General features: G+C 68.6%; 54 protein-coding genes, 1 other RNA gene and 1 pseudogene (2 of these 56 cut by a window edge). 33 read left to right on the forward strand and 23 right to left on the reverse strand.

Annotated elements, in window-relative coordinates:
- From PVZ72_RS12785 to PVZ72_RS12815, 7 genes are all read right to left on the reverse strand, one after another.
- On the reverse strand, nucleotides 1-517 hold the 5' portion of the coding sequence (locus PVZ72_RS12785; protein WP_273862085.1) for a 3-hydroxyacyl-CoA dehydrogenase NAD-binding domain-containing protein. The gene continues 1565 nt to the left of window position 1, outside the view; only the first 517 of its 2082 coding nucleotides appear in the window; it begins with the start codon at nucleotides 515-517; its stop codon lies off the left edge, out of view.
- Between the two features lie 18 nt (nucleotides 518-535).
- On the reverse strand, nucleotides 536-1786 hold the full coding sequence (locus PVZ72_RS12790; protein WP_273862086.1) for an OprD family porin: 1251 nt from the start codon (nucleotides 1784-1786) through the stop codon (nucleotides 536-538).
- Nucleotides 1787-1851: 65 nt separating this feature from the next.
- Nucleotides 1852-2850 (reverse strand): ABC transporter substrate-binding protein, encoded by a 999-nt coding sequence (locus tag PVZ72_RS12795; protein WP_273862087.1) that lies wholly within the window; start codon nucleotides 2848-2850, stop codon nucleotides 1852-1854.
- A gap of 42 nt (nucleotides 2851-2892) precedes the next feature.
- Complete coding sequence (locus tag PVZ72_RS12800) at nucleotides 2893-3660, reverse strand: ABC transporter permease (RefSeq protein ID WP_017641233.1); 768 nt, start codon at nucleotides 3658-3660, stop codon at nucleotides 2893-2895.
- A gap of 26 nt (nucleotides 3661-3686) precedes the next feature.
- Nucleotides 3687-4514 (reverse strand): ABC transporter ATP-binding protein, encoded by an 828-nt coding sequence (locus PVZ72_RS12805; protein WP_208691435.1) that lies wholly within the window; start codon nucleotides 4512-4514, stop codon nucleotides 3687-3689.
- Between the two features lie 217 nt (nucleotides 4515-4731).
- A complete protein-coding gene (locus tag PVZ72_RS12810) occupies nucleotides 4732-6819 on the reverse strand; it encodes an acetate--CoA ligase family protein (protein ID WP_187979469.1) in 2088 nt (695 codons plus the stop codon).
- Complete coding sequence (locus PVZ72_RS12815; protein WP_273862088.1) at nucleotides 6816-7628, reverse strand: enoyl-CoA hydratase/isomerase family protein; 813 nt, start codon at nucleotides 7626-7628, stop codon at nucleotides 6816-6818. The genes PVZ72_RS12810 and PVZ72_RS12815 overlap by 4 nt, the downstream gene beginning before the upstream one ends.
- A gap of 82 nt (nucleotides 7629-7710) precedes the next feature.
- Here PVZ72_RS12815 and PVZ72_RS12820 point away from each other — a divergent pair, with 82 nt between their 5' ends.
- Nucleotides 7711-8553 carry an IclR family transcriptional regulator gene (locus PVZ72_RS12820; protein WP_273862089.1) on the forward strand — a complete coding sequence of 281 codons (843 nt, stop codon included), beginning with the start codon at nucleotides 7711-7713 and terminating at the stop codon, nucleotides 8551-8553.
- Nucleotides 8554-8697: 144 nt separating this feature from the next.
- Here the strand turns inward: PVZ72_RS12820 and PVZ72_RS12825 are convergent, their stop codons facing one another.
- Complete coding sequence (locus PVZ72_RS12825) at nucleotides 8698-9660, reverse strand: aromatic alcohol reductase (protein WP_273862090.1); 963 nt, start codon at nucleotides 9658-9660, stop codon at nucleotides 8698-8700.
- A gap of 92 nt (nucleotides 9661-9752) precedes the next feature.
- Between PVZ72_RS12825 and PVZ72_RS12830 the strand changes: the two genes are divergently transcribed.
- Both PVZ72_RS12830 and PVZ72_RS12835 read left to right on the forward strand, forming a co-directional pair.
- Nucleotides 9753-10220, forward strand: coding sequence for a winged helix-turn-helix transcriptional regulator (locus PVZ72_RS12830; protein WP_187979473.1), 468 nt, complete (start codon nucleotides 9753-9755; stop codon nucleotides 10218-10220).
- Nucleotides 10221-10349: 129 nt separating this feature from the next.
- A complete protein-coding gene (locus PVZ72_RS12835; RefSeq protein ID WP_273862091.1) occupies nucleotides 10350-10973 on the forward strand; it encodes a VOC family protein in 624 nt (207 codons plus the stop codon).
- 34 nt (nucleotides 10974-11007) lie between these two features.
- Here PVZ72_RS12835 and PVZ72_RS12840 read toward each other — a convergent pair whose 3' ends face one another.
- From PVZ72_RS12840 to PVZ72_RS12870, 8 genes and pseudogenes are all read right to left on the reverse strand, one after another.
- On the reverse strand, nucleotides 11008-12234 hold the full coding sequence (locus tag PVZ72_RS12840; protein ID WP_273862092.1) for an HD-GYP domain-containing protein: 1227 nt from the start codon (nucleotides 12232-12234) through the stop codon (nucleotides 11008-11010).
- A gap of 183 nt (nucleotides 12235-12417) precedes the next feature.
- Nucleotides 12418-13302 (reverse strand): methyl-accepting chemotaxis protein, encoded by an 885-nt coding sequence (locus tag PVZ72_RS24245; protein ID WP_431312633.1) that lies wholly within the window; start codon nucleotides 13300-13302, stop codon nucleotides 12418-12420.
- Nucleotides 13276-14046, reverse strand: a pseudogene (locus tag PVZ72_RS24250) (MCP four helix bundle domain-containing protein); the annotation flags it as partial. The pseudogene PVZ72_RS24250 and the gene PVZ72_RS24245, both read right to left, overlap by 27 nt.
- A gap of 140 nt (nucleotides 14047-14186) precedes the next feature.
- Nucleotides 14187-14828 carry a response regulator transcription factor gene (locus PVZ72_RS12850; RefSeq protein WP_273862093.1) on the reverse strand — a complete coding sequence of 214 codons (642 nt, stop codon included), beginning with the start codon at nucleotides 14826-14828 and terminating at the stop codon, nucleotides 14187-14189.
- Complete coding sequence (locus PVZ72_RS12855) at nucleotides 14825-15883, reverse strand: sensor histidine kinase (RefSeq protein ID WP_273862094.1); 1059 nt, start codon at nucleotides 15881-15883, stop codon at nucleotides 14825-14827. Before PVZ72_RS12855 ends, PVZ72_RS12850 begins: the two co-directional genes overlap by 4 nt.
- Before the next feature lie 40 nt (nucleotides 15884-15923).
- Nucleotides 15924-15994, reverse strand: a non-coding RNA gene (locus PVZ72_RS12860) — sX9 sRNA.
- Nucleotides 15995-16076: 82 nt separating this feature from the next.
- Nucleotides 16077-17384, reverse strand: a complete 1308-nt coding sequence (locus PVZ72_RS12865) for an ABC transporter ATP-binding protein (protein ID WP_273862095.1) — start codon at nucleotides 17382-17384, stop codon at nucleotides 16077-16079.
- A gap of 13 nt (nucleotides 17385-17397) precedes the next feature.
- Nucleotides 17398-19152 (reverse strand): ABC transporter permease, encoded by a 1755-nt coding sequence (locus PVZ72_RS12870; RefSeq protein WP_273862096.1) that lies wholly within the window; start codon nucleotides 19150-19152, stop codon nucleotides 17398-17400.
- 275 nt (nucleotides 19153-19427) lie between these two features.
- Here PVZ72_RS12870 and PVZ72_RS12875 point away from each other — a divergent pair, with 275 nt between their 5' ends.
- From PVZ72_RS12875 to PVZ72_RS12930, 12 genes are all read left to right on the forward strand, one after another.
- Nucleotides 19428-20429 (forward strand): substrate-binding domain-containing protein, encoded by a 1002-nt coding sequence (locus tag PVZ72_RS12875; RefSeq protein WP_187979479.1) that lies wholly within the window; start codon nucleotides 19428-19430, stop codon nucleotides 20427-20429.
- A complete protein-coding gene (locus PVZ72_RS12880) occupies nucleotides 20426-21439 on the forward strand; it encodes an ABC transporter substrate-binding protein (RefSeq protein ID WP_252977136.1) in 1014 nt (337 codons plus the stop codon). The genes PVZ72_RS12875 and PVZ72_RS12880 overlap by 4 nt, the downstream gene beginning before the upstream one ends.
- 1 nt (nucleotide 21440) lies before the next feature.
- Nucleotides 21441-22298: an ABC transporter permease gene (locus tag PVZ72_RS12885; RefSeq protein WP_273862097.1), complete on the forward strand. Its 858-nt coding sequence runs from the start codon at nucleotides 21441-21443 to the stop codon at nucleotides 22296-22298.
- The gene (locus PVZ72_RS12890) at nucleotides 22295-23089 is read left to right on the forward strand and encodes an ABC transporter permease (protein WP_273862098.1); all 795 of its coding nucleotides are present in this window, start codon (nucleotides 22295-22297) and stop codon (nucleotides 23087-23089) included. Before PVZ72_RS12885 ends, PVZ72_RS12890 begins: the two co-directional genes overlap by 4 nt.
- Complete coding sequence (locus PVZ72_RS12895; protein ID WP_273862099.1) at nucleotides 23086-24117, forward strand: ABC transporter ATP-binding protein; 1032 nt, start codon at nucleotides 23086-23088, stop codon at nucleotides 24115-24117. Before PVZ72_RS12890 ends, PVZ72_RS12895 begins: the two co-directional genes overlap by 4 nt.
- Nucleotides 24118-24126: 9 nt before the next feature.
- Complete coding sequence (locus PVZ72_RS12900; protein WP_273862100.1) at nucleotides 24127-24954, forward strand: phosphodiesterase; 828 nt, start codon at nucleotides 24127-24129, stop codon at nucleotides 24952-24954.
- Between the two features lie 179 nt (nucleotides 24955-25133).
- Nucleotides 25134-25820, forward strand: coding sequence for a GntR family transcriptional regulator (locus PVZ72_RS12905; RefSeq protein WP_158896871.1), 687 nt, complete (start codon nucleotides 25134-25136; stop codon nucleotides 25818-25820).
- Between the two features lie 40 nt (nucleotides 25821-25860).
- Entirely contained in the window at nucleotides 25861-26667 is an 807-nt protein-coding gene (locus PVZ72_RS12910; RefSeq protein WP_273862101.1) for an ABC transporter substrate-binding protein, read from the forward strand.
- A 12-nt stretch (nucleotides 26668-26679) separates the two neighbouring features.
- Nucleotides 26680-27447 carry an amino acid ABC transporter permease gene (locus PVZ72_RS12915; protein WP_187979482.1) on the forward strand — a complete coding sequence of 256 codons (768 nt, stop codon included), beginning with the start codon at nucleotides 26680-26682 and terminating at the stop codon, nucleotides 27445-27447.
- A gap of 2 nt (nucleotides 27448-27449) precedes the next feature.
- Complete coding sequence (locus tag PVZ72_RS12920; protein ID WP_187979483.1) at nucleotides 27450-28226, forward strand: amino acid ABC transporter ATP-binding protein; 777 nt, start codon at nucleotides 27450-27452, stop codon at nucleotides 28224-28226.
- A gap of 13 nt (nucleotides 28227-28239) precedes the next feature.
- Nucleotides 28240-29328, forward strand: a complete 1089-nt coding sequence (locus PVZ72_RS12925; protein WP_273862102.1) for a polyamine ABC transporter substrate-binding protein — start codon at nucleotides 28240-28242, stop codon at nucleotides 29326-29328.
- A gap of 16 nt (nucleotides 29329-29344) precedes the next feature.
- Entirely contained in the window at nucleotides 29345-30961 is a 1617-nt protein-coding gene (locus PVZ72_RS12930) for a gamma-glutamyltransferase family protein (RefSeq protein WP_273862103.1), read from the forward strand.
- 41 nt (nucleotides 30962-31002) lie between these two features.
- Here PVZ72_RS12930 and PVZ72_RS12935 read toward each other — a convergent pair whose 3' ends face one another.
- On the reverse strand, nucleotides 31003-33204 hold the full coding sequence (locus PVZ72_RS12935) for an OsmC domain/YcaO domain-containing protein (protein WP_273862104.1): 2202 nt from the start codon (nucleotides 33202-33204) through the stop codon (nucleotides 31003-31005).
- 109 nt (nucleotides 33205-33313) lie between these two features.
- Nucleotides 33314-34198, reverse strand: a complete 885-nt coding sequence (locus tag PVZ72_RS12940) for a LysR family transcriptional regulator (protein ID WP_273862105.1) — start codon at nucleotides 34196-34198, stop codon at nucleotides 33314-33316.
- 106 nt (nucleotides 34199-34304) lie between these two features.
- Here PVZ72_RS12940 and PVZ72_RS12945 point away from each other — a divergent pair, with 106 nt between their 5' ends.
- The 5 genes from PVZ72_RS12945 to PVZ72_RS12965 all read left to right on the forward strand — a co-directional run bounded on the left by PVZ72_RS12945 (nucleotide 34305) and on the right by PVZ72_RS12965 (nucleotide 37266).
- Nucleotides 34305-35168: an SDR family oxidoreductase gene (locus tag PVZ72_RS12945; RefSeq protein ID WP_273862106.1), complete on the forward strand. Its 864-nt coding sequence runs from the start codon at nucleotides 34305-34307 to the stop codon at nucleotides 35166-35168.
- Between the two features lie 102 nt (nucleotides 35169-35270).
- The gene (gene bigR / locus PVZ72_RS12950; protein WP_443218249.1) at nucleotides 35271-35618 is read left to right on the forward strand and encodes a sulfite-sensing transcriptional repressor BigR; all 348 of its coding nucleotides are present in this window, start codon (nucleotides 35271-35273) and stop codon (nucleotides 35616-35618) included.
- Nucleotides 35615-36025: a YeeE/YedE family protein gene (locus tag PVZ72_RS12955; RefSeq protein ID WP_273862107.1), complete on the forward strand. Its 411-nt coding sequence runs from the start codon at nucleotides 35615-35617 to the stop codon at nucleotides 36023-36025. The genes bigR and PVZ72_RS12955 overlap by 4 nt, the downstream gene beginning before the upstream one ends.
- Complete coding sequence (locus tag PVZ72_RS12960; protein ID WP_273862108.1) at nucleotides 36022-36468, forward strand: YeeE/YedE family protein; 447 nt, start codon at nucleotides 36022-36024, stop codon at nucleotides 36466-36468. Before PVZ72_RS12955 ends, PVZ72_RS12960 begins: the two co-directional genes overlap by 4 nt.
- Nucleotides 36469-36555: 87 nt before the next feature.
- The gene (locus PVZ72_RS12965) at nucleotides 36556-37266 is read left to right on the forward strand and encodes an SOS response-associated peptidase family protein (protein ID WP_187979491.1); all 711 of its coding nucleotides are present in this window, start codon (nucleotides 36556-36558) and stop codon (nucleotides 37264-37266) included.
- A gap of 48 nt (nucleotides 37267-37314) precedes the next feature.
- Here PVZ72_RS12965 and PVZ72_RS12970 read toward each other — a convergent pair whose 3' ends face one another.
- The gene (locus PVZ72_RS12970; RefSeq protein WP_273862109.1) at nucleotides 37315-38301 is read right to left on the reverse strand and encodes a GlxA family transcriptional regulator; all 987 of its coding nucleotides are present in this window, start codon (nucleotides 38299-38301) and stop codon (nucleotides 37315-37317) included.
- Nucleotides 38302-38407: 106 nt separating this feature from the next.
- On the opposite strand from PVZ72_RS12970, the gene PVZ72_RS12975 reads away from it, so the two are divergent.
- On the forward strand, nucleotides 38408-38956 hold the full coding sequence (locus PVZ72_RS12975; protein ID WP_273862110.1) for a cysteine hydrolase family protein: 549 nt from the start codon (nucleotides 38408-38410) through the stop codon (nucleotides 38954-38956).
- On the opposite strand, the gene PVZ72_RS12980 is transcribed toward PVZ72_RS12975, so the two are convergent.
- Both PVZ72_RS12980 and PVZ72_RS12985 read right to left on the reverse strand, forming a co-directional pair.
- The gene (locus PVZ72_RS12980) at nucleotides 38941-39588 is read right to left on the reverse strand and encodes a transferase (RefSeq protein WP_273862111.1); all 648 of its coding nucleotides are present in this window, start codon (nucleotides 39586-39588) and stop codon (nucleotides 38941-38943) included. The two genes, PVZ72_RS12975 and PVZ72_RS12980, sit on opposite strands and share 16 nt — an antisense overlap.
- An 81-nt stretch (nucleotides 39589-39669) precedes the next feature.
- A complete protein-coding gene (locus tag PVZ72_RS12985) occupies nucleotides 39670-40317 on the reverse strand; it encodes a TetR/AcrR family transcriptional regulator (RefSeq protein ID WP_273862112.1) in 648 nt (215 codons plus the stop codon).
- A 146-nt stretch (nucleotides 40318-40463) separates the two neighbouring features.
- Between PVZ72_RS12985 and PVZ72_RS12990 the strand changes: the two genes are divergently transcribed.
- From PVZ72_RS12990 to PVZ72_RS13030, 9 genes are all read left to right on the forward strand, one after another.
- Nucleotides 40464-40883, forward strand: coding sequence for a DUF2147 domain-containing protein (locus PVZ72_RS12990; RefSeq protein ID WP_187979494.1), 420 nt, complete (start codon nucleotides 40464-40466; stop codon nucleotides 40881-40883).
- A gap of 21 nt (nucleotides 40884-40904) precedes the next feature.
- The gene (locus PVZ72_RS12995) at nucleotides 40905-41789 is read left to right on the forward strand and encodes a TorF family putative porin (protein WP_133860827.1); all 885 of its coding nucleotides are present in this window, start codon (nucleotides 40905-40907) and stop codon (nucleotides 41787-41789) included.
- Nucleotides 41790-41799: 10 nt separating this feature from the next.
- Nucleotides 41800-43434, forward strand: a complete 1635-nt coding sequence (locus tag PVZ72_RS13000) for a xylulokinase (RefSeq protein WP_273862113.1) — start codon at nucleotides 41800-41802, stop codon at nucleotides 43432-43434.
- Entirely contained in the window at nucleotides 43431-44087 is a 657-nt protein-coding gene (locus PVZ72_RS13005; RefSeq protein WP_273862114.1) for a class II aldolase/adducin family protein, read from the forward strand. The genes PVZ72_RS13000 and PVZ72_RS13005 overlap by 4 nt, the downstream gene beginning before the upstream one ends.
- 8 nt (nucleotides 44088-44095) lie before the next feature.
- Complete coding sequence (locus PVZ72_RS13010; protein WP_273862115.1) at nucleotides 44096-45577, forward strand: aspartate aminotransferase family protein; 1482 nt, start codon at nucleotides 44096-44098, stop codon at nucleotides 45575-45577.
- 8 nt (nucleotides 45578-45585) lie between these two features.
- Nucleotides 45586-46206 carry a class II aldolase/adducin family protein gene (locus PVZ72_RS13015; RefSeq protein ID WP_273862116.1) on the forward strand — a complete coding sequence of 207 codons (621 nt, stop codon included), beginning with the start codon at nucleotides 45586-45588 and terminating at the stop codon, nucleotides 46204-46206.
- Nucleotides 46207-46228: 22 nt separating this feature from the next.
- Nucleotides 46229-47416 (forward strand): hypothetical protein, encoded by a 1188-nt coding sequence (locus PVZ72_RS13020; protein WP_273862117.1) that lies wholly within the window; start codon nucleotides 46229-46231, stop codon nucleotides 47414-47416.
- Nucleotides 47417-47470: 54 nt separating this feature from the next.
- Nucleotides 47471-48922 (forward strand): aldehyde dehydrogenase family protein, encoded by a 1452-nt coding sequence (locus tag PVZ72_RS13025; protein WP_273862118.1) that lies wholly within the window; start codon nucleotides 47471-47473, stop codon nucleotides 48920-48922.
- Between the two features lie 395 nt (nucleotides 48923-49317).
- Nucleotides 49318-49872, forward strand: a complete 555-nt coding sequence (locus PVZ72_RS13030) for a ProQ/FinO family protein (protein WP_273862119.1) — start codon at nucleotides 49318-49320, stop codon at nucleotides 49870-49872.
- Between the two features lie 55 nt (nucleotides 49873-49927).
- Here PVZ72_RS13030 and PVZ72_RS13035 read toward each other — a convergent pair whose 3' ends face one another.
- Nucleotides 49928-51097, reverse strand: a complete 1170-nt coding sequence (locus tag PVZ72_RS13035) for a sensor histidine kinase (RefSeq protein WP_273862120.1) — start codon at nucleotides 51095-51097, stop codon at nucleotides 49928-49930.
- Entirely contained in the window at nucleotides 51094-51768 is a 675-nt protein-coding gene (locus PVZ72_RS13040) for a response regulator (protein ID WP_133860836.1), read from the reverse strand. Before PVZ72_RS13040 ends, PVZ72_RS13035 begins: the two co-directional genes overlap by 4 nt.
- Before the next feature lie 96 nt (nucleotides 51769-51864).
- Between PVZ72_RS13040 and PVZ72_RS13045 the strand changes: the two genes are divergently transcribed.
- The 3 genes in view from PVZ72_RS13045 to PVZ72_RS13055 are tightly spaced (at most 14 nt apart) and all read left to right on the forward strand, a layout consistent with a single transcriptional unit that may run on beyond the window.
- Nucleotides 51865-53304 (forward strand): efflux transporter outer membrane subunit, encoded by a 1440-nt coding sequence (locus PVZ72_RS13045; RefSeq protein WP_273862121.1) that lies wholly within the window; start codon nucleotides 51865-51867, stop codon nucleotides 53302-53304.
- An 11-nt stretch (nucleotides 53305-53315) separates the two neighbouring features.
- Nucleotides 53316-54101, forward strand: a complete 786-nt coding sequence (locus PVZ72_RS13050) for a MipA/OmpV family protein (RefSeq protein ID WP_273862122.1) — start codon at nucleotides 53316-53318, stop codon at nucleotides 54099-54101.
- 14 nt (nucleotides 54102-54115) lie between these two features.
- Nucleotides 54116-55111: the 5' portion of an efflux RND transporter periplasmic adaptor subunit gene (locus tag PVZ72_RS13055; protein ID WP_273862123.1), read on the forward strand. 102 nt of this gene lie beyond the right edge of the window; the window shows 996 of its 1098 coding nt (coding positions 1-996); the start codon lies at nucleotides 54116-54118; its stop codon lies beyond the right edge, outside the window.

Here is a 55111-nt window from a genome sequence, read left to right on the forward strand (position 1 = left end):
CCAGACCATCGATCAGCCCCGCGCCAAGCGCCGCGCTGGCGTCCAGGCGCCTGCCGCCCACGATCATGTCCAGCGCCAGGGGTGCGCCAACCAGGCGCGGCAGGCGCTGGGTGCCGCCCGCACCCGGGATCAGGCCCAGGCTGACTTCCGGCAACGCGAAGGTGGCAGCGGTCGCCGCGACCCGGTAATGACAGGCCAGTGCCAGCTCCAGCCCGCCGCCCAATACCGTGCCATGCAGCGCGGCGATCACCGGCTTGGGCGAGGCTTCAAGGGCCGCCAGCACATCCGGCAGATGGGGCTCCTGCAGCGGCAGGTCGAATTCGCGGAGGTCGGCGCCGGCGACGAAGGTCCGCCCGGCGCAGGTGATCACCAGCGTCTGGATCCCGTCATCGGCCAGGGCCTCCTGCAGCAGTGCCAGGAGCCCCGCACGCACCGCGCGGGACAGGGCATTGACCGGTGGATGGTCCAGGGTGATGACGCCCAGGGCGTCGATCCGTTGCAGAGTCACGGTGGTCATGTAGGGTCTCCCGAAGGGTCAGAGCAGCGACAGCGGATAGCTGGCGATGACGCGGACGTCATTGGCGTCCCGCGAGAAATCGGAACGGTAGGTGGCGCTGCGCAGGCGCAGGTTCAGGCCCTTGAGCGAGCCGCCCTGCAGCACGTATTGCAGCTCCACATCCAGTTCCCGTTCGGCGCCGGACGCGCCGCCGCGCAGTTCGGCCTGGCTGCCGCGTACGAAACGCGTCATGAAGTTCAGGCCGGGGATACCCAGCTGGCCGAGGTCGTAGTCGTAGCGCGCCTGCCAGGAGCGCTCATTGGTCTCGGCGAAATCGCCCACCTGGACGAAGTTGACCAGATAGGGGTCGGTGCCATTGACGTAGGGAAAGGCCGTCGAGCCCGACATCTTCTGATAGCCCAGGCCCAGGGAATGGCCGGCGCGCTTGTAGGTACCCAGGGCGCTGAAGGCGCGGTTGTCGATGCGTCCGCCGCGGGCGCTGCCCTCGTCGTCGCTGTCGAACAGCCGCACCTCGGTGAGGAAGACGCCCCAGTCGCCCTTGCGGCGGTCGGTCAGGCCGAGAAAGCGCTGGCGATAGACATCTTCCAGCACGGCGTACTGGGCGCTCACATCGGTGGTGGTGCCGAAGCGGTAGAGGGCGCCGACGACATTGAAATCACCCCCCTCCAGGGAACCGCTGAAACGGCGATTCTTGTTGTTCAGCGAAAGGCCATCGGCCCCGGAGCTGTCGCGATAGACCGTGCGCTGGATGTTGGCGCCGGTCAGGGTCAGACCCTTGATCTCCCTGAATTCGAACTGGCTTCCCTCGAAGGTCTGGGGCAGCAGGCGGCCATTGTTGGTGACCAGGGTCGGCCAGCGCGGTAGCAGGGTGCCGATCCGCAACTCACTCTTGGAGAGACGCGCCTTGAAGGTCGCCCCGGCCTTGGCGTACTCGCCGGGCGCGCGGCCCTCGTCGTCTACCGGCAGCAGACCGGTGCCAGTGCGGCCACGGCCCGAATCGAGCTTCAACCCCAACAGGCCCAGGGCGTCCAGGCCGAAGCCAAGGGTGCCCTGGGTAAAGCCGGATTCGTACTTGAGGATGAAGCCCTGGCCCCACTCCTCGCGCTTGGACTGGCCGCTGCCGTCGCGAAAGTCGCGATTCATGTAGAAGTTGCGCAGCTCCAGGGTGGCCTTGCTGTCTTCGAGGAAGCCCTCGGCATAGGTCAGGGGCGACAGCAGGGCAATACCCAGCCCTGCCGCCAGGATCGGCTTGTCATGATGCCTGTGCATAGGAGGTCTCTACCGAACCCTGGCCGCCCGCGGCGTACCAGGGGGGATGGAAGGAAGCGTGCGGTTCAGCGCACCTGCGTCAGGTAGTCGGCGGCGGTACCGGGGATCTGGGTGTTCTGGATCTGACCCAGGAAGGTAATGGCGCGCTGGACGTCCTCATCGGTGAGATAGGGCGTCGCGGGGAAGGACTTGCGGTTGTTCTTCCAGGCGGCGGCATAGACCTGGTCGTTGACGCCCTCGAAGCGGGTACGTACGGCCTTGGCGGCCTCGTCCGGATGCTGGCTGATCAGCTGGGTGGCGTCGTTGAGCGCGGCAAGAAAGGCCTTGACCGTGTCCGGATGCTCCTGCGACCACTCGCGGCGAGCGCTCAGGGCGATGGAAGGATAGCCGTCCAGGGCCTTTACCTGGCCCTCGGACATGTCCAGCAGGGTGAAGCCCTTCTGCTCGATCACCGCGCTGTCCGACGCTGGCGACGACAGCGCGAAGCCGTCGATGCGGCCCTGGGCGAAGGCGGCCAGCATGGCGCCGCCATTGTTCAGGTACAGCAGGGTGAAATCCTTCTCCGACTGCAGCTTGGCTTCCTGGCCGAGGAAGCGCACCAGGAAGTCGGCGCTGCCGCCAGTACCGCTGACCGCCAGGCGCAGCCCCTTGAAGGCGGCCAGGCGCTGCTCGACGGTGGAGTTGGCGTTCAGCCCAAGGCGGTCGGCCACCTCCTGGCGGATCACCACGTTGCTCGCATACTGGCCGACCATGCGCCCCAGCAGGGTCACGTCGGCGCCCTTCACCTTGGCGTTGATGGCGTTCTGGATGGCGCAGGAACAGAACTCCACCGAGCGGCTGACCAGTCCGGAGGCGGCGGCGCCGCCACCCTTGAACTTGACCAGGCTGACGTCCAGCCCATGCTTCTTGAACAGCCCGGCATCCAGCGCCACGAACAGCGGCATGTGCACGAAGCCTTCGGTACCTATGGCCACCTTGACCGCTTCATCGGCCTGCACGGCGGGGGTAGCGGCCAGCAGCGCGGCACTCAGACCGAGGACGGAAAACAGACGCTTGAACGACATGGCAAAGACCTCTCTTCTTCTTGTATTGGGTAGTGGGAGCATTCAGATCGAGAGTTCGCGGGCGTCCTGTTCCTTCTTCCAGGGCATCAGCGCGGTTTCCAGCTTGCGCACCGCCGCCTGCAGCAGCAGCGCCAGGAAGATGATCGCCAGCAGCGCGGCGAAGACCCCGGCGGTGTCCAGCTGGCCGGCGGCGTCCTGCAGCAGGTAGCCCAGGCCGCGGTTGGCCGCCATGATCTCGCCGACGATGGCGCCGATCAGCGCATAGGGCACCGACAGCTTGAGCCCGGTGAACACCCACTGGATGGCCGAGGGCAGCACCACCTTGCCGATCAGGTGATGTTCCTTGGCGCCCATCAGCCGCAGGATCTCCAACTGCTCGCGCTCCACCGCGCGCACGCCGCTGTAGGTGTTGAGGAACACCAGGAAGAACACGATGGTGGCGGTCAGGATGATCTTCATCTCGATGCCGATGCCGAACCACATGATGAACAGCGGCGCCAGGGCCACCTTGGGCAGGCTGTAGATGGAGATCAGGATGGGATCGAGCAGCTTGGCCAGGGTCTCGTTGCGACCCAGCAGCAGGCCGACGCTGATCCCGGCGCAGGCGCCGCAGAAGAAGCCTGCCAGGGTCTCGACGACGGTGATCCAGCCGTGGGCGAACAGCCGCCCGCTGGCGACCAGCTCGACGAAGCGGCCGCCGATCTCGCTGGGCGAGCTGACGAAGAAGGGATCCACCAGCGGTCCCGAGGCGAACTGCCAGGACAGCAGGATGACGGCAAAGATGGCGACGCGGCCGAGAAAGATGTTCATAGCAGGATTCTCCAGGGGTGGGCCGCTCAGGCGTCTTGGCTCGGGGTGATGAATTCCCAGAGGTCACCGCAGAGCTGGTGGTAACGCGGGTCCTTGCGCAGCTGCAGGATGTTGCGCTCGTCGCCCAGGGGGATGGTCACGTCACGGACGATGGTGCCGGGACGGCCGGAGAAGATCAGGCAGCGATCGCCCAGGGCCACCGCCTCGTCCAGGTCGTGGGTGACGAACAGTACGGTCTTCTTGAGCTGGCGACTGAGCTTGAACAACTCGGTCTGCATGCGCATGCGCAGCTGGGCATCGAGCGCCGCGAAGGGCTCGTCCATCAGCAGGGTCTCGGGATCGTAGGCCAGCAGCCGGGCCAGCGCGGCGCGCTTGCGCATGCCCCCGGAAAGCTGGGTCGGGTAGGCCTTTTCGTGACCTTCCAGGCCGACCAGGGCCAGCAGCTCGCGGATGCGTGCCTGGCGTTCGGCCTTGCCCACGCCGCGGATCTCCAGGGGCACGGCGATGTTGCCGACCACGTCGCGCCAGGGCAGCAGGTGATCGCTCTGGGTCATGTAGCCGGTACGACCGTTGATGCCCTTGACCGGCTGGCCGCTGTAGAGCACCTGGCCTTCGGTGGGGGCGAACAACCCGGCCACCATGTTGAGCAGGGTCGACTTGCCGCAACCGGAAGGACCGACGATGGTCACCACCTGGCCCTGTTGAATGTCGACGTTGATGCTGTGGGAAGCCTGTTTCGCCACGCCCTTGACGGTAAAGGCCTTGGCGACGTTGCGAAAGGAAATCACGGTGGGCGCCGTGGCGATGCTGCCGATCGGCTCGCGAGGGCTGGCGTTCTTCAGTACGGCGGACATGGCGTTACTCCCGGTTCGAGGACGTGGCGTCGGGTTCAGGACTCATGAACGACGCGACGGCGTCTGACGGTAGGGATGCACACCATGGGCGGTTGATCTGGAAGCTGTTCATAGTGACCTACTTATTGTTATGAGCCAGAAATGAAGCGTTCTTGGATTATGCAAGGGTGAACCTGAGCGGCAATGGCGCTGTTCCACCCTGTGGAACAGCGACGCATCAGCTCAGCACGGTGAGACCATCGAGGGCGACTACGCCCTGCCCTTGCGGCCTGACCAGCAGCGGATTGATCTCGGCCTCCTGCAGGCGCTCGCCCAAGCGCAGGGCCATGTCGGAGAACGCCACGATGCAGTGCGCCGCCGCCTCGACGTCGGCCCTGGGTCGGCCGCGATAGCCGTCCAGCAAGGGATAGGTACGCAATTCGGCGAGCATTTCCCGGGCATCCTCCAGGGTCACCGGCAGCAGGCGCAGCGTGGTGTCCTGGAACAGTTCGGCGGTCACGCCACCCATGCCTAGCAGCAGCGCCGGGCCCAGTTGCGGATCACGGGTGAAGCCGAGGATCAGCTCCTCGCCGCCGCTGACCATTTCCTGCACCAGGAAGGCCTCGGGATCGAAGCCGACCTGGGTGGTCACCTCGTCGCGCATCCGCTCCAGACGTGCACCGATCCCCTCGGGTCGCTGCCGCAGGGCCACGCCGCCCACCTCGCTCTTGTGCGGGATGCGCGCCGAGAGCACCTTGAGTACCACCTCGCCGCCCAGTTCGCGGGCCGCCGCCTCGGCCTGACGCGCATCGCCCACTACCCGCTCGCGGGTCACCGGAATGCCGAAGGTCTCGTAGAGCTGCTTGCTGCGCGCCTCGTCCAGCGGGCCGGGTTGCAGGTCCGCCAGAGCCACCGACTCGGCCGAGGGAGCGGCGCCGAGCTGCCCCGGGCGCTGCCTTGCATAGCTGCCTTGCAAGGCCAGCGCCTTGAGCGCTCCGGCACAACTTTCGGGAGCGCTGAAGGCCACCCCGCCCGAACCGTTGATGCGCTGCGCCGCCGCCGGCGCATGGGGGCTGATATAGGCCAGCACCGGCTTAGTCGAATGGGCCAGGCTGTCGCGGATGGCATCCGCCATCAGGTGCGGCTGGGCCACCCCGGAGGAACCCACCACGCTGATCACCGCGTCATAGTCGGGGCTGTCCAGCAGGATGCTGATGGCGCCACGCATCACCTCCGGTTGCAGACCCGCCAGGGTCAGGTCGATGGGATTGCGGTCGAGCACCGCCTGGTCGCCGACGTCCAGGGCGCGCAGTCGCGCCGCCGTCTCCGCGCCGGGCGGCGGGGTCTGGAAGCCGTTGACGCCCAGGTTGTCGGCGATCAGGGTACCGGCGCCACCGGTGGAGGTCAGGATGGCTACCCGGGTGCCCTGCATGACCCGGCCACTGGCCAGGGCGAAGGGAATGTCCAGCAGGTCGGCGAAGGTCTCGGCGCGGATCACCCCGAGCTGGCGGAAATAGGCCGAATAGAGATCGTCCGAGCCAGCCAGGGCGCCGGTATGGGAGGCCGCGGCGCTGGCGCCGGCTTCCGAGCGGCCGACCTTGAACACCACCACCGGCTTGCCGGCGGCGCGGGCCCGGCCCACGGCGCGGGTGAACCTGGCGGTGTCGCGCAGCCCTTCGAGGTAGAGGGCGATCACCGCGGTGGCCGGATCGCCGGCCAGATGGTCGACGAAGTCGGCGACGTCCAGATCCACCTCGTTGCTGGTGGAGATCAGCTTGGAAAAGCCGATGCCGGCCGCCACGCCGCGAGAGAGCAAGGCACCGAGGATGCCGCCGCTCTGGGAGACCAGGGCCACCCTGCCCGGCAGCAGGGCGTCCATGTCCAGGGCGCCACTGGCGGACAGGGTGATGCGCTCGCTGACGTTGACCAGGCCGATGGTATTGGGGCCGAGGATACGCATGCCGCCGCGCGCGGCCTGGAGTTCCGCCTGGCGGCGGATGCCGCTCTCCCCGGTTTCGCCATAGCCGCCGGCCAGCACGATGGCCGCCGCACAGCCCAGCGCCGCCAGTTCGGCCACCGCCTGATTGGCACGTTCGGCACCCAGCAGGATGACAGCCACGTCCGGCACCTCGGGCAACTCGGCGATAGAGGGATAGCAGCGCAGGCCGTCGATCTCCTCGTAGCGCGGATTGACCGGATAGAGGCGTCCCTGGAAGCCATGCTTGCGCAGGAAGGCGATGGGCCGGCCGGAGGTCTTGCGGGCGTCGCCCGAGGCGCCGATGACGGCGACGCTGGCCGGACTGAGCAGACGGTCGAGGGCGCTCATCGTTGGCCACCATTGCTCTTGCGCTCCAGGAAGGCGGCGACCGACTCCTGGTGTTCGCTTGAGGTGTAGCAGATGCCCTGGGCCTGGCTGCCCATGGCCGAGATCTGGCCCTGGGTCAGTTCGAAGGTATTGTTGAGGATCGACTTGCTCAGCCCCAGCGCCGTGGCGGAACCGGCGGACAGTTGCAGCGCCCAGTCCTGGGCCGCTGGCAGCAGCGCATCGTGGGGCACCACCCGGTCGATCATGTTGATGCGCTCGGCTTCGCCCGGCGCGACGGTGCGACCGGTGAAGATCAGCTCCTTGGCCCGGCTCAGGCCGACCCGCCGTGGCAGGAAGTAGAGGCCACCACCGTCGGGGATGAGGCCGCGGGCGATGTAGCTCATGGCGAAGGAAGCCTGCTCGGACGCGATGATGAAGTCGCAGCTCAGCGCCATGTCGCAGCCCAGCCCGGTAGCGGCGCCGTTGACCGCGGCGATGGTCGGCTTGGGCAGGTTGTGCAGCAGCGAAACGGCATGGTGAACCCGTTGCTGGCGCTTCCAGCCGTTGAAGGCCATCGAACCGGCCGGCGCACTCATGCGCGCCTGCATGCCCTTGATGTCGCCGCCGGCGCAAAAGCCCTTGCCGGTACCGGTCAGGATCAGCGCCTTGATCGCGCTGTCGGCGGCGATGCGCTCCAGGTGCTCGATCAGCAGGGTGCGCATGTCGTCGCTGATGGCATTGCGCGCTTCGGGGCGGTTGAGCGTCAGGGTGGCGATGCCCTGGGTCACCGTCAGCTCGATGGGGGTCGAGGATTCGGGAGCTGTCGTCATGGGAGGCCTCTCTTATTCTTGGGTTGATTGGCTGCCCGGATCTGCGCCAGGCTTGAAATCAATCTGCGCGAGGAGACCTGTCATGACAACGCAGCCATTCCACCAGGTGGAACACGCCGTCGCCGAGCCGCACGCCGCCGACATGCCTGGCCAGGGCAAGGCACCGGCCAACCGCTCGCTGGAGCGTGGCCTGGATGTCCTGCGGGCTTTTCGTCCGGGCACCGAATACCTCACCAATGGCGACCTCAGCGACCTCCTCGGCCTGGCCAAGTCCACCGTCAGCCGCCTGACCCAGACCCTGGTGCGTACCGGCTTTCTGGACTACGACGGCGGCCGCAGCGCCTATCGCCTGGCGCCGACCTTTCTCGGCCTGGCCCATGCCATGCACCAGGGCAGCAGCCTCCTGCAGGCCGCCTCGCCGCTGATGATCAAGGTGGCGCGGGAGCACCAGGTCAACGTCAGTCTGGCGGCGGCGGACCGCGACGAGATGATCTACCTGGAGTCGATTCGCCTGAGTCAACGCAAGACCCCGCGCAACGTCCTGGTCGGCCAGCGCCTGCCGATGGACATCACCTCCCTGGGCCGCGCCTGCCTCGCCGGCCTGGGCGAAGCCCAGCGCGAAACGCTGATCGCCACCTTCTGCGCCCGCCGCTGCGAGGCACGCCGGGCGCCACTGGAACAGGAGATCCGCGCCGCCCTTGCCAGCGTCCGCAGCAAGGGCTACTGCCTGGCTGCCTGGCAACCCGAAGTGGTCGCCATCGCCACCCCCCTCGGCCTCCCCGGCTATCGCACCCATGCCCTCAACATCAGCCTGGCCACCCCGCTGTCGGAGGCGGAGATCGAGGAGCGCTATGCCGGGGTGCTGCTGGAATTGGCCGGGAAGATCAGGGCGGCGTGTGGGAGTGATCCTGGCGGACTGACGTGATGTCTCGGGGCAACATCTCCGCCCGGGAGGCCATCCTTCCGCTCCGTGGTGTCACTCCTGCCTATTACTGAAGACTGGTTGAGCCCGGTAGTACAGCGGGGGCACCGCCCTACCTGACCGGGCTACGTCCCGGCCCGGCCAGGCTCACTCGGCCCGCCCGGCCTCGCCCAGGTGCTCCAGCGCCCACTGCTCTGCGCTGGTCACCGCGAAACCGTGCCGGGCATTGAAGGTGGTTTCCATCGGCCAGGCGACACCGCGGCCCTGGGCGAAGACGGCACGGTACTTCTTGATGTGCTTGGCATCCTCGTCGGACTCCTGCTCCATGGCGTCCACCAGGTAGGGAACCGACCAGACATTGGTTTTGAAGGGACGCTTCAATACCCGCTTTAGCAGCTCGGCCAGCTCGCCATAGGCCAGGGTGTCACCCGCGAGATAGACGATTTCATTGCAAAAACGTGGCTCGAAGAAGACGATCTCGGCGGTCAGCCTGCCGATATCCTCGGGGGTCGTCAGCGTGACGCAGGTATCCGGACTGCCCAGTGCATTCACGGTATCCGTTACGAGGTCGACGACCCCGAACACGGGTTCGAACAGGAAGCTGGTGAACATCCCGGTGGAGATGATCACCCACTCGGTCCGGTGCTGCGCCCGCAGGAGTTCACGCACATCGAGCTGGGCATCGAACAGGTCCTGGGGGCTGCCGCGGCCGATGGCCTCGAAGTCCACACCGAATTGCCAGGGGAAGTAGCGCTTTACCCCGGATTGCAGCGCGGCGCGAGCCAGCTTCATGGGGGTTTCGCGTCCCGCAACCATGCCGGCACAGCCGACGACGGTATCGAATTGGGCGAAGACCGCCGCCAGGTGCTCGATGGAATCCCTGACCAGGTCGGCAGCAACCAGCTCGACGCCGAGCGCGCGCAGCTCGTCTATCTCCCTTTTCTTGCCAGGCTCCTGGCTGTCGAGCGTGGACTGGCGCAGCAGCACGCTGATCCGCGAGCCCGGCTTTTGCCCGGAGAGCCGGGCGAGATTGCGCAGCACCGGCAGACCGAGTTCGCCGGCGCCGAGTACGAGAATGGATTGGGTAGCGGTAGGGAATTGGGCAGTCATCATGACTCCTGACGTCAGGTGTAAGATGAGCGAATGCTGGCAGACGCCAGCGGCGCTCAGAAGAAGGCACACGCGTGATACCAGGGGACGAGATGACCGATCTGGAGATCCTCCGACAGTCCGAAGCCATCTGCCAGACGCTCAGGCGGGACGAAGACGGCGTACGCCGGGAGGTGCTGACCCATGCGGGCAGTCGCTGGTCCCTGGGGGTCCTGCATGCGCTTGGGGTCTATGGCGTCATGCGGCATGCCGAGCTGGCGCGGCAACTCTCGGGCATCACCCAGCGGATGCTGACCAAGACCCTGCGCGCCCTCGAACGTGACGGCCTGCTGCTGCGCCACGACTTCGACGAAGTCCCGCCCCGGGTCGAATACGAATTGACGCCGCTGGGCCTGAGTCTGCTGATCCGGATGACGCCCATCTGGACCTGGGTCATCGAGAATGTCGAAGACTTCCGCGCCGCGCGCCGTGCCTTCGATGAGCGAGTTCACGAGAAGCCGGCGTGGCAATCGCCAAGGCCCATGCCGGACGAGCCAATTGACGAAGACCCACGGCCCTGAATGGAACCGCCAGGGCAGCCACTGCGTTCCGCGGTGGCTGCCATCGTGACCCAGGCCTGGCCGGTGAACGCCAAACGGACCCTGCCGCCCCCTTCGTGCTCGCACCTCACCCACTCAGGAGTCGCACCCATGAGACGTTCCAGCCTGGATCATCTGGTCATCGTGGCCCCGACCCTCGCCGCGGGCGCTCTGCATGTCGAGCAGCGCCTGGGCGTGGCGCTGCAGCCCGGCGGCAAACACGCGCGCATGGGCACCCACAACCTCCTGCTGCGCCTGGGTGACTGCTACCTGGAAGTCATAGCCCCGGACCCGGATGCTCCACCGCCGACCAGACCTCGCTGGTTCGGGCTGGATGAGCTGGGCCCCGATGCCGAGCCCCGCCTGGCGCACTGGGTGGCCAGGACCCGGGGATTGGCTGAGGCGGATGCGCGCCTCACGCAGACCTTCGGCCGCATCGAGTCGATGAGCCGCGGCACGCTGGCCTGGCAGATATCGATCCACGCCGATGGACAGCTGCGGCTGGGTGGTGTCCTGCCCAGCCTGATCGACTGGGGCGATGCCCGGCACCCCGCGTCAGGGCTGATCGACCAGGGCTGCTGCTTGCAGCGTCTGGAGCTCAGGCATCCCGCTGCCGCGGTGCTCGGGCAGCAGCTGGAGGCGATCGGTTTTTCCGGGCCCGTCGCGGTGATGCCTGGCGAGAGACCCGACCTGCTGGCCTATCTGGAGACGCCAACGGGTCTGAAGACCCTCTGATGGCCAACCGCTGGCGGCCGACCCGCACGCCCACTCAGCCCGGCACCACCAGCCCCTTGGCGCGGTAGGCGTCGATATCGATGCCATAGGCACCCGAGGGTTTTACCGCGCGGACGCTGATGAGGCGCCCCTGCTCATCGAGCGGATTGCGCGCCAGGTCGAGTACCTGCTCCGGTCGCGGCTGCTTGCTGGTGTCCAGCACGATCAGCACCCGCGGCTTCAATTTGCTGCCGGCGTCGAAGCCGATGATGATGCCCACCTCGCCGGTGCTCAGCTCGACGATCTCGCCCGGCGGATAGACACCGATCAGCTGGATGAAGGCCAGGACGACGGCTTCGTCGAATTGCGTGCCCCGCGCTTCGAAGAGGACGCGCAAGGCTTCCAGGCTGGAACGGCCCTCGCTGTAGGGGCGATCGCTGGTGATGGCGTCGTAGGCATCCACCACGGCAATGATCTTGGCCTTGAAGGGGATGCGCTGCGCCGGCAGCTGGCGGGGGTAACCCTTGCCATCCATGCGTTCGTGGTGGGTATGGGCGACGTCGACGGCGGCGGGCGGCACCTCGCTGTTGGCCATCAGCAACTGATAGCCGTAGGTGGTATGGGCCTGCATGATGCGGAATTCTTCCTCGGTCAGGCGGCCTGGCTTGTTGAGGATCTCGTCGGGCACCTTGATCTTGCCGACGTCGTGCAGCATGCCGCACACCCCGAGTTCTTCCAGTTCGAGGGGCAGCATGCCCAGCGCCTTGCCCAGGGCGATGGCATAGAGCGAGACGCGCAGGCAGTGTTCCGCGGTGTAGTGGTCACGCTGCTTGATGCGCGCCAGCCAGAGGCTGGCCGCGGGGTGCTTGAGCACGCTCTCGACGCACTCGCCGACCGCCCGCCGGACTTCGCTGACGTTGAGTTCCTTGCCGAATTTGACGGCGTCGAGCATCCGCATCGATACGGCGCGGGCCTCGCGCCACACCGGTTCGGTGGTCTTGACCTCACCCCGGTAGTCGATGGCATAGGTCTTGGCCTGAGCGCTGGCCGCCAGGTTGGCGGACAGGTTAGCCGATAGCGGCGTCACGGCAGGACTCTGGCGCCGGTCCACCCAGACGAACTCGCAGGTGTCCTGCAGGGTGCGGAGATCCTGCACGCTCTGGATGGGGAATCCCTGGAACAGGAAGGGCGTGCCTTCCCAGGGCCGATCCAGTTCGCAGACGTACATGCCCAGCTGCAACTGGGACACGGGCACTCTGATGCTGTATTGGGGCAGCGCCATGGCTTCTCGGCAAGCACGTCGGTGGGCGGGATTTAATAGGTATTACAATAACCATTGATACCAAAATGCCATCATCCAGGGAAGCATCCAGCCTGCCCGCGCCGATGAGCTGGCAAAAAACAGTGGTCAGAGGTAACTGTCTGTAACTTCGGGGCGCGCGATACCAGACGGCGCGCCCTCCCCTCACGCCAGCTTGAAGCGTCGCACCAGCGTCTGCAGTTCGCCGGCCAGTTCCGACAGTTGCTCGCTGGCACCCACGGTTTCGCGGTTGCCGTCGCTGGTCTGCACCGACAGATCGCGAATGCTGATGAGGTTGCGGTCCACCTCGCGAGAGACGTGGGCCTGCTCTTCGGAGGCGGTGGCGATCTGCAGGTTGCGCTCGTCGATCAGGCGCACGGCCTGGAGGATGTCGCTCAGCGCCGCCCCGGCTTCCTGGGCCACCGCATAGGTGGCCTGGGCCTGGGTGGAGCTGAGCTGCATGGAATCCACGGCTTCGGCCGAGCCCTTCTGGATCGCCTGGATCATCTGCTCGATCTCGCGGGTCGAGGTCTGGGTACGATGCGCCAGGGCGCGGACCTCGTCGGCGACCACGGCGAAACCGCGACCCTGTTCGCCCGCCCGGGCGGCCTCGATGGCCGCGTTGAGCGCCAGCAGATTGGTCTGCTCGGCGATGGCGCCGATCACGCTGAGCACCTGGCTGATGTCCTGGGCCTGTCCGGCCAGGCCTTCGACCTGCACCGAGGTGGACTGCACCTGCTGGGTGAGGCGCTGCATGGCATCGAGGGCCTGGCCAACCTTGGCATTACCGCTTTCCGCGGCGGCGCTGGAGTCCCGCGCGGCCTGGGAGGTGGACGAGGCGTTGCGGGCCACCTCTTCCACCGCGGCGCTCATCTCGGTGACCGCGGTAGCGGCCTGGTCGATCTCGGCGTTCTGACTCGCCAGAGCGCGACTGGCCTGGTCGGTGACAGCGTGCATGGTGCGCGCGGTGTCGCTCAGGCGGCTGGAAGAACTGGATATGCCATGCAGGGTGTCCTTGAGGTTGTCCTGCATCTGCGCCAGGGCGCGCATCAGCCCGGCGGCTTCGTCCTTGCCGGTGGGATCGATCTTGCCGGTCAGCTCGCCCTGGGCGATGGCATTGGCCACGGCCAGGGAAGCGCCGATCGGCTGGGCCAGGCTACGGGTCAGCCGCCAGGCCAGCAGCAGGGTGACCAGCACCGCCAGCAGCATGATGCCGACCACGATCCTGACACTCTGGTCATAGATGCCCGTCGCCGCTTCCCCGGCATGGCGGGCGCCTTCGCCGTTGAATTCGCGCAGCCGGGTCAGTTGCTCCTGATAGCCTTCGGCGCGCTGGCGCTGCTCGCCATTGGCCAGTTTGAGCGCTTCGGCGCGATCGCTGGCGGCCAGGGTCACCACCCGATCCAGTCCGTCCAGATAGCCTTTCATCTGCAGGGCGGCCTGGTCGAAGTTGCTGCGTTCCTCGGCGGTGGAAATCAGGTGGTCGCGGTAATAGGCCGTCCGGGCGTTCATCAGATCGCGATTCACCTGGATCTGCCGGGTGGCGAGGGCCATGGCCGCGCTGTCCTCGCTGGCCAGCAGCCGGATGCTTTCGAGGCGGGTGTGCAGCAGCGCGACCTGAATGTCATCGGTGGTCTGGACGCTCGCCAGCCATTCGGCTTCCATCGCCTGCTCGGTGGCGCGCAGGGCCTTGAGCTGGACCAGGGCGAAGGCGCCGAGCAGCATCACGAACAGGGTGACCGCACCGAAGCAGAGGGTGGCGCGGGGGGCGATGCGTAGCTGACGAAGATTCAAGACGGGCTCCTTGGATCGGCGGAAGGCGATCCTCTAAAGCCCGTATCGACTGACTAATGCCTTTCTTTAGCGCGTCAGCGATTGGCGCGACAAGAAAGCTGCGGAGGCTGTCCAGCGGCTGCACGGCGCGTCGCAATGACCTAGCCGCGTGACGCCTCCAGCCGCTCCACCATCTTGACCAGTTCCGCCAGGGAGCCGGCCTGCAGCTTGCGCATGAGGGCCGCGCGGCGCACCTTCACGGTGATCTCGCTGACCCCCAGCTGGGCGGCGATCTGCTTGTTGAGCAGGCCGGTCACCACCCGCGCCAGCACCGCCCGTTCGCCGTCGTTGAGAGTGTCGAGGCGGGTCTGCAGGGCCTGCAACTGCCGGCGCTGGGCATGGGCGTCCTGCGCCTTGCGCAGCGCCTGGTCGATGGCATCGAGCAGGTCCTGGTCACGAAACGGCTTGGTGAGGAACTCTAGAGCGCCCTGTTTCATCGCCCGGACCGACATGGGGATGTCGCCATGGCCGGTGATGAAGATGATCGGCAGGGCCAGGCCACGCCGCTGCAATTCCTGCTGCAGATCCAGGCCGTTCATGCCGGGCATGCGCACGTCCAGCACCAGGCAGCCCGGTTCGTCCAGCCGCGCCTGGTGGAGAAAATCGGCGGCCGAGACATAGCTGCGGGTGCTGAGCCCCACGGACGCCAGCAGGTCTTCCACGGCGGCGCGCACCGAGGCGTCGTCGTCCACCAGGTGGACCCGCGCGGACTGGGTCTGGTCGGTCAGGCTTTGAGAGGTCATGGTTGTGGATCCTTGGGCAGGCTGCAGTAGACCCCAGTGCCGCCTTCCGGCAGCGAGGTGGCCCAGATCCGCCCGCCATGGGCTTCGACGATGGAGCGACTGAGCGCCAGTCCCAGGCCCATGCCCTGCGCCTTGGTGGTGTAGAAGGCCTCGAACATCTGCTCGCGCGCCATGGGCGTCAAGCCGCGACCGCTGTCTTCCACGCCCAGGCGGATGGCGCCGGCGGTGTCCTGTCCCACCTGGATGACCACCCGCCGCTGCTCGGGCGGCATCCCTTCGAGGGCGTCCAGGGCGTTGAGCAGCAGATTGAGGATGACCTGCTGCAGCTGGCTTTCGTCGGCCAGCAGCGGCGGCAGACCCTCCTGCAGGCGGACCTCCACGGCGACCTGACGCTGGCTCAATTCGGCGCGGACGAAATCCAGCACCTGCTCCACGGTATCGGCGACGTTCAGCCAATCCTTGGCCACCTGCGCCTGGCGCACCAGGCTGCGCACCCGGGCGATCACCGCGCTGGCGCGGTGGGCGTCGTCGATGACCCGCTGCGCCGCCTGCACGGCGCGCTCCACCTGCGGCGGCTGATTGCTCAGCCAGCGCTGGCAGGCGTTGCCACTGGCGGCGATGGCGGTGAGCGGCTGGTTCACCTCATGGGCGATGGATGCGGCCAGTTCACCCAGCTGGCTCAGGCGCCCGGCCTGGGCCAGGCGTGTCCGGGCCGCGTCGGCGGCGCGCTTGGCGGCCTCCAGGCGCAGGGACAGGGCGGCGACCGCGACGATGGCCAGGAGGCTGATGATGCAGTTGACCAGCCCAGCCTCCTGATCCCCGCTCCGGGTGGCGATATAACTGCAGAGCACCAGCAGCGTGCAGCCCAGCGCGGTGATCGTGACCCCGCGCGCCGACAGAAAGCCGGCCGCCAGGAGCACCACCACCACCTGGAAGACGCCGATGGCGATCTCCCGGTCGGTGAAGGTGTCCAGTAGGGCGATGCCCAGCGCCAGGGCGCAGAGGCCGCCTAGCCGCAGCCAGTGGGTGGTGGTGGCGAAGGGTCGTCGATCCATGGCCAGTCTCTCGTTCGTGGTCGCGTGGACGTCCTAGAGCGGCTAACAAAACGTAGCGAGCGGCTGTCAGGCGGGTGCGCGCGGCGCGCAGGAACCGCATCGGGCTCGCGTACGAGTGTATGGGGGATACATGAGGATTCCGAGCACTGCACGCGCCCGTCTGGCGGACGCGCAGTAGTTTTATTAGTCGCTCTTAACCCGGGTTTTCCAGGCTGAACATATCGGCCGCCTGATCATAGGCGAAGAGTTCACCGTAGCGCCCCCACTGGATGGCGCTGCCGAGGGTGCGGGCGGCGTCGGCTTCGTCCATGAAGTCCTCCAGCTCGTCGCGGAAACGCCGCGCCGGCGCCGTGTGACCCTGGCGATCGTCCAGCACCCGGCGAATATGGGCCACCAGGGGCACGAAGTTGAGCAACTGGCGGGCGAACAGCTGCTTGCGCACGTCCACCCCCGCCTCGACATAGGCGCGCCCGGCCGGCAGCAGACGCAGATCACCACCTTCGAGGACCGCGAGGCGCAGCAGTTGCAGCACCTCGGCCAGGGGAAAGAGCTCGTCCAGTGCATAGCCCAGCCCGCCGGCCAGTTCCGGCAGGTCGGCGCGACCGTCGTAGGGCGCGGCCTGGACCGCCTCCAGCAGACCGGCCAGGGCATTGGTGGACACGGTCGGCAGCCGCATGCCCAGGCCGTTGCCGGGAACGCCCCCTTCGTGGGGTGCCGGCGTAGTCTCGCCGGTCATGCGCACATAGATTTCCTCCACCAGTTCGCGGAAGGCCGGATCATGGCGATTGCGCGGCTGCGGCAAGTCGATACGGATCTCGCTGGCGACGCGGCCGGGATTGCTGGAAAAGATCAGCACCCGATCGCAGAGCAGCACCGCCTCGGCGATGTTGTGGGTGACCATGAGGATCGAGCGGATCGGCATGCGCCCTTCGACCCAGAGGTCAAGCAGGTCGGTGCGAAGGGTCTCGGCGGTGAGCACGTCCAGCGCCGAGAAGGGTTCGTCCATCAGCAGCACGTCCGGGTGCACCACCAGGGCACGGGCCAGGCCGACGCGCTGGCGCATGCCGCCGGAGAGCTCCTTGGGATAGGCGCTCTCGAAGCCGTCCAGGCCGATCAGGTCGATGGCGGCCAGGGCGCGGCGACGGCGCTCGTCCAGCGGCACGTGCAGCGCCTCCAGGCCGATCTCTACGTTCTGCAGCACGGTCAGCCAGGGAAACAGCGCGAAGCTCTGGAATACCATGCTGACCCGGGCGCGCTGGCCGTCGTCCTTGGGCGGGAAAGCGACGCTGCCGCCGCTGGGGGTGAGCAGCCCGGCGATGGATCTGAGCAGGGTCGACTTGCCCGAGCCGGAGCGCCCCAGCAGGCCGACGATCTCGTTTTCGTGCAGGGTCAGGGACACTTCGTCCAGCACGACCCGGGCCGGGCCACCGGCGTTGCCGTACAGCTGGCGGACCTTCTGCACGTCGATGAGCGGACGCGGGTTCAGGGTGGTCAGGTTCATGATGGTTCTCCTCTCAATCGAGCCGCAGGCGCCGTTCGGCGTAGGCATACAGGGGCCGCCAGAGCAGCCGGTTGAAACCGAGGACGAAGATCGACATCACCACGATGCCCAGGGCGACCCGGGGGAAGTCGCCGGCGGTGGTCATCTGCGCGATGTAGGCGCCCAGGCCATGGGCCTGCAGGCGCTCGTTGCCCCAGCTCACCACCTCGGCGACGATGCTGGCGTTCCAGGAACCGCCCGCGGCGGTCAGGGCGCCGGTGAGGTAGTAGGGAAAGATCGCCGGCAGGGCCAGCTGCCGCCACCACTGCCAGCGCCTGAGGCCGAACAGCCGGGCCGCTTCGCGCAGGTCGTTGGGCAGCACGCTGGCGCCGGCGATGACGTTGAACAGGATGTACCACTGGGTGCCCAGCACCATCAGCGGCGACAGCCAGATGTCCGGATTGAGGTGGAAGCTGACGATGCCCACCACCGCCACCGGGAACAGCACGTTGGCCGGAAAGGCGGCGAGGAACTGGGCCACCGCCTGCAAACGCTGCGACCAGCCCGGGCGCAGGCCGATCCAGACGCCGATGGGCACCCAGATCAGGCTGGCGACGGCGATCAGCAACAGCACCCGGGCCATGGTCAGCAGACCCAGGCCCAGCACCGAGACCGCTTCCACCCAGTAGACGTCGGCGGCGATGAAGCGATACAGCGCATAGATGCCATAGGGCAGCACCAGCAGCAGCGCGCCGTACCAGAGCACGTCCAGCCCGCGTTGCAGCCAGGCGCGGCTTTGCGGCGCCAGGTGCCAGTGCGGCCAGGGGCGGCGGATCCGCGGGGTGGCGAGCTGGATGCAGAAGCTGCCGAAGCCACCCAGCATGCGGCCCAGGCGCGCGCGGCGGACCAGGTCGTAGACCCAGGAGCGCGGTACCTGCTGGCTGGCGGTCTGCTCGACGCGGAAGCGATCGGCCCAGGCTACCACCGGGCGGAAGAACAGCTGGTCGTAGACCAGGATCACCAGTCCCATGGCCAGCACCGCCCAGCCGATGGCGGCAATGTCCTGCCGGGCGATGGCCAGCGCCAGCCAGGAGCCTATGCCCGGCAGGTTGATGGTGTTGTCGCCCACGGTGATGGCTTCCGAGGCCACCACGAAGAACCAGCCGCCGGACATGGACATCATGGTGTTCCATACCAGACCGGGGATGGCGAACGGCAGCTCCAGGCGAAAGAACCGCCGCCAGGGCGACAGCCCGAACTGGCGACTCACCTGCTGCAGGTCCTCGGGCACGGTACGCAGCGACTGGTAGAAGCCGAACGCCATGTTCCAGGCCTGGCTGGTGAAGATGGCGAAGATGGCGGCGCACTCGGCGCCCAGTTGCCGCCCCGGGAACAGGCCCAGGAAGAAGCTGACGGTAAAGGTCAGGAAGCCGAGGATGGGCACCGACTGCAGGATGTCGATGGCCGGCAGGATCAGCAGCTCCGCCTTGCGACTCTTGGCCGCCAGGGTGGCGAAGACGAAGGTGAACAGCAGCGAGGCGCCCAGGGCGATGAACATGCGCAGGGTGGTGCGCAGGGCGTACTCGGGCAGCCGCGCCAGGTCCAGGGTCATGGGATCGGCGTCGAGCACGGCCAGGGGCGCGCGCATTTCGGCGACGCCATGCCAGATCAGCGCCAGGGCGATCAGCCCGAGGGCCAGGCAGAGGGCATCGGCCCACAGGGAAGCGGGACGTTGCCGCAGCGAGCGCGGCGCCACGGCGGGGGTGTAGAGGCCAGGAAGGGTCTTCATGGCGTACCTCTTTGCAGGGGGCCTTGGGAGAGTGTCCGGCCCTGCCGCGCAGGGTCCGGACACCGGGCTAATCTAGGCTCGCCATCCCGTCCCAGCCATCGAAACGAAGGACGCCTGGCTATACCAAGGTATATCCCGCCCAGGCCCGCCCTCGCCTGCTGCCATCCGCGCCCGGGCCCGGCGCCAGAGCAGAAGCTTCATCTCGCTGTCATCCTCCCGACATCTGCCGCCGGCATTGTCTACCGCCAATGAGATCGATCTCAAACGAGGCCGGCATGACCGATCTGAAACAGGTAGCGCAACAGGCGGGGGTCTCCCGGGCCACGGCGGCGCGCGCCTTCGCCACGCCCGAGCAGGTGCGCGAGAGCACCCGTCAGCGGGTGCTGGACGCCGCGCGCAGTCTCAATTTCCGTCCCAATCTGCTGGGCCGCCAGCTGCGTCAGCAGAGCACCCGGCTGATCGGCGTGGTGGTGCCCAGCCTGCTCAACCCGGTGTTCGCCGAACAGCTGCACGCCATGGAGCGCACCGCGCGCAGCCAGGGCTATTCGCTGGTGATCGCCACCACCGACTACCAGCCCGAGCGCGAAGCGGCGGTGGTGGAGGAACTGCTGCGCCAGCGCGTCGCCGGCCTGGTACTGACGGTGGCCGACGCCGACCGCAGCGAGGTGCTGGCCGAGCTGAGCCAGGAGCGGACGCCCTTCATCCTGGCCTATCACGAACCCCAGCGTCCCTATGCGGCGGTGGCGGTGGACAACCGCCAGGGCATGGCCATGGCCACCGAGCACCTGCTTGGCCTGGGGCACCGCCGCATCGCCCTGGTCTCGGGGCCGGCCCAGCAGTCGGATCGCAGCGAGCGCCGCTTCGCCGGCTATTGCCAGGCGATGGCCGCCGCCGGCCTGCCGACGCTGCCGCGCCTGGAGCTGGCCAGCCACACCGACGCCGACTGGGCGGAGCTGGCGCCGCTGCTGGAGCGTCACGCCCCGACCGCCCTGCTCTGCACCAACGACCTGCTGGCCATCAGCGTCATCGCCGAACTGCAGCGCCACGGGGTGCCCGTGCCTGATCAACTCTCGGTAGTGGGTTTCGATGGCATCGCCATGGGCGCCCGTCTCGAACCCAGCCTGTGCAGCGTCATGCAGCCCTTGCAGAGCCTGGGCGCCGTGCTCGTCACCGAATTGCTGGCGCTGATCGCCGGCAGTGCCACCCACCAGCAGTGTCTGCCCTGCCTCGTCCGTCCCGGCACCAGTGCCGGCCCCTTGAAGGAGCCCTACCGATGAAATCACCCTTCCCCTTGCGTCGTCTCCTGGCCGGCGTCGCCCTGGCCTGTGGCCTGGCCAGCGCCCAGGCCGCCGAAACCGCCATCTGCTACAACTGCCCGCTGGAGTGGGCCGACTGGGGTGCCCAGCTCAAGGCCATCGCCGCCGACACCGGTATCGAGGTCCCCCAGGACAACAAGAATTCCGGCCAGTCGCTGGCCCAGCTGGTGGCCGAACGCGAAGCCCCGGTGGCCGACGTCGTCTACTACGGGGTGACCTTCGGCATCCAGGCCGACAAGGCCGGGGTGCTGCAGCCCTACCAGCCCAAGCACTGGGACCAGGTTCCGACCGGCCTCAAGGACCCCCAGGGTGAATGGACCGCCATCCATTCCGGCACCCTCGGCTTCATGGTCAATACCCAGGCCCTGGGCGGCAAGCCGGTGCCACAGCGCTGGGCCGACCTGCTCAAGCCCGAGTACCGCGGCCTGGTGGGCTACCTGGATCCGTCCAGCGCCTTCGTCGGCTACGTCACCGCGGTAGCGCTCAACCAGGCCCTGGGTGGCAACCTCGACGACTTCGGTCCGGCCATGGCCTTCTTCAAGAAACTGGCCGCCAACGATCCCATCGTGCCCAAGCAGACCGCCTATGCCCGCCTGCTCTCCGGCGAGATCCCGATCCTGGTGGACTACGACTTCAACGCCTACCGCGCCCGCTACAAGGACAACGCCCCGGTGGCCTTCGTCATTCCCCAGGAAGGCAGCCTGACCGTGCCCTACACCATGAGCCTGGTGAAGGGCGCGCCGCACCGCGCCAATGGCGAGAAGGTGCTGGACTATGTGCTGTCGGACAAGGGCCAGGCGCTCTGGGCCCAGGCCTATCTGCGGCCGGTGCGGGACGTGCCGCTGCCGGCCGAGGTGAAGGCGCGCTTCCTGCCCGCCGCCGACTATGCCCGCGCCGGCACCGTCGACTACGGTCACATGGCCGCGGTCCAGGAAGCCTTCGCCAAGCGTTACCAGGCCGAGGTGCGCTGAGATGCAGGGCCTCGCCGTTTCCTTCGGGCGCCGCCGGGTGCCGCGCCGGCTGCCCTGGCCGGTGCTGGTCGCCCTGGCACCGGCGAGCGCCTTCCTGCTGGCCTTCTGGCTGTTGCCATTGACCCACCTGCTGGTGCTCGGCGCCCGCCCGGACGCCGCCGGCAGCTCCGGCTACTGGCAGGTGCTGACCAGCGCCGGCTATCTGTCCGGACTGGCCCAGACGGTGGCCCTGGCCGCCGTCACCACCCTGGCCACCCTGCTGGTGGCCGGCCTCGCCGGCTGCTTCCTGGCGCGCCATGCCTTCCCTGGGCGCAGCCTGCTGGTGGCGCTGCTGACCTTTCCGCTGGCCTTTCCCGGCGTGGTGGTGGGCTTCCTGATCATCCTGCTGGGCGGTCGCCAGGGTCTGTTCGCCAGCCTTGGGCGCGGCCTGTTCGGTGAGCCCTGGGTGTTCGCCTATTCGCTGTTCGGGCTGTTTCTCGGCTATCTCTATTTCTCCATTCCGCGGGTGATCCTCACGGTGATGGCGGCCTGCGAGACCCTCGATACCAGTCTGGAAGAAGCCGCCCGCTCCCTGGGTGCCGGGCTCTTCGCCGTGGTGCGCGATGTGCTGATCCCCGGCCTGACCCCGGCGCTGCTGTCCAGCGGCGCGCTGTGCTTCGCCACCGCCATGGGCGCCTTCGGCACCGCCTTCACCCTCGGCACGCGCCTGGCGGTAACGCCCATCGCCATCTACGACACCTTCACCAACTTCGCCAACTTTGGCGTCGCCGCGGCGCTCTCGGTGGTGCTTGGCCTCGTCACCTGGCTGGTCCTGCTGCTGGCCCGGCGCCTCGGCGGTGTCCAGGGAGATTTGCGATGAATCGCCCCCTGCGCTTCTGGCTGCAACTGCTGTTCACCCTGCTGGTGGCCGCCTTCCTGCTGGTGCCGGTGCTGCTCTCGGTACTGGCCGGCCTCACCCGCAACTACTTCCAGGGCCTCGCCAGCGGCCTCACCCTGGACTGGGTGCTGCAGGTCTGGCAGGCCTATGCCCCCACCGTCTGGCTGTCGCTGCAACTGGCGCTGGGGACGGCGGTCCTCGCGGTCGTGCTCGGCGTCCCGGCGGCCTATGCCCTGGTCCGGCTGGACAACCGTTTCGCTCGCGCCTTCGAGGAATTGCTGGTGCTGCCCGTGGCCATGCCCGGCTTCGCCTCGGCCCTGGCGCTGCTGCTGACCTACGGCCATCTCGGCGGCTTTCGCCGCAGCCCGGCGATCATCCTGGTGGGCCATCTGCTGTTCACCCTGCCCTTCCTGATCCGCCCGGTGATGGCGGTGCTCAGGCGCAGCCAGCTGCCGCAGCTGGAGGAAGCCGCAGCCAGCCTGGGCGCCGGTCCCTGGCGGCGCTTCTTCGGCGTGGTGGTGCCCAATGCCCGCGCCGGCATCCTCGCCGGCAGCCTCATGGTGATCACCCTCTCGCTGGGGGAATTCAACTTCACCTGGATGCTGCACACGCCCCTGACCAAGACCCTGCCGGTGGGCCTGGCCGACAGCTACGCCTCGGCGCGGCTGGAGGTGGGCTCCGCCTACACCCTGATCTTCCTCTTGCTGATCGTGCCGCTGCTGGTCGCCCTCCAGGCCCTCAGCGCCCGTCTCTCCCGTGGAGCCCTGCGATGACCCAAGGTACCGCCGTCCGCCTGCGCCACTGCGCCAAGACCTTTGCCGGAGGCCGCCAGGTGCTGCAGCCCCTGGACCTCGACATCCACCCGGGCGAGACCCTGGTGTTCCTTGGCCCGTCCGGCTGTGGCAAGACCACCACCCTGCGGCTGATCGCCGGCCTGGAGCAGCCCGATGCCGGCGGCCAGGTGCTGTTCGACGAGCGTGACGTCACCGACCTGCCCATCGAGCGGCGCGACGTCGGCATGGTGTTCCAGAACTACGCCCTGTTTCCCAACCTGGACGTGGCCGGCAACATCGCCTACGGCCTGAAGATCCGCGGCCTGCCGCGCGCCGAGCGCGATGCCCGGGTCGCCGAATTGCTGGCCATGATGCAGCTGGAGGCCCTGGCCGAGCGGCGCATCCAGCAGCTGTCCGGTGGCCAGCGCCAGCGCGTGGCCCTGGCCCGGGCGCTGGCACCGCGCCCCCGGGTGCTCCTGTTCGACGAACCCCTGGCGGCGCTGGACGCCCAGCTGCGCGAGCAGTTGCGGGCCGACATCGGCGCCCTGCTGCGCGAACTCGGCACCACCGCGGTCTATGTCACCCATGACCAGCAGGAGGCCCTGGCCCTGGGCGATCGCATCGTGGTGATGGGCGAAGGCCGCATCGCCCAGATCGGCACCCCGACGCAGATCTACCAGCGCCCGGCCAGTCGCTTCGTCGCCGGTTTCGTCGGCCAGCTCAACCGCTTCGAGGTGCGCGGCCAGAGCGGCGCCGAGGTGGCGGTCGCCGGCGGACGGCTGCCCTGGACCGGCGCTGCCAGCACCCTGTTCTGTCGCCCGGAACACCTGGAGCCGAGCACGACGCCCGCGCACCTCACCGGCATCCTGGTCGGGCAATTCTTCCAGGGCGCCCATTCGCGGCTGCTGGTGGAAGTGGGCACCGGCCAGCCGCTGCTGGTGGACACCGCCCAGCCCCTGCAGGCGCAACCAGGCGACCTGCTGCACCTGAACGTGCGTCCCGACGCGCTCTTCACCCTCGCTTCCTAGGAGACCCCGATGTACGCGCCCTTCCTGCTGGCCCAGCTCAGCGACCTGCACATCAAGGCCGGCGGCCGGCTGTCCTACGGGGTGGTCGATACCCTCGGCGCCCTGCGCCTGGCGGTGGACCGCCTCAACGCCCTGCAACCGCGCCCGGATGCGCTGGTCATCACCGGCGACCTGGTGGACTTCGGCACCCCCGAGGAATACGCCACCCTGCGCGAGGTCTTGGCCGAACTGACCATGCCCTTCTTCGTCATCCCCGGCAATCACGACGACCGCGCCGCCTTGCGCACGGCTTTCGCCGATCACCCCTATCTGCCGGCCCGGGGCACCCTGGACTGGCAGCAGGACTGCGGCCCGCTACGGCTGATCGGGCTGGATACCCATATTCCCGGCGAGCACGGGGGGCGTCTCGACGCCGCGCAACTGGCCTGGCTCGACGACCAGCTCAGCCAGGCACCCGACCAGCCGACCCTGGTGCTCCTGCACCATCCGCCGTTCCCGGTCGGCATCGGCCATATGGATCGCATCGGCCTGGACGGCGGCGCTGAACTGGAAGCCGTGATCCGCCGCCATCCTCAGGTGGAGCGGCTGCTTTGCGGTCATCTGCACCGGCTGATCCAGCGCCGCTTCGGCGGCACCCTGGCCTGCGTCTGTCCCGGCGTGTCGCACCAGGTCGACCTGGACCTGCGCGAAGCGGCGCCGTCGCGCTTCCGCCTGGAGCCGCCGGGCCTGCTGCTGCATCGCTGGGCGGACGCGGCCCTGGTGACCCACCATCTGCCGCTGGGCAACTATCCGGGGCCCTACCCCTTCTTCGCCGCCGATGGCCAGTTGCTGGACTGACACCGCCCCGTTTCGGGTCCTGAGGTAGCAGAGCGGCCGCTGCTGCGACCCAGGGTGGTGCAAAAGGTAACGCCGGCGCCTGACGGCGCTGACCTTCGGCCCAGCGCTGGCAAGCACTGGACTCCCTGGCATGAGCCTTGCCTTGGCAGATTGGATACAAAAATCCAGGAAGCCAGTCCATGCCGCTCTCCGCCCTGTCCCGCTCCACTGCCCTGAGCGCCGAAGAAGAGGCCTATCGCCATCTGCTGCAGGCCATCTGCGCCGGGCACTATCGCAATGGCGAGCGGCTGATCGCCGAGGACATCGCCACCACCCTGGGTATGAGTCGCATGCCGGTGCGCAGCGCCTTCCAGCGCCTCGCCGCCGAAGGCCTGGTGATCCTCCGGCCGCATCGCGGCGCGGTGGTCAGCGGCCTGGACCTGGAGGACATGCGCGAGGTGTTCGAGATGCGCAGCGCCCTCGAAGGCCTGGCCATCCGCCTGGCCACGCCCCATGTCGGCCCCCGCGAGATGACGCGCCTGGAACGCCTGCTGGAAGACCTGGACGACGAGCAGGAACCCGGCGCCTGGGTCGCCCAGCACCGCGCCTTCCACGAATACCTGTGCAGCCTGGCCGGTCGGCCGCGGCTGCTGCGCCAGATCAATGGCCTCTATGCCCTGATCGAGCCGCACATGCAGCTCTGGCTGCACGTCGATCGCCCCCAGTCGGCCCGCGACGAGCACGCGCCCATCCTCGCCGCCCTGCGCGCCGGCGATGCCGCCGAAGCCGAGCGGGTGTTGCGCGAGCACATCGAGGGCACGGTGCCCGACCTGCTGACCTTCATCGAACGATCGGGCGACCAGACCCGAAGTACGCCCCCGCGCTGAGCCATCCGCCCTGCCCACCCCTGTCCTTCCGGAGAAGACCATGACCCGCCACCGGCTTTCCTGCAGTCTGCTCGCCCTGACCCTCGTCGCCGGCTTTACCCAGGCCGCCCCGCAGATCCCCGAGCGCCTGGCCAAGGCGTCCAAGATCACCTATTGCGGCGCTCTCGACACCCCACCGATCGGCTTCTTCGACGAAGCCCAGAAGCCCAAGGGCCTCACCGTCGACCTCGGCGCCGAGATCGCCAAGCGCCTCGGCGACAAGAAGGTCGACTGGCGCGTGGTGCCCTTCTCCGGCCTGATCCCGGCGCTGCTGGCCGGCCAGTGCGATCTCCTGATCGACCAGCTGTTCGACAAGCCCGAGCGGCGCCAGGTGATCGACATCGTCAACTACATGTACTCCAGCCAGGCGGTGGTGGTGCCGGCCGGTAACAAGGCCGGCATCCACACCCTGGACGACCTCGCCGGCAAGAAGGTGGCGGTGCTCAATGGCTCCACCATCCGCACCCTGCTCGACGCCCACAACGAGGAGCTGAAGAAGGCCGGCAAGGCGCCCATGAAGCTGGTCGCCTACAACAGCGACACCGACGCCTTCCAGGCCCTGCGCCTGGGCCAGACCGACGCCTACGGCACCACCGTGGAAACCGCCGCCTACTACCAGGGCGTCGCGCCCGGCCAGTTCGAGACCGGCGTGCCGGCCTTCGCCCGCATCCTCACCGGGATCGGCGTACGCAAGGACGACAGCCAGCTCAGCAGCACCCTCACCCAGATCCTCGCCGACATGAAGGCCGATGGCAGCTACGCCACCCTCATGGCCAACTGGCACCTGGAAGGCGACAAGCTCGATTAAGGGAAGGCCACGATGAACTTCAGCTGGGATGTGTTCTGGCAGTACCTGCTGCACCCGAGCGACGTCTACCTCTACGGCCTCGGGCTGACCTGCGTCATCGCCATCGGCGCCATGCTGCTAGGCTGCGCGCTCGGCCTGCTGGCGGCGCTGGCACGGCTGTCGCGCTATCGGGCGCTGCAATACCCGGTGCGCTGCTATGTCTGGCTGATGCGCGGCACGCCGCTGCTGGTGCAGATCGTCTTCCTCTACACGGCCCTGGCGGCCGGCGGCATCTTTCGCTTCGAGGACCTGGACCTGGGCTTCCTGGTGATCCCGGGCAACATCCAGGCGGCCATCATCGCCCTGGGCCTCAACGAAGGCGCCTACATGGCCGAGATCATCCGCGCCGGCATCGGTGCGGTGGATCGCGGCCAGTACGAGGCGGCGCGCTCCCTGGGCATGACGCCGGCCAAGCTGATGCGCCGCATCGTACTGCCCCAGGCGCTGCGGGTGATCATTCCGCCGCTCGGCAACGAGTTCAACGTGATGCTCAAGAACACCACCCTGGTCAGCGTCATCGGGGTGCAGGAGCTGCTGCTCAGCACCCAGATGATCACCTCGGCGACCTTCCGCGTCTTCGAGCTGTACCTGGTGGTGGCCATCTACTTCCTGGTCCTGACCACCCTCTGGGGCTTCTTCCAGGCCTGGCTGGAGCGGCGCTTCGGCAAGGCCGACGGTCACCGACCCACCGCCACCGGCCGGCTGTTCAGCCTGCAGGGCTTCAAGCTACGGGGACGCTAGCCATGACGACCACGCAAGAATCCGTGATCCAGGCGCTGGAGGTGCACAAGGCCTTCGGCGAGCTGGAGATCCTCAAGGGCGTGACCCTGGAGGTGCGCCGCGGCGAGGTGGTGGTGCTGATCGGCGCCTCCGGCTCGGGCAAGACCACCTTCATCCGCTGCCTCAACCACCTGGAAGACATCCAGGGCGGCACCATCCGCGTCAACGGCGAGCTGATGGGCTTTCGCGAGCGTGCCGATGGCTCGAGAGTCAGGGACTCCGAGCGCAATATCGCCCGCCGCCGCCGCGACATCGGCATGGTGTTCCAGAGGTTCAACCTCTTCCCGCACATGACGGTGCTGGAAAACATCATCGAGGCGCCGATCCAGGTGCTGGGCGTGGCGCGGGCCGCCGCCGTGGAACAGGCCCGCGCCCTGCTCGCCCGGGTGCGGCTGTCCGACAAGGCCGAGCACTATCCGGCGCAACTCTCCGGCGGCCAGCAGCAGCGCGTGGCCATCGCCCGCGCCCTGGCGATGAAACCCCAGGCCATGCTGTTCGACGAACCCACCAGCGCCCTCGACCCGGAAACCGTGGGCGAGGTGCTGCAGGTGATGAAGGAGCTGGCCGAAGACGGCATGACCATGGTGGTGGTGACCCACGAGATGGGCTTCGCCCGCGAGGTGGCCGATCGCGTGGTGGTGCTGCACCAGGGCGAGCTGATCGAGGAAGGCCCGCCGGCCCAGGTGTTCGGCAATCCCACCCATCCGCGCACCCGCGAATTCCTCAGCCGCGTGCTCTAGACCGGAGACCTCCATGGCCGTTCGTCCCCTGCTGGCCGCCCTCGCCCTCTGCCTGACGCCCCTGACCCAGGCCGCCGAGTCCGAAGTGCGTTTCTACAACTGGTCGGACTACATAGGTCCGGACACCCTCAAGCAGTTCACCGAGGCCAGCGGCGTCCAGGTGCGCTACGACGTCTTCGACACCAACGAGATGCTCGAAGCCAAGCTGCTGTCCGGCCACTCCGGCTATGACCTGGTGGTGCCGTCCAACCAGTTCCTCACCAAGCAGATCAAGGCGGGCGCCTACCAGCCACTGGATCGCAGCCGGCTGTCCAACTGGCAGCATCTGGATCCACGGCTCATGCAGCGCCTGGAAGCGGCCGATCCCGGCAATCGCTACGCTGTCCCCTACCTCTGGGGCACCGTGGGCATCGGCTACAACGCCGCCAAGGTGCGCGCCGCCCTGGGCGATGGCGCCCCGGTGGATTCCTGGGACCTGCTGTTCAAGCCGGAGAACCTGGCCAGGCTCAAGGGCTGCGGCGTGGCCCTGCTCGATGCGCCGCAAAAGGTCTTCGCCCAGACCCTGCACTACCTGGGCCTGGACCCCAACAGCCGGAAACCCGAGGACTACCGCAAGGCCTCCGCGTTGCTGCAGCAGCTCAAGCCGTCGGTGACCTATTTCAGCTCCAGCAAGTACATCACCGACCTGGCCAACGGCGACGTCTGCGTGGCCATGGGCTATTCGGGCGATGTCCTGCAGGCCCAGAGCCGCGCCAGGGAAGCCGGCAAGACCAGCGACGTGCGCTACGTGATCCCCAGGGAAGGCGCCAATCTCTGGTTCGACATGCTGGCCATCCCCAAGGACGCCAAGAATCCCCAAGGGGCCCTGGCGCTGATCGACTACCTGCTGCGCCCCGAGGTGATCGCCCCGGTCAGCGACTATGTCGGCTACGCCAATCCCAACCGCGACGCCACCGCCCTGCTCGATGCCAAGGTCCGCGACAACCCGGGCATCTACCCGAGCGCGGCCATCGCCGAGCGCCTCTACGTCTCCGCCGATCTGCCGCCGCAGATCCAGCGGCTGATGACCCGCGAGTGGACCCGTATCAAGACCGGACAATGACCTCGAAGAGCCTGCCATGCTGAATTTCTCTGCCCACGACTACCCCTATGCCTCGCAACGCCAGAGCGTTTTCGCGCGCAATGGCATGGTCGCCACCTCCCAGCCGCTGGCCGCCGAAGCCGGCATCACCATGCTGCGCCAGGGTGGCAACGCCATCGACGCGGCCATCGCCACCGCCGCGGCCCTGACCGTGGTGGAACCTACCGGCAATGCCATCGGCGGCGACGCCTTCGCCCTGGTCTGGGTCAAGGACCAGCTGCATGGCCTGGACGCCAGCGGCCATGCCCCGGCCAGCCTCGACATCGCCACGGTCAAGGCCGCCGGCCACGAACGCATGCCGGTGCACGGCTGGCTGCCGGTCACGGTGCCGGGTTGCCCAGCGGCCTGGGCCGAGTTGTCGCGCCGCTTCGGCAAGCTGCCCTTCGCCACCCTGTTCGAACCCGCGATCGCCCTGGCCCGAGACGGCTTCCCGGTGTCGCCGGTGGTCGCCTACCAGTGGCGCATCGCCCAGGCCGAGTACCAGGCCAGCCGGGACCAGGCGCCTGAGCTTGCAGCCTGGTTCGACACCTTCCTCATCGACGGTAAAGCCCCAGTCGCCGGCCAGCTGTTCCGCAATCCGGCCCAGGCCCGCACCCTGGAAGAACTGGCACAGACCCAGTGCGAGAGCTTCTACCGCGGCGCCATCGCCCGGCGCCTGGCCGAGCATGCCGCGGCCAGCGGCGGTCACCTGACCACGGCGGACCTGGCCGGCTACCAGCCGCGCTGGGTGGAGCCGATCAAGGTCGACTACCGCGGCTACCAGGTGTGGGAGATTCCGCCGAGCGGCCAGGGCCTGATCGCCCTCATGACCCTGAACATCCTCAAGGGCTACGACTTCGACCAGCGCGACAGCCAGCTCACCTGGCACCGCCAGCTGGAAGCCATGAAGAAGGCCTATGCCGACGGCCTGCACTACATCACCGATCCCGAGCACATGAGGGTCGCCGCCAGCGTCCTGCTGGACGATGCCTATGCCGAGCGCCGCCGCGCCGAGATCACCGACCAGGCCCAGCCGCCGCTGCATGGCGATCCCCAGGCCAGCGGCACCGTCTACATCGCCACCGCCGATGGCGAGGGCAACATGGTGTCCTTCATCCAGAGCGCCTACCACGGCTTCGGCTCCGGCGTGGTGCTGCCCGACAGCGGCATCGGCCTGCAGAATCGCGGCTCGGAATTCAGCCTGGATGCCGGCCACTCCAACGCCCTGGCGCCGGGCAAGCAGACCTTCCACACCATCATCCCGGGCTTCCTGAGCAAGGGTGACGTGCCCATCGGCCCCTTCGGCGTCATGGGTGGCTACATGCAGCCCCAGGGCCATGTGCAGATGGTGATGAATCTGGTGGACTTCGGCCTCAATCCCCAGGCGGCGCTGGACGCCCCGCGCTGGCAGTGGCTGGGGGAGATGAAGGTCGGCATCGAGCAGGCGGCTTCCCGCGCCCTGGCCAGCGGCCTGGCGCGGCGCGGTCACCAGATCGAGATCGCACACGACTCCACCGACTTCGGTCGCGGCCAGATCATCGTCCGCGATCCGCAGACCGGCGTGCTCTGCGGCGGCACCGAGCCGCGCGCGGATTCCCATATCGCGGTCTGCTGACCGCGGGGACGGCCCCGCCCGGCTCCGGGCGGGGCGCACCCTCAGAGCGCGATACCGGCCGCCCTGGCACGGGCGGCGTGCAGCTTGCGATAGCTGTCGATCAGCCGCAGGTGCTTGTCGAGGCCTTCCAGCCCGAGGCTGGTGGGCGTCAGGCCAGGGAAGCGCACCTCGCCCGAGACCGAGCCCAGGGCGGCGTCCAGGCGCTCCTCGCCGAACATCCGGCGGAAGTTGACCTCGAAGTCGGCCAGTTCCAGTTCGTCGTCCATTTCGACTTCCAGCACCGCATTGAGCGCCTGGTAGAACAGGCCGCGCTCCAGGGTGTTGTCGTTGAACTGGAGGAAGGTCTCGACCGCTTCCTTGGCCTCTTCGAATTGCTGCAGCGCCAGGTGAATGAGCAGCTTGAGCTCCAGCACGGTCAGCTGGCCCCAGACGGTGTTCTCGTCGAATTCCACGCCGATCAGGGTGGCGATGCGGATGTAGTCGTCCACCTGGGTATCGTCCAGGCGTTCGAGCAGGGACTCCAGGGCCGCATCGTCCAGCTGGTGCAGCGTGAGGATGTCCTCGCGCACCGCCAGCGCCTTGTTGGTGTTGTCCCAGATCAGGTCCTCGACCGGATAGATCTCCGAATAGCCCGGCACCAGGATGCGGCAGGCCGGTGCGCCCAGGTCCTCGTACACCGCCATGTAGGCTTCCAGATCCCGTTCGGCGAGGATGCCGAACAGGGTGGCGGCCTCCTGGGCGGTGGCATCTTCGCCCTCTCTGGAAAAGTCCCAGTCGACGAAGTCATGGTCGGCCCTGGCGCTGAAGAAGCGCCAGGAGACCAGGCCGCTGGAGTCGATGAAGTGCTCGACGAAGTTGTTCGGCTCCATCAGCGCCTGGCTCTCGAAGGTCGGCTGCGGCAGGTCGTTGAGGCCCTCGAAGCTGCGGCCCTGAAGGAGCTCGGTGAGGCTGCGCTCCAGGGCGATCTCCAGGCGCGGATGGGCGCCAAAGGAGGCGAACACCCCGCCGGTGCGCGGATTCATCAGGGTCACGCACATCACCGGGAATTCGCCACCCAGGGAGGCATCCTTGACCAGCACCGGAAAGCCCTGGGCTTCCAGGCCGCGAATACCCTCGACGATGGCGGGATAGCGCGCCAGCACCGCCTCGGGCACGTCGGGCAGCGCCAGTTCGCCTTCGAGGATCTCGCGCTTCACCGCCCGTTCGAAGATTTCCGACAGGCACTGCACCTGGGCTTCGGCGAGGGTGTTGCCGGCGCTCATGCCGTTGCTGAGGTAGAGGTTCTCGATCAGGTTCGAGGGGAAGTACACCACCTCGCCATCGGACTGGCGCACGAAGGGCAGCGCGCAGATGCCGCGCGCCACGTTGCCGGAGTTGGTGTCGTGCAGGTGCGAGGCGCGCAGTTCGCCTTCCGGGTCGTAGAGCTTGCGGCAATGGCGGTCGAGAATCTCCCGGGGCAGCGCATCCTTGGGCCCGGGCTGGAACCAGCGCTCGTCGGGGTGGTGGACGAAGGCCGCGTTGCCGATGGCCTCGCCCCAGTACTGGTCGTTGTAGAAGAAGTTGCAGTTGAGGCGTTCGATGAATTCGCCCAGCGCCGAGGCCAGGGCGGCTTCCTTGGTCGCGCCCTTGCCGTTGGTGAAGCACAGCGCCGACTGCACATCGCGCAGGTGCAGCGACCAGACGTTGGGCACGATGTTGCGCCAGGAGGCGATCTCCACCTTCATGCCCAGGTCAGCGAGGATGCCGGAAAGCTTGGCGATGGTCTCTTCCAGCGGCCGGTCCTTGCCGGGGATGTAGGTTTGGCTACCGGTATCGCTGGGCAGCAGCAGGGCCTGGGCATCGGCGTCCAGGCTCTCCACCGCCTCGATGATGAAGTCGGGGCCGGCCTGCACCGCCTTCTTCACCGTGCAGCGGTCGATGGACCTGAGGATGCCCTGGCGATCCTTGTCGGAGAGATCCACGGGCAGCTCTACCTGGATCTTGAAGGTCTGTTTGTAGCGATTCTCCGGGTCGACGATGTTGCTCTGCGCCAGGCGGATGTTGTCGGTGGGAATGTCGCGGGTCTGGCAGTAGAGCTTGACGAAATAGGCCGCGCAGAGCGCCGAGGACGCCAGGAAATAGTCGAAGGGACCCGGGGCCGAGCCGTCACCCTTGTAGCGGATGGGCTGATCGGCGATCACCGAGAAGTCGTCGAACTTGGCCTCGAGCCTCAGGTTGTCGAGAAAATTGACCTTGATTTCCATGCACAGCATTCCGGTTTGGAGACAGATTGGCCGCCATTATCCGGACAAAGGGGCGCGGGCGATATGCAGGCCGTCGTCTCGTGGACCCCGGGGCAGGCCTCGTCAGTCGTTAGTCCAGCAGAAAGATGCCGTCTGGATACCGTGCGCAGAGGAAGTCGACAAAGGCCTTCACCTTGGGGCTCTGCAATCGTCGCGAAGTGTGCAGCACCCAGAGTTCGGTCTCACCGGCGAGGGTGCCCCAGCGCCTGAGCGCGCCTTCGTCCAGCTGACGTTGCACCAGCGAGAGCGGCAATAGCGCTGCACCTGCACCGGCCAGTACCGCCTCGCGGATGGTCAGCAGCGAAGTCAGCTGCAAGACCGGCTGGGGCAGGAAGCGCTCCCCGCCCTCCGTAAGCGTCCAGACCTCGCCCTCGCCCTCGCGCTGGCCGGGCATGACCACCGCAGGCAGAGGCGCAGGCTCGGCACCAGCCGTCAGAGGGCCTTCGAGGCCCGGGGCGGCGACCAGCACCCGGCGGTCCCGGGCGAAGCAGCGACCCACCAGGGTGGTGTCGGGCGCGGGGTTGATCCGAATGGCCAGGTCGAAGTGTTCCTCCACCAGATCGACCAGGCGATCCTCGGCCACCGCCTCGATCAGGATCTCCGGGTACTGCCGGCGAAAATCCGCACTCAGCCGGCCCAGCGCCACCTGGGAAAACAGCAGCGGCGCCGCGATGCGCAACCGCCCGCGTGGCACCGCCACCCCCTCCTGCACGGCCGCCAGCGCCTCCTGCAACTCGCGCAGCGGCCCCAGGGTCCGGGCCGCCAGGTCGGCACCGGCAGGCGTCAGGACGAGACTACGTCCACCCCGCTCGATCAGCCTGACGCCCAGGGCGACTTCCAGTTCGGCCAGTCGCCGCGACAGGCTGGCCTTGGGTCGACCACTGGCGCGACTGGCCTTGCCAATGCCGCCATGAGTGGCGATGAGCTGAAAATCGGCCAGCAGGCTGAAGTCCATCAAGCTGTCTCAATAATGGAACGGTATGTCCCTATCCTAGCGGCTATTGGCCTAAGGTGGGACGACTTAAGGTGGTTCTACCCCTCACCCACCTGGAGTTACCGACATGACCATCCTCGTCACTGGCGCCACCGGCCGCGTAGGCCGCCACCTCGTCCACCAACTGGTACAGCGCCAGGCCAAAGTCCGGGTGCTGACACGCAATCCGGCCAACGCCGATTTTCCCGCCACCGTCGAAGTCATGCAGGGCGACCTGCTCGATCTCGCTGCCCTGCGCCGCGCCTTCGCTGGCGTGTCCACCCTTTTCCTGCTCAACGCCGTGATCGGCGACGAATTCACCCAGGCGCTCATCACCCTCAACATCGCCCGGGAAAGCGGCGTCGAGCGGATCGTCTATCTCTCGGTCTTCGGCGCCGACAGCGCGGTCAACGTGCCGCACTTCGCCGTGAAGTTCGGCGGCGAGCGGATGCTGGACGCCATGGGTTTCAGTGCCACCGTCCTGCGGCCCACCTACTTCATCGACAACGAGGTCATGATCAGGGACATCATCCTGCAGCATGGGATCTATCCCATGCCCATCGGCAGCAAGGGCGTGGCCATGGTCGACGCCCGGGATATCGCCGAGGTCGCAGCGCTCGAACTCATCCGCCGCGATCAGGCGATCGACAAGCTGCCCAGCGAAACGATCAACCTGGTCGGCCCGGACAGCCTCACAGGCGCAGGCGCCGCGGCGATCTGGAGCGAACTGCTGGGCCGCCCCGTCCACTACGCCGGTGACGATCCGCGCGGCTTCGAACAGAACATGGCGACCTTCATGCCGGCCTGGATGGCCTACGAGATGAGGCTCATGGCCGAGCGCTATGTCAGCGACGGCATGTTGCCCGAGCCCGGCGACCGCGAACGGCTGGTCCGGCTGCTGGGGCGACCGCTGCACAGCTATCGGGACTTCGCCAGGGCGCTGATCGGCTGACGGGTATCACCCTGGCGCTGGGTGGCTCGACAGTGCACGCTTGCCAACGAACATTATACGTTATATAAAAATGTATATCGATCTGACCCAGGCGCGTTCAAGATGACTCCTCCCACCCGGCCCCTCCCCGGCGGCACCCTCTCCTCTCAAGACATGCAGGCGCGGGCCCAGGAAGTGGCCGCCCTGCTCAAGACCCTGGCGCATCCGGTCCGGCTGCTGCTGGCCTGCGCCCTTGCCGAAGATGAATACGCGGTCGGCGAACTGGAGGCCCGTCTGGACATCCACCAGCCCACCCTTTCCCAGCAACTCGGCGTGTTGCGCGAGGCTGGTCTGGTCGCCACCCGCCGCGAGGCCAAGCAGATATTCTACCGGCTCACCGAAGACAAGGCCGCCCAGCTGTTGCAGGCGCTCTACCAGATCTTCTGCCAGTCCGAGAGCCAGACGCCATGATCCTATCCTCCTATATGCCCGCCCTGGGTGGCGGTCTGCTGCTGGGCCTGGCCGCCAGTTTGCTGTTGCTGGTCAATGGCCGGATCGCCGGCATCAGCGGGATCTTTGGTCGGCTGCTCGGGGCGCAACAAGCCGGCACCGGCCTGGTCTTCGTGCTGGGCCTGGTGCTGGGACCGCTGCTGGTGAGCGGCCTGCACGCGCCTCCCTCCCTGACCGTGGACGCGACCTGGCCCCAACTGCTACTGGCGGGGCTGCTGGTCGGTTTCGGGACGCGGCTGGGCTCGGGCTGCACCTCGGGCCATGGCATCCTCGGCGTGGCCCGAGGTTCGCGCCGCTCGCTGGCCGCCACGGCGGTCTTCCTGGCCTGTGGCCTGGCCACGGCCACCCTACTGGGGCTGCTGCGATGAATTCTTGCCGCCTGGTCGTAGCGCTGCTGGCCGGCCTGCTCTTCGGTAGCGGCCTGGCCCTCTCGGGGATGCTCGATCCCGCCCGCGTGCTGGGTTTTCTCGATCTCGCCAGCGGACGCTGGGACCCTAGCCTGCTGTTCGTGCTGGGCGGCGCCCTGCTGGTGGCGCTGCCCGCGGTCCAGCTCCAGCGCCGGCTGGCGCGGCCCTTGCTCGACAGCGCCTTTCACCTGCCGCCCACCGTACCTGTCGACCGCCGCCTGCTACTGGGCGCTCTGATCTTCGGCCTTGGCTGGGGGCTGGCCGGGCTATGCCCCGGGCCCGCGCTGGCAGGCCTGGGGCTGGGTATCGCCAAGGTCTATGGCTTTGTCGCGGCCATGGTCGTGGGGATGGTGCTGCATGACCGGGGGCTGGCCCGACGCGAGACGGCGGCGCCCAAGGCCTGAGCGCCAGGTACTTCGGGCGTGAGGCGTGGTCCTAGCTAGGGATGCGGGGGCATTTCAACCTGCGTCTCCCGCGCACAGGAGCATCCCATGTGTGGCCGCTTTGCCCAGTACCGCTATGCCCTCGATTACCTGGACGCCCTGGGCGCCGCGCCTGCGGATGTCCGCACCGGCCTGGAACCCCGCGCCCTGGGTCGCTACAACGTGGCGCCGGGCACCCGCGTCCAGCTGCTCCACCAGCAGCAGGACGGCCTGCACCTGGACCCGGTGCTCTGGGGCTACCAGCCCGCCTGGGCGCGCCAGGCCAAGCGTCCGCCGGTGATCAACGCGCGCGTCGAAACGGCGGCCACCAGCCGGATGTTTCGCGGCCTCTGGAAGAACGGCCGTGCCCTGGTGGTAGCGGATGGCTGGTACGAGTGGAAAAAGGACCCTACAGATCCCAAGCTCAAGCAGCCCTACTTCATCCGGCTGAAATCCGGCGAGCCGCTGTTCTTCGCCGCCATCGGCCACTTCCACCCGGCTGACCAGGCACCCGACGAGGATGACGGCTTCGTCATCGTCACCGCCGCCTCGGACGCCGGGATGGTCGATATCCATGACCGCCGCCCGCTGGTCCTGCCGCCGGCCGTGGCCCGCGAATGGCTGGACCCCGAGCTGTCCATGGAGCGCGCCGCCGAGATTGGTGAGATCGAAGCAACGCCGGTGGAGGCCTTCGACTGGTATCCGGTCGGCAAGGCCGTGGGCAGCGTGAAAAACGATGGACCCGGACTGCTGGAGCGGATCGCCGAGCCGCTGGTGTAGCGGATCGACGGGGGCTTTCCGCCGGGCACCGACGCGCCGAGTTAGGCTTCAGCGACCTGGCGATCCACCCCCGAACCGCCGCCGATAATCCCCCGGGCTCAGCCCCACCACGCGGGTGAAGACCTTGCGGAAGGCACCCGGATCGCTGTAGCCCACTTCCCAGGCGACCCGTTCGAGGGGCAGGCGGCTGGCCTGCAGCAGTTCCCGGGCACGACCGACGCGCAGTTGCTGGCCGTAAGCGGTGGCGGTCATGCCGGTGGCCTGGCGAAAACGGCGCAGAAAGGTGCGCGGTTCCAGGCCGGCGCGGCGGGCCAGGGTGTCCAGGGCGATGTCCTGGGCGCCGCTTTCCTGCAGCCACTCCTGCACGGCGAGAATGGCGCCGTCGCCATGACTCAGGCGCGGGGAAAAGGCGCTGTAGTAGCGCTGCTGTCGACCCGGTGGGTCGATGACCAGGATGCGCGCGGTGTCGAGCATCCGCTTGGCGCCAAGGTAGCGATCGACCAGGCGCAGGCCGAGGTCGGTCCAGGCCATGAGACCGCCCGCGGTGACGAGATCCTCGCCGTCGATGAGGAGCTGGTCGGCGTCCAGGCTGACGGCAGGAAAACGCGCATTGAAGCGCTCGACATGGAGCCAGTGGGTGGTGGCGATGCGACCGTCGAGCAAGCCGGTTTCCGCCAGCAGAAAGGCGCCGGCGCAGATCGAGGCCAGACGCACGCCGCTCTGATGCTGCCGACGTAGCCACTCGCGATAGGGCGCAGCCGCCTCCGCTGTGATTGGCTCAGCCAGGCTGGGTGGCAGGATCAGCACGCTGGGTGAGCCGCTCGCTGCGGGCAGTGAGTCGTAGACCCGGCTGGGCGCTGCTGCGCCCTCCTCAAGCCGCCAGTGGCTGACGCGCAAGCGGGGCCGCTCGGCATCCTCCGCCGTTCCCGTGAAGCGCCCGGCGATCTCGAACAGATCGGTGAGGCCGTGCACCGTCGCCCATTGCACACCGGGATAGAGCAGCAGACCGAGTTCGATCGGCGGTTGATCGTGCATGTGTCGCTGGCGCCCCTGAAGTTGTCGGTCACGCCTCTTCGCCCGGAGGCGCGGCTGGCCAATCATGGCCGGACCCGAACCTGAAGCATCTTCCGAGAGGCTGGACATGAGCAAGCACGCCGTCGTCGTCATCGATCTGCAGAACGAATACCTTCCCAGCGGCAAACTGCCCCTCAGTGGCATCGAGGCCGCGGTCGCCAAGGCCGCGCGGATCATCGCCCACGCCCGCGACCAGGGCATTCCGGTGATCCATGTGCAGCATCAGTCGCTCAGCGCCGAGGCGCCGATCTTCGTGCCCGGCAGCGACGGCGTCGAGATCCAGGCCGCGGTCGTGCCCCGGGCCGGCGAGCCGGTGGTGCTCAAGCACTATCCCAATGCCTTTCGCGAAACCAACCTCAAGCACCTGCTGGACGAGCGCGGTATCGAGTCGCTGGTGGTGGTGGGTGCCATGAGTCATATGTGTATCGACGCAGGCGTGCGCGCCGCAGCCGACATGGGGTACGCCGTGACCGTGATCCACGATGCCTGCGCCACCCTGGATCTGGAATTTGAGGGCGTCAGGGTGCCGGCGGCCCAGGTGCATGCCACGCTGATGGCGGCGCTGGCCTTCGCCTATGCGACGCTGGAAGCCACCGACGCCTATCTCGCCGGCTGAAACGCCGCCGCGCCCGCGGCGACGTCCGGCACCCCCTGGTCGATCAGCCCCAGCCGCGCGACCCGGGTGCCTGGTGGCAGCAGGGCGCCCGGCGCGATGACCGCATTGGCGCCCAGTCGGCAGCCGTCGCCGATCAGGGCGCCGAACTTGACCACCCCGGTGTCTATCACCTGGTCGCCGTGGCGGATGCGGATGAGCGCGCCGTCACTTTCGTTGCGGTAGTTGGCGACGATGGCGCCCGCTTCCAGATTCACCCCGCTGCCGATCAGCGAATCCCCGACGAAGTTGAAGTGGGCGAGCTTGCTGCCGTCCAGCAGCAGGCTGCTCTTCAGCTCGCAGGCCGGGCCCACCACGCAGTGAGCGCCCAGATGGACACCGCCGCGCAGATAGGCGCCGGCCGCCACCAGGCTGCCTGGGCCGATGATGACCGGTCCCTTGAGTACGGCACCGGGCTCCACCATTGCCGTCTCGTGGATGGCACTGTCGCCCTGGCGGCGATAGCCGGGACCGAGCCGCGCCAGCAGCAGCCTGACCCGATGCTCGCAGGCGCCGGTATGGGTCCAGGGCTGAGCGGCTTCCAGACCCAGGGTGGGCCAGGCAGCGATGAAGGTGGCGATATCCAGATCAGGCATGACGGGCCTCGGCAGTGGTGGAACACCTGCCGATTCTGACCTGAGTTCCCTGCCTGATGCTCGCCCCGGCGGGCGAAAGATTCAGCCGTCGCGCAGGCGCCCCAGATGACCGCTGAGCATGGCCGCGACGGTGCGGCAGGTGCTTTCCGCCGGCAGCTCCTCATCGAACAGCAGCTCCACGGTGGAGTGGATCAGCTCGACCACGATCCGCGCGACCTGGGCGACGGCGGCCGGCGGCACGCCAGGCAGCAGCAGCACCAGCAACGCGGCCTGCTGCGCCGCCACCCGGCGATGCGAATCCAGCCGCACGTGCTCCAGCGAGGGCACCGCGCGCAGCGCCTTGAGGATCCACATGCCCCCGGCGGTCTCGGCGGTGACCCGGTAGGTATCCAGCAAAAGCCCGGTCAGGACGTCTTCCACCCGCTCCAAAGGACCGGCCAGCAGCTCGGCATTGATCCGCCCGTCTATCTGCGCATTCTGCTTTTCCAGCAGGCGCCGACCCAGCTCCTCCAGCAGGGCGTACTTGTTGGGAAAGTAGCGGTAGAGCGCCGGCGGGGTCAGCCCCGCGCAATCGCAGACCAGATTGGTCGACAGCCGCTCGATGCCAACCTGACACAGCACCTCCGCCGCCGCCGCCAGGATGCGTTCATAGGTTTCCGCTGCCCGCTGCTGGCTGGGGCGGGCCTTGGGCGTGGCGCGGGAGGATGGAGCGGACTCTTTGGCGACCATGAAAAAGCTCTCGGCTGAACGAAAAAACCCTTGATGGGCAGTAAAATGATAGTTATAACTATCGTGTAGCGATAACTATCATATCAGCAACAGCGTTGCCTTACTGCCTCCAGCCACAACCACAACAATCAGCAGGAGTCTCCTCCATGAAAACACCCCTCGCGCTCGCCGCCGCCTTATTGGCGCTCCCCCTCGCCCCCGTGCTGGCCGCCGACGCCGTACCGGTCCAGGGACTCTGGCTGACCGCCGACCAGGGCGCCGCGGTCAAGGTCATGCCCTGCGCCGACAACGCCGGTGCCCTGTGCGGCACCATCGTCTGGGACAAGGACGCCGGCAATGCCCATGACACCTGCGGCACCCGCATCTTCCAGATGAGTCGCGACGACGGCGGCACCTGGCGCGACGGCTGGGTATTCGATCCGCGCGATGGCAAGAAGTACAAGGGCTACGTCCGCCGCAAGGGCGACGACCTCAACATCCGCGCCTATGTCGGCACCGAGGTGCTCGGCAAGACCGAACAGCTCACCCCGCTGAGCGCCCTTCCCGCCACCCCGCACTGCAGCTAAGCCACCGCAAGGAGCGACCCCATGAACCGGATTCTTCACCGCACCCAGGCGGCGGCCCTGCTGTGCCTGAGCGTTCTCGGCAGCGCGGTCCAGGCCGACGACGACCTGGCCAGCTATGCCCTGACCATCACCCCGCGTCTGCTCTCGGACGTGCGTAACCGCGGCATCTCCGACTCGCTCAATCGGCCGGGGGCGAAGGTCACCGTGGAATTCGCCCACGAAAGCGGCCTGATCGGCCTGGCGGAAATCGGCACCGTGAGCAAGAAGCAGTTCATCGACGGCGATGGCGCCAACGTGCTGCTGGCCGGCGGCTACCGCTTCGGCGATCCGGAGGCCTGGCACTTCGGTGTCGGTCTGGCCGGGGAATTCTTTCCCGGTGCCCACTTCAAGGCGCCCAGCCGCATCGATCCGGAGACCGGCGCTCCCGATGGCTTGCGCAGCACCAACTACAACAGCCAGTTCGCGGTGCTGGAGATCGGCTACGGGGCCCTGCAGGGGCGCATCCTCAACGTGCTCTCGGAAAACTATCGCGGCGCCAACACCGCCGGGGTCTGCGGCGCCCAGCTGCAATTCAATCCCGACCCGACCAAGGGCCTGGAGTGCTATGCCAAGGGCGAGCACAACTCCCGCGGCAGCCTGCTCTACGACCTGGACTATCGCTACGAGCTGACCCCGCGCACCAGCCTCAAGCTGCACGCCGGCTACCAGCAGATCCGCAACTTCTCCGAGGCCAACTTCAGCGACTACGGCGTGGGCCTGGTGCATCGCCACTGGGGCTTCGACTTCGGCCTGGACTACCTGAGCCCCCATACCCGGGCGCGCGAACTCTACATCGCCGAAGACGGCGACCATCAGCGCGCGACGGACGAGGCCCGCTGGGTGCTGTCCGTGGCCCGTCCCTTCTGAGCCGGCGCCCATGAAACCTCACGTCTTCGCCACGCCGCCCGCACCGGCCCAGGCCACCGCCCTCGACGGCCTGGTGCTGGTGGTGGATCTCGGCACCTCCGGCTGCAAGAGCGCCCTGGTCACCCTCGGCGGCGAGGTGGTCGCCTGGACCTTCCATGGCGTCACCCTGCACGTCGAGGGCCACAGCGCCGAACAGGAACCGGAAGACTGGTGGCAGGCCTTCCTGCGCGGCGCCGGCGAATTGCTGGCAGCGGACCCGGCACGGCGGCGGCGGGTGGTGGCGGTGTGCTGCTCGACCCAGACCGAGGGCACGGTGTGCGTGGACGCCAACGGCCAGGCCCTGGGCCGGGCGCTGCTCTGGCTGGACATGCGCGGCGCCGAATCCGTGGCGCGGCGGGTCGGCGGCGGCCGGCTGAAGGTGGCCGGCTACTCGCCGTTCAAGCTGTGGCGCTGGATCCGCCTCACCGGCGGTGCGCCCTCGCTGTCGGGCAAGGATTCGGCGGGCCATATCGCCTACCTGCAGGACCATCAGCCGGAGCGCTATGCGCGCACGGTGAAGTTTCTCAATGTCCTCGATTTCATGAATCTGCGCCTCACCGGGCGCTGCTGCGCCACCGCCGATTCCATCTGCACCGCCTGGATCACCGACAACCGCGATTCGCGCCAGGTGAAGTACGACGCCGGGCTGATCCGCACCCTGGGCTTCGACCGCGACAAGCTGCCCGATCTGGTGGATTCCGCGGAGGTGATCGGCACCCTGACCGGCGCGGTGGCCGACCAGCTCGGCCTGCCGCGCAGCACCCCGGTAGTGGCCGGCTCGGTGGACACCTCGGCGGTGGCGGTGGGCTCCGCGGTGGAAGACTTCGCGCCGCACCTCTACCTGGGCACCTCCTCCTGGCTGGGCGCCCATGTGCCCTCCAAGAAGTCCGATGTCCTGCGCCACATGGCCGCCGTGCCCAGCGCGGTCAAGGGCCGCTACCTGGCCATGGCGCTGCAGACCGCGGCGGGTGCCAACCTGTCCTTCCTGCGCGACAAGGTGCTCTACCACCCGGACGAACTCCTCAGCGACGAACAGCACCCGGATCTCTATGCCCTGCTCGACCGCATCGCCGCCCGGGTGCCGGCCGGCGCCCGCGGGCTGCTCTACACCCCCTGGCTGTATGGCGAGCGCAGCCCGGTGGACGATCCCAGCCTGCGCGCGGCGCTGATCAACCTGTCGCTGGAGCACACCCGCGAAGACATCATCCGCGCCTTTCTCGAAGGGGTGGCGCTCAACACCCGCTGGATGCTGGAACCCTTCGGTCGCTTCCTCGGCCGCCGACCGGAGCGGATCACGGCGGTGGGCGGCGGCGCCCAGTCCAATCTCTGGTGCCAGATCATGGCCGACGTCACCGGCCACGTGATCGCCCAGCCCGATGCGCCCATCCAGGCCAATGCCCGGGGCTCGGCCTATATCGCCGCCGCCGGCATCGGCGCCCTGACCTTCAGCGATGTGCCGGCGCTGCAGCGACCGCCGCGCCTCTACCAGCCCTGCCCCCAGGCGAGGGCGCGCTACGACGACAGCTACGCCACCTTTCTCGAAGTCCGCCGGCGCCTGGCGCCGCTCTACCGCCGCCTCAACCCCAACCAGGGAGCCCGACCATGAGCGATACCCTCGAAGCGCGCGAACAGGTGGTCGATCTCTGCCTGCACCTGGTGCGCCGCGGCTTCTTCGCCGCCACCGGCGGCAATCTGGCCCTGCGCCTGGATGCCGAGCGCATCGCGGTGACCCCCTCCGCCCTCGACTACTACCAGATGGGCGCGGAAGACGTCTGCATCCTGCGCCTGGCCGACCTGCACCAGCTCGAAGGCGATCGCGCGCCCTCGGTGGAAACCGGGTTGCACGCCCGGGTGCTGCGGCGCTTTCCCGCCGCGGGCTGCAGCCTGCATACCCACCAGCCGCTGGCCAGTGCCTGCACCCTGCTGGGCGAGGCCCTGAGCGTCGACGACCCCGAGCGCTGGCCCGAACTGGGCCGCCACCTGCCGCTGGTGGGCTATGCCCCCTCCGGCACCAGCTGGCTGGCCAAGCGCCTGGATCGCGCCCTGAGCGCCGAGAGCCCGGCCTATCTGCTGCGCAACCACGGGGTGCTCTGCTACGGCGCCAGCGCGCGGCAGACCCTGGCGGTGCTGGAGCAGCTGGAAGCCTTCTGCGAGCACTACCTGGTCGGCCGTATCGCCAACCGCCCCGGCGTCTCCGCCGCCGACAGCCTGGCGCGCCAGCGCCTGCTGACCACTCTCACCGCCTCCCTCCCGTCCTGAGGTCCGCCATGAACCAGCCCCTGACCACCCCGCCGCCCCTGGTACCCACGCCGCCGGCGATTTCCGCCTGGCCGGATACCGAGACGCTCTATCGCCGTTTCGACGCCCTGGTCAAACAACCCATGCGCCCGCTGCGCCGCGATGCCCTGGCCAAGGTCATGGGCTATTTCGACGAGCGCTGCCAGGGCTCGCGGCGACTGGCGGAAGAAGCCAAGCGTTTCATCCCCGGGGGCATCCAGCACAACCTGGCGTTCAACCATCCCTTCCCCCTGGCCATCTCCCGGGCGGAAGGTGGCCACCTCACCGACGTCGACGGTAACCGCTACATCGACTTTCTCCAGGCCGGCGGTCCCACCCTGCTCGGCTCCAATCACCCCGGCGTGCGCGAGCAGGTCCAGCGCATCCTCGCCGAGTGCGGCCCGGTCACCGGCCTGCTGCACGAATACGAGGTCAAGCTCGCCGAACTGGTCTGCCAGAGCGTGCCCGGCATCGACCAGGTGCGGCTGCTGGGCTCGGGCACCGAGGCGGCCATGGCCGCGGTGCGCCTGGCGCGGGCCTATACCGGGCGCCGCTGGATCATCAAGATCGGCGGGGCCTATCACGGCTGGAGCGATCAGCTGGTGTACGGCATGCGCCTGCCCGGCACCGGACGCATGGAGGCCCTCGGCATTCCCCGGGGCGCCACCGCCCACACCCAGGAAAGCCCGCCCAACGACCTCGACGCCCTGCGCCGGCGCTTGCAACTCAATCGCCTGCGCGGCGGTACCGCGGCGGTGCTGGTGGAACCCTTCGGCCCGGAGAGCGGCACCCGCCCGGTGCATCCACAGTTCAATCGCGAGGTGCGCAAGCTCTGCGACGAATTCGGCGCCCTGCTGATCTTCGACGAGGTGGTGACCGGTTTTCGCGCCGGCATGGGCGGTGCCCAGGGCTACTTCAAGGTGCTGCCGGATCTCACCGTGCTCGGCAAATGCCTTACCGGCGGCTATCCCATGGCCGGGGCCCTGGGCGGCAAGGCCGAGGTCATGCAGCTGCTGGTGGGCGGCATCGGCACCTCGTCGAAGCGCGCCTTCGTCGGCGGCACCCTGTCGGCCAATCCGCTGTGCTGCGTGGCCGGCTACTACGCCCTCAAGGAGATCCAGCGCCTCGACGCCGCCGGCCAGGCCGGTCGTGCCGGCGATCGGCTGCGCCAAGGGCTGGACGAGATCATCCAGCGCCGCAACCTGCCCTATGTCGCCTACAACCTGGGCTCCATCGTCCATCTGCAGACCTCCGGCGTGCTGCTGCTCGACACCGGCAACCCGCTCAAGCTGCTGCGGGTGCGCAACGAAGCCAAGGCGCGCAAGCACATGATGGAAGAGATGGGCGCGGCCTATACCGCCCATGGCCTCATCACCCTGGCCGGCAGCCGCATCTACACCAGCCTGGCCGACACCGACGCCGTGATCGACGACGCCCTGGAGCGTTTCGACCGGGTCTTCCAACTGGTATGAGGCCGCCCATGAAAGCCGAACTGCGCCAGCAATGGCTGGATCTGCAGCAACGTCTGGCCCGCCAGGGCGAACGCTCGGCCCTGGCCCTGTCGGTACGCATACCGGGGGCGGGCAGCCTCTGGTACGGCACCCTGGGCGATGCCGCCCCCTGCGAGATCGAGCTGACCCGCAGCAGCGGCGGCGCCCTCGATCACGCAATCATCTACCGCTCGCGACCGGATGTCGGCGCCATCATCCAGGGGGCCGGGCGCTATGGGCAGCATGTAGCGGACTTCGGCGGCCAGTTGCCGCAGCTGTTCGACGAGCAGGCCCGGCACCTGGGCCGGATGGCGCCCGCGGTGACCAGGAGCAACGCCCTGGCGGAAGCCCTGGCCGACCAGGGCAACGTCCAGCTGCTCGGCGGCCAGCCGCTGTGCCTGGGGACCACCGCCAGCCGCGCCGCCCTCAATGCCGAGCTGTTCGAGAAATGCGCCAAGGCCTACACCCTGGCCCAGGCCACCGGCGCGGCGCTCACCCGCCTGCCCTGGTGGGTGGTGCTGATCGCCACCCGCCGGCTCCAGCGCGACCAGCGCGCTGCCGCCGAGGCCTTCCGCCAGGGCCGGCTGCCGGCGGAAAGTCGCGGTTACTAGTTACTCTTCGAAGGTAGAGCCCATGACCGTCACCTCGCCCTCTCCGCCCCGCCAGGTCTGCGCCGCGCTGCTGCTGGGGTCCCTGGCCCTGCTCATCCTCGGCCTGCAGCCGCTGCTGCTCGGCGAGCTGTTCACCAGCGGTCGCGCCAGCCTCGATGGCCTGGGCCTGGTGGCCATGGGCGAGATCGTCGCCCTGGGCCTGGGGGTCATCGCTGGCGAGGCCCTGGGCCCGCGCCTGGGGCTGCCAGCCGTCCTGGTACCGGCGACGCTGCTGGCGGTCGCCGCCGACCTTGCCAGTGCCCAGGCCAGCGGTGATCTGCTGCTGCTCGGCCTGCGCGCCCTCGCCGGCCTCGGCGAAGGCCTGCTGCTCTGGGCGGCGGTGGCGCTGATCGTGCGCCAGCCCGCCGCCGAGCGCCTATCCGGCCTGTTCATGGCGCTGCAGACCTTTTGCCAGGGACTGCTGGCCGCCCTGCTGGCGCTGTGGATCCTGCCGCGCCTGGGCAGCCCCGGCGGCTTCCGGCTGCTGGCCGGCGTGACCGCCCTGGCCCTGCCGCTGACCGCCGCCTTGCCCCGCCGGCTGGCGGCGCTGGAGATTGCTGGCAGCGTGCCCGTCCGCCATCGCTGGCAGCTCCCCCAGGCCCTGCTGCTGGCCTTCGTCGGCTGCCAGCTGGCGGCGATCGGTGCGCTCTGGGCCTATCTGGAGCCCTATGGTGAAGCCCTCGGGCTGAACCCCGGCCAGGCCCAGACCCTGATCGCCGCCAGCTTCGCCGCGCAGTTGCTCGGTGGTCTGGCCGGCGCGGCCCTGGTGGCCTGGTTGCCGGCCGCCGCCACCCTGACCCTGGCGACCCTGCTGCTGGGCAGTCTGGCCGCGCTGATCTACGGCCTGGCACCGGGGGCGCACCTGACCTTCGCGCTGCTGTGCCTGGCCTTCACCTTTCTCTGGCAGACCCTCACCCCCTTCCAGATCAGCCTGGCCCTGCGGCTGGACGCCAGTGGCCGCGTCGCCACCCTGGTGCCTTCGCTGCAGCTGCTCGGCTGCGCCGCCGGCCCGGCGCTGGCGTCTCTCTGGCTGCAGGGCGCCGCGGTCCGGCCCGCCGCCCTGACCAGCGCCCTGCTCACCCTGCTGGCCCTGGGGCTGGCGGCCCTGCTCGCCCTCAGTGCCCCCGGCTCCCGGCCGTTGCCACGCTGGCGCTGGCAACGCCCAGGCTGAATACTGCCGTCGTCGCCGCCTCGCCTCCTTCCTGCCCCCTTGCGGACTGCTGCCATGAATGCGCCCCTCCCCGATTCCGCTTCTGCCTGCGCCCCGGTCGACCCCGAGGCCCTGCAACGGCTGTTCGCCGCCCAGGGACCACGCGCCCTGGCCCTGCGCGGTTCCAGCGCCGCCGAGCGCCTGACCCTGCTGCAGCGCCTGCATGGCGCCCTGGTGGCGCGGCGGGGGGCGCTCTATGCGGCCTTTCGCCAGGACTTCGGCAAGCCCGAGGTGGAGGTGGAACTGTCGGAGATCATGCCGGTGCTGGAAGAGATCCAGCACGCGCGCCGCCACCTGCGCCGCTGGATGAAGCCGCGGCGGGTGCGACCGACCCTGACCTCCCTCGGCTGCCCGGCGCACATCCACAGCCAGCCACGCGGTCGCTGCCTGATCATCGGCCCCTGGAACTACCCGGTCTCCACCCTGCTCGGCCCGCTGGTATCGGCGCTGGCGGCGGGCAACAGCGTGATGCTCAAGCCCTCGGAATTCACCCCGGCGGTCAATGCGGTGCTGCGCGAGCTGCTGGCCGAGGCCTTCACCCCGGACACCGTGGCCTTTTGCGAAGGCGACGTCACCACCGCCCAGGCGCTGCTGGCACTGCCCTTCGATCACTTCTTCTTTACCGGCTCCACGGCCGTGGGCCGTCTGGTGATGCAGGCCGCCGCCCGGCACCTGGCCTCGGTGACCCTGGAACTGGGTGGCAAGTCGCCGGCGATCATCGACGCCAGCGCCGACCTGGACGCCGCCGCCGAGTTGCTGCTCTGGGGCAAATTCCTCAATGCCGGCCAGTCCTGCGTCGCGCCCGATCATGTCTTCGTCGCCCGCCGCCTGCTGCCGGCCTTCAAGGAACGCTGTCGTGCCCTGCTGGTGCAGCGCTACGGCACCGATGCCGCCGCCAGCCCGGACTACGCCCGGCTCATCCACCCGCGCCACGCCAGCCAGCTGATCGGGCTGCTGGAACAGGCCCAGGCCGCCGGCGCGCAGCTGATCCACGGCGGCGCGCACGATGCGGCCGGGTGCTATCTCGCCCCGACGCTGCTGGATTGCTCGGCCGTCGACAGCCCCCTGGACAGCCAGGAGCTGTTCGGTCCGCTCTTGCCGGTGATCGCCTACGACGACCTGGAGGAGGTGCTGCAGCGCATCGACGCCGGTCCCAAGCCCCTGGCGCTCTATCTCTGGAGTCGTGATCGCGCGGTGCAGCGACGGGTCGTCGCCCGTACCAGCTCCGGCAGCGTCGGCGTCAATCTGTGCATGCAGCAGTACACCCAGCTGCACCTGCCCTTTGGCGGCGTCAATCACTCCGGCAGCGGCAGCGCCCATGGCCAGGCGGGCTTTCGCACCTTTTCCCACGAGCGCAGCGTGCTCGCCGCCGGTCCGCTGCTGGCCGTTCGTCTGCTGCTGCCGCCCTATTCGCCGTTCAAGCTGCGGCTGGCGCAGTGGGTGTCGCGCCTGACCGGAGGCGGCTAGATCCAGTACGCGAAGTGCCTGCATCATCGGCGCTGCTTCGTCGCAAGGCCTGGAGCGCCAGCCCGGTCGGAAGCCTCGTTCACCGCACCTGCACGGCCCTTCCTCGACCTTCCGGTTCGGGCGCGCTCACCTGTCGAGTCGCCTTGTGCCGTTACTCCCCAAGGTCGTTTCAACTCGCCTCACCTGCGCTCGGCGGCGTTCGTAAAGGGCCGAGAAAACGCCCAGCAGGGCGCACCATCCGCCGGGAATGACGCTTCCGAGGATGCACGAGCGGCAAACCAGCCTTTAGAATGACGGGCCGCCAGCCTTGGGCGTGCCAATCTGCAATCGGCGCGGTCCAAGCCCGGCATGGGTTACCCTTGCACGTGAATTCTATTGGAGCGGTGAGCTGAACGATGGGCTTTGAGCAACTAGCTGAACTACGCGACCGCCTGCGGGCCGAAAAAGCGCAGGTAAAGACCGAGAGTAACGAGCGGCCGGCGCGGAGACCTTCACCGAAAGCCAAGCCCCGCGAGCAGAAGCCCCGCGAGCAGGATCCGGTGGTCGAAGGCATCCGCCGTCTGCAGAAGCACTTCCCGCTGGCCTTCCCGGTCAATCCGGCCCCCAAGGTGCCGCTCAAGGAAGGCATCCTGAAGGACGCCGAGCAGCACCTGGAGCGCCTGGGCATCACCGGTGACCAGCTCAAGCAGTCGATCGCCACCTGGTGCCGTGGCACCCGCTACTGGGCGGCCATGACCGAAAACGCCCCGCGCCTGGATCTGGATGGCCAGCCGGCCGGCACCGTGACCGCTTCCCAGGCGGTCTATGCCAAGCAGCAGGCACGCCGCCAGCGCGCCCAGGCCCGCCGTGAGCAGGCCAAGGCCAAGGCGGACACCGCCGCGCCGGTCGAAGCTGAGGCGCCTGCAGCGGCCGAGGCCGTCGCCGTCCCCGCGGACGACGCCTCCGCCTGAGGCCCGCTGCCCCTGTCGCCCTGACAGGGGCAGTCGTTCCAAGACGCCTGCCGCGCTAGGACAGCCGTCCCGGCAACTCGATCCGCATGACCGTGCCGCCACCCTCGCGCCCCAGGGCGACGATGCGGCCCTGATGCGCCGCGCAGATGGCGCGGGCGATGGACAGGCCCAGCCCGCTGCCGCCCAGATGGCGCGCCCGGGAGCTGTCGGCGCGCCAGAAGCGGTGGAAGACCCGCTCACGGTCGGCTTCGGCGATGCCCGGGCCGCGATCGCGGAATTCCAGCACCAGTCCCTCTGCCAGAGCCCGCTGGACGATCTCCAGTTCGCCGCCGCTGGCGCCATAGCGCAGGAAATTTTCCAGCAGGATGTTGAGCAACTGGCCGATGCGATCGCGGTCGGCGTACAGCCGTTGGCGGAGATCCAGTTCCAGGTGGAGTCGTATCGCCTCGGCCTGCAGCTGGGGCGCGAACCAGGCCAGTCGCTCTTCCACCAGCGCCGCCAGGGCGAAAGGTCGCTGATCCAGCGCCAGTTGCCCGGCCTCGGCCAGCGACAGGGTGTGCAGATCGCCGACCAGGGTGTTGAGCAGGTCGAGCTGGCGCTTGACCATCTGCAACTGGCGGGCATCCGCGGGAAAGACCTCGTCGAGGATGCCCTGCACCCGCACCGAGGCGGCGTTGAGCGGGGTGCGCAGCTCATGGGCGAGGATGGCACTGGAATCCCGTACGTCGCGTTCGTATTGCTGCAACCGCGCGGTGAGGCTGTTGAAGTCCAGCGCCAGGCGGCGCAACTCCGCGGGTGCCGTCTCGGCCACCTCCAGCCGGGTGTCCAGATCGCCCGACGCCACCCGCCGCGCCGCCGCGGCGATGGTGGAGAACTGGCTCGACAGCGGGCGTGACAGCCGAAAGCCGGCCAGCAGGATCAACGGCACGGCTGCCAGCACCAGACCCGCCAGCACCCACCAGTCGCGGCTGGCGATACCGGGCAGGAAATAGCGCACCGGATAGTAGTGGCTGAACAGCGCCCAGAGCCTTGCCTCGTTTTCCTGCGGATCGGCGCGCAGCTGGAGGATCTCCGCCCGCGCCGCCTGGGGCACCTGGCGCAGCACCCACCAGTCGCCGAAGAGAAACCAGAGGTACATGCCGGCGGCGATCAGCAGCACCGCGCCCAGCGCCAGCAGGCTCATGCGCCAGCCGACCCAGCGTCCCAGCGGGGCCTGGCGCTTCATGAAAAGCGATAGCCGATGGCGCGTACCGTCACCGGCACGCCGGGAATGCCGGCCGCCTCCAGCTTGCGCCTGAGGTTGTGCAGGTGGGTGTCCACCACCCGCGCCAGCGCCTCGCTCTCCGGCAGGCAGCGCTCCAGCAATTCCTCGCGGGTAAAGGCCTTGTGCGGGGTGCGCATCAGGGTGGCGAGCAGGCCGAATTCGGTAGGCGTCAGCTCCAGGAGGCGTGCCTCGACCGTGGCGCTGAAACGCTCCAGATCCACCGTCAGGGCGCCATGGCGCAGCCAGCGGTCATCGCGCGGGGCCTGATGACAGCGACGCAGCACCGCGTGCACCCGCGCCACCACCTCCTTGGGGTTGTAGGGCTTGACGACATAGTCGTCGGCGCCATAGCGCAGGGCGCCGAGCTTTTCCGGCTCGTCACCGATGGCGGTCACCATGATCACCGGGGTATCCCCGGCGCGGCGGATCTGCGCCAGCACCTCGGTGCCACCGAGGCGCGGCAGCATCATGTCGAGCAGGACCAGATCGGGTCGCTCGCGCTGGAACAGGTCCAGCCCCTGGCGGCCGTCCTCGGCGAGCATCACCGTGAAGCCGTCGCGCAGCAGATAGGCCTCCAGCACGCTGGCGCTGTCGGCGTCGTCTTCGACGATGAGTATGAGTTTGTCGCCCACGTCCGCTCTCTTGATCGAATCTCGACAATTCGCCGAAGGAATCTTGATTCGGCGTCCCTAGGCTGCGATCCATGCCTTGCACCGGGTCTGCCTGCCATGCCTTCACTCGCCGCTTCCGTCACCTGCCCGCTGCTGCTGATCAGCCTGCTGGGCCTCAGCGGTTGCTCACTGATTCCCGACTACCAGCGGCCGGCACTGCCGGTGCCCGCGAATCTGGGGCAGTGGCAACGGCAGGATGCGGCGCCCGCGGCGGTCGTCGACCTCAGTCCGGAAGAGCGCCAACTGCTGGCCGCGGTCAGCGCTGAAGCCCTCCTGCCAACGCTGGCGAGCCAGGCGCTGGCGGGCAATCGAGACTACCGGATAACCCAGCTCAGGGTCGAGCAGGCGCGGGCGCAACTGGGAGCCCGCCAGGCCGAGCGCTGGCCCATCCTGGGCCTGGCGGTGCAGCGTCCGCGTCAGCGCTTCGCCGATCCGGCGCTGGACGAGCGCTACCAGCAGGACCTGGCCACCGCCACCCTGGGCGTGGACGCCTTCGAACTGGATTTCTTCGGCCGCGTGGCCAGTCTGGGGGAAGAAGCCCGCCACCAGCTGCTGGCCAGTGCCTATGGTCAGCAGGCCGCGCGCGGCGCCCTGGTGGTCGAGGTGGCGCGCTTCTTCCTGCTCGCTCGCGAGGCCGATGCCCAGGTCGCCAGCGCCCAGGCGATGGCCGCGCTCAGCGACCAGCTGGTGCGGCGGACCCAGGCGCGCATCGCCGCCGGCGAGCTGGCTCCGGCCGCGCTGGAGCCCCTGACCCAGGCCGCTCTCGAGGCGCGCCAGCAGCTGCAACAGCGGCTGAGTCAGCGCACCCAGGCCTATGGGGCGCTGGCCTGGGTCACCGGCTACCGGCTGGCGCCCTCGCCCGGCGCTGCGCCTGCCCTCGCCGGTCCTCCGCCGGAGCTGTCCGGCGAGTTGGCCGACCTGCCCTCCAGCCGCCTGCTGGAGCGTCTCGACGTGCGCGCCGCCGAGGAACGTCTGCAGGCGGCCAACGCCAGCATCGGCGCGGCCCGCGCCGCCTTTTTCCCGAGCATCCGCCTGAGCACCGCGGTGGGCCTGGCCAGTCCGCAATTGCAGGATCTGTTCAGCGCCGGCCATGGGCTGCGACTGCTGACGCCGTCGCTGTCCCTGCCGCTGTTCGACGGCGGGCGCAACAGCGCCAATCTGGATGCGGCCAAGGCTGCTCGCGACCTGGCCCTGGCCGCCTACGAACGCACCCTGCAGGACGCCTTTCGCGAACTGGCCGACGGCCTGGAAGAGCGCCGCCTACTGCTCGCGCAGCGCCAGACCCTGGACGCCCAGCTGCAACTGAGCCACCAGCGCCGCCAGCGCCTGGCGCACCAGTGGCAGGCCGGGGCTGGCGATCCCGGCGCCAGTCTGCAGGCCGGTCTCGACGACCTACGCGCCGGCGAGACGCTGCGCCAGACCGAGCAGGCGCTGCGCCTCAATCGCCTGCGCCTGCACCGCGCCCTGCACGGCCTGGACCACCCTTCCGCCACCTGAGAGGACCTGCCATGACCCGCACCCCCCTGCTGCCGCTGCTGCTCTGCCTGACGCCCCTGGCCGGCCAGGCGGCCGACGCCTCGCCCTGGGGCGACCACACCGATGTCAGCCTCGGCCTGGTGGCCGGCGCGGTCAGTCGCTACCTGGGTTCGGCCGACTATCGGCCGCAGCTGCTGCCCCTGGTGGTGGTCCAGCGCGGCCCCTTCTTTGCCGACACCAGTCGTGGCCTCGGCCTGCAATGGCAGTCGGCCCAGGGGCTGACCCTCAGCGGCGCCCTGAACTACGACGTCGGCCGCGATGACCGCGACAACGCCTCGCGGCCAGGCGCCGACCGGCTGCGGGGGATGGGCGAGGTCGACGGCGCCACGGTGCTGGACCTCACCCTGAGCCAGGCCCTGGCGCCCTGGCTCAGTCTCAACGCCGAGGGCGAATGGCGGCTGGCCGGGGCCCAGCGCGGCACTCGCTATCGCCTGGGAATGGAAGCCATCGGCCTGCACACCGACCAGGACACCCTGGCGCTGGATCTCGACGCCCATGCCGGCGACCGCCGCTTCAACCAGACCTATTTCGGCGTCACCGCCGCCCAGAGCGCCGCCAGCGGCTTCGCCCCGGCGCGTCTCGACCAGGGCATCTATGCCTATTCCGCCGCGCTGAACTGGTTGCACACCTTCGATCCGCACTGGAGTTCGGTGGCGACCCTGACCACCACCTATTACGGCGACCAGGCACGCGACAGCCCGCTGCGGCAGCGCGCCACCGCCACCACCGCCCAAGTCGCCCTGACCTACAGCTTCTGATCCTGGAGCCCGCCATGCCCGGCCCGCGCCTGACCTCCGCCCTCACCCTCCTCTTGCTGCTCCCCCTGCTGGGCGGCTGCTCACCGGATGAACGCCCCGGTCCGGTGCCCCTGCGCACCGTCAAGCTCGCGCCGGTCGCCCGGCTGACGGCCCAGGCGCCGCTGCTGCCCGGCCTGGTGCGCCAGCCGCGCAGTACGGCGCTGGCCTTCGAGAATGGCGGGCGGGTGCTGCGGGTGGCCGTGGACGTGGGCGCCCGGGTCGCGGCCGGGCAGGTGCTCGCCGAGCAGGATGGCGAGCCGGCGCGTCTGCGCCTCGACCAGGCCAGCGCCCGGGTGCAGGCTGCCCGGGTGGAGCTGGATCAGCGCCGCGCCGGGCAGCGACGGGCACGGCAGCTGTTCGCGGAGGGCAACCTGGCCAAGGCCGAGCTGGAAGGCGCCGACGCCGCCCTGGGCGCAGCCCAGGCGCAGCAACGGGGCGCCGAGGCGGAGCTGGCGCTGGCGCGCCGCGCCCTGGCCCAGACCCGGCTGGTGGCGCCCTTCGCGGGCCAGATCGTCCTGCGCGCGCCGGAGCCGCTGCGGCTGGTGGGCGCGGGCGAGACCCTGCTCGGATTGCAGGCCGAGGGTGAACGCCAGGTGGTGGTGCAGGTGCCAGCCGCCCTGGCCCAGGGGCTGACACCCGGCGCCCAGGCGCAGGCCTATGCCACGCGCGACGGCGCGCCTCTGGCGCTCCGGCTGATCGGTCTTTCGCCGCGCGCCGAGCAGGGCCTGCTACAGGAAGCGGTCTTCGCCCTTGGCAGCGAGGCGCCGGCCCTGCCCAGCGGCAGTCTGCTGGACGTGCGCCTGCCGCTGCCGGCCCAGGCGCAACTGGCCGTGCCCCTGGGGGCGCTGCTGCCCGGACAGCGCGGCACCGCGGGTCAGGTCTTCGTCTACCAGCCGGAGACCCAGCAGGTGAAGCCGCGCCCGGTCACGGTGGCGGCCCTGCGGCAGGACCAGGCGCTGATCGCCAGCGGT

The organism is Pseudomonas sp. LA5 (assembly GCF_028640825.1).
Classification (GTDB): domain Bacteria; phylum Pseudomonadota; class Gammaproteobacteria; order Pseudomonadales; family Pseudomonadaceae; genus Chryseomonas; species Chryseomonas aestiva.

Bases quoted from the DNA above. Each gene is read 5' to 3' on its own strand.
- PVZ72_RS12790 (WP_273862086.1), bottom strand. From the start codon at position 1,786: ATGCACAGGCATCATGACAAGCCGATCCTGGCGGCAGGGCTGGGTATT.
- PVZ72_RS12795 (WP_273862087.1), bottom strand. From the start codon at position 2,850: ATGTCGTTCAAGCGTCTGTTTTCCGTCCTCGGTCTGAGTGCCGCGCTG.
- PVZ72_RS12800 (WP_017641233.1), bottom strand. From the start codon at position 3,660: ATGAACATCTTTCTCGGCCGCGTCGCCATCTTTGCCGTCATCCTGCTG.
- PVZ72_RS12805 (WP_208691435.1), bottom strand. From the start codon at position 4,514: ATGTCCGCCGTACTGAAGAACGCCAGCCCTCGCGAGCCGATCGGCAGC.
- PVZ72_RS12810 (WP_187979469.1), bottom strand. From the start codon at position 6,819: ATGAGCGCCCTCGACCGTCTGCTCAGTCCGGCCAGCGTCGCCGTCATC.
- PVZ72_RS12815 (WP_273862088.1), bottom strand. From the start codon at position 7,628: ATGACGACAGCTCCCGAATCCTCGACCCCCATCGAGCTGACGGTGACC.
- PVZ72_RS12820 (WP_273862089.1), top strand. From the start codon at position 7,711: ATGACAACGCAGCCATTCCACCAGGTGGAACACGCCGTCGCCGAGCCG.
- PVZ72_RS12825 (WP_273862090.1), bottom strand. From the start codon at position 9,660: ATGACTGCCCAATTCCCTACCGCTACCCAATCCATTCTCGTACTCGGC.
- PVZ72_RS12830 (WP_187979473.1), top strand. From the start codon at position 9,753: ATGACCGATCTGGAGATCCTCCGACAGTCCGAAGCCATCTGCCAGACG.
- PVZ72_RS12835 (WP_273862091.1), top strand. From the start codon at position 10,350: ATGAGACGTTCCAGCCTGGATCATCTGGTCATCGTGGCCCCGACCCTC.
- PVZ72_RS12840 (WP_273862092.1), bottom strand. From the start codon at position 12,234: ATGGCGCTGCCCCAATACAGCATCAGAGTGCCCGTGTCCCAGTTGCAG.
- PVZ72_RS24245 (WP_431312633.1), bottom strand. From the start codon at position 13,302: ATGCGCGCCCTGGCGCAGATGCAGGACAACCTCAAGGACACCCTGCAT.
- PVZ72_RS12850 (WP_273862093.1), bottom strand. From the start codon at position 14,828: ATGACCTCTCAAAGCCTGACCGACCAGACCCAGTCCGCGCGGGTCCAC.
- PVZ72_RS12855 (WP_273862094.1), bottom strand. From the start codon at position 15,883: ATGGATCGACGACCCTTCGCCACCACCACCCACTGGCTGCGGCTAGGC.
- PVZ72_RS12865 (WP_273862095.1), bottom strand. From the start codon at position 17,384: ATGAACCTGACCACCCTGAACCCGCGTCCGCTCATCGACGTGCAGAAG.
- PVZ72_RS12870 (WP_273862096.1), bottom strand. From the start codon at position 19,152: ATGAAGACCCTTCCTGGCCTCTACACCCCCGCCGTGGCGCCGCGCTCG.
- PVZ72_RS12875 (WP_187979479.1), top strand. From the start codon at position 19,428: ATGACCGATCTGAAACAGGTAGCGCAACAGGCGGGGGTCTCCCGGGCC.
- PVZ72_RS12880 (WP_252977136.1), top strand. From the start codon at position 20,426: ATGAAATCACCCTTCCCCTTGCGTCGTCTCCTGGCCGGCGTCGCCCTG.
- PVZ72_RS12885 (WP_273862097.1), top strand. From the start codon at position 21,441: ATGCAGGGCCTCGCCGTTTCCTTCGGGCGCCGCCGGGTGCCGCGCCGG.
- PVZ72_RS12890 (WP_273862098.1), top strand. From the start codon at position 22,295: ATGAATCGCCCCCTGCGCTTCTGGCTGCAACTGCTGTTCACCCTGCTG.
- PVZ72_RS12895 (WP_273862099.1), top strand. From the start codon at position 23,086: ATGACCCAAGGTACCGCCGTCCGCCTGCGCCACTGCGCCAAGACCTTT.
- PVZ72_RS12900 (WP_273862100.1), top strand. From the start codon at position 24,127: ATGTACGCGCCCTTCCTGCTGGCCCAGCTCAGCGACCTGCACATCAAG.
- PVZ72_RS12905 (WP_158896871.1), top strand. From the start codon at position 25,134: ATGCCGCTCTCCGCCCTGTCCCGCTCCACTGCCCTGAGCGCCGAAGAA.
- PVZ72_RS12910 (WP_273862101.1), top strand. From the start codon at position 25,861: ATGACCCGCCACCGGCTTTCCTGCAGTCTGCTCGCCCTGACCCTCGTC.
- PVZ72_RS12915 (WP_187979482.1), top strand. From the start codon at position 26,680: ATGAACTTCAGCTGGGATGTGTTCTGGCAGTACCTGCTGCACCCGAGC.
- PVZ72_RS12920 (WP_187979483.1), top strand. From the start codon at position 27,450: ATGACGACCACGCAAGAATCCGTGATCCAGGCGCTGGAGGTGCACAAG.
- PVZ72_RS12925 (WP_273862102.1), top strand. From the start codon at position 28,240: ATGGCCGTTCGTCCCCTGCTGGCCGCCCTCGCCCTCTGCCTGACGCCC.
- PVZ72_RS12930 (WP_273862103.1), top strand. From the start codon at position 29,345: ATGCTGAATTTCTCTGCCCACGACTACCCCTATGCCTCGCAACGCCAG.
- PVZ72_RS12935 (WP_273862104.1), bottom strand. From the start codon at position 33,204: ATGGAAATCAAGGTCAATTTTCTCGACAACCTGAGGCTCGAGGCCAAG.
- PVZ72_RS12940 (WP_273862105.1), bottom strand. From the start codon at position 34,198: ATGGACTTCAGCCTGCTGGCCGATTTTCAGCTCATCGCCACTCATGGC.
- PVZ72_RS12945 (WP_273862106.1), top strand. From the start codon at position 34,305: ATGACCATCCTCGTCACTGGCGCCACCGGCCGCGTAGGCCGCCACCTC.
- bigR (WP_443218249.1), top strand. From the start codon at position 35,271: ATGACTCCTCCCACCCGGCCCCTCCCCGGCGGCACCCTCTCCTCTCAA.
- PVZ72_RS12955 (WP_273862107.1), top strand. From the start codon at position 35,615: ATGATCCTATCCTCCTATATGCCCGCCCTGGGTGGCGGTCTGCTGCTG.
- PVZ72_RS12960 (WP_273862108.1), top strand. From the start codon at position 36,022: ATGAATTCTTGCCGCCTGGTCGTAGCGCTGCTGGCCGGCCTGCTCTTC.
- PVZ72_RS12965 (WP_187979491.1), top strand. From the start codon at position 36,556: ATGTGTGGCCGCTTTGCCCAGTACCGCTATGCCCTCGATTACCTGGAC.
- PVZ72_RS12970 (WP_273862109.1), bottom strand. From the start codon at position 38,301: ATGCACGATCAACCGCCGATCGAACTCGGTCTGCTGCTCTATCCCGGT.
- PVZ72_RS12975 (WP_273862110.1), top strand. From the start codon at position 38,408: ATGAGCAAGCACGCCGTCGTCGTCATCGATCTGCAGAACGAATACCTT.
- PVZ72_RS12980 (WP_273862111.1), bottom strand. From the start codon at position 39,588: ATGCCTGATCTGGATATCGCCACCTTCATCGCTGCCTGGCCCACCCTG.
- PVZ72_RS12985 (WP_273862112.1), bottom strand. From the start codon at position 40,317: ATGGTCGCCAAAGAGTCCGCTCCATCCTCCCGCGCCACGCCCAAGGCC.
- PVZ72_RS12990 (WP_187979494.1), top strand. From the start codon at position 40,464: ATGAAAACACCCCTCGCGCTCGCCGCCGCCTTATTGGCGCTCCCCCTC.
- PVZ72_RS12995 (WP_133860827.1), top strand. From the start codon at position 40,905: ATGAACCGGATTCTTCACCGCACCCAGGCGGCGGCCCTGCTGTGCCTG.
- PVZ72_RS13000 (WP_273862113.1), top strand. From the start codon at position 41,800: ATGAAACCTCACGTCTTCGCCACGCCGCCCGCACCGGCCCAGGCCACC.
- PVZ72_RS13005 (WP_273862114.1), top strand. From the start codon at position 43,431: ATGAGCGATACCCTCGAAGCGCGCGAACAGGTGGTCGATCTCTGCCTG.
- PVZ72_RS13010 (WP_273862115.1), top strand. From the start codon at position 44,096: ATGAACCAGCCCCTGACCACCCCGCCGCCCCTGGTACCCACGCCGCCG.
- PVZ72_RS13015 (WP_273862116.1), top strand. From the start codon at position 45,586: ATGAAAGCCGAACTGCGCCAGCAATGGCTGGATCTGCAGCAACGTCTG.
- PVZ72_RS13020 (WP_273862117.1), top strand. From the start codon at position 46,229: ATGACCGTCACCTCGCCCTCTCCGCCCCGCCAGGTCTGCGCCGCGCTG.
- PVZ72_RS13025 (WP_273862118.1), top strand. From the start codon at position 47,471: ATGAATGCGCCCCTCCCCGATTCCGCTTCTGCCTGCGCCCCGGTCGAC.
- PVZ72_RS13030 (WP_273862119.1), top strand. From the start codon at position 49,318: ATGGGCTTTGAGCAACTAGCTGAACTACGCGACCGCCTGCGGGCCGAA.
- PVZ72_RS13035 (WP_273862120.1), bottom strand. From the start codon at position 51,097: ATGAAGCGCCAGGCCCCGCTGGGACGCTGGGTCGGCTGGCGCATGAGC.
- PVZ72_RS13045 (WP_273862121.1), top strand. From the start codon at position 51,865: ATGCCTTCACTCGCCGCTTCCGTCACCTGCCCGCTGCTGCTGATCAGC.
- PVZ72_RS13050 (WP_273862122.1), top strand. From the start codon at position 53,316: ATGACCCGCACCCCCCTGCTGCCGCTGCTGCTCTGCCTGACGCCCCTG.